Below are 56,002 nucleotides of genomic sequence, written 5' to 3'. Positions count from 1 at the left end.
CGAGGGTGGCGGCCGCGGCGGGTTCGTGGTCCCCGCTGCCGTCGCGCAGGATTCCGATCAGCCGCCGCATCTCCGTCAGCCCCTCGACGCTGTTCTCGCGGATGACGGTCAGCGCCTGCCGGGACGTGTCCGGATCGTCGATCGACAGCGCCGCCGTCGAGTGGATGGCGATCGCGGACAGGTGGTTGGCGACCATGTCGTGCAACTCCCTCGCCATCCGCGCCCGTTCGGCGGTGACGGCCTGGGTCCGGTCCATCTCGGCGAGCAGCGCGGTCTGTTCGGCCCGCAGCTGCGCCGCCTCGGCGGCGTCCCGGTGGTTGCGGACGATCCACCCGGTGGCGGCGGGCCCGTACGCGACGACGCCGACGACCACGCCGATCAGCAGGGCCTCGGGCACCCGCCAGAGCGCGAACGGCACCAGCGTCCCGGCCACCGTGAGCAGCCCGGTGATCCACTGGATGCGACGGGCGGAGGCGGGCGGGCTGTACAGGACGGCCGCGTACACGAGGTCCGTGAACATCAGGATCGTGGACAGATTGCCCTGGGTCACCAGGTCCGCGGTGATCGCGGCCGTGCCGGTGAGCAGGGCCGCGCGGGGAGCCGCCCGGCGCGCCACCTCGCTGGCGGCCATCACGGCGAGCGGCGCCAGCACCGGCCAGGGGCCGTCGAACAGCGTGATCGGGTCGTCGGACGGACGGGTGCCCAGACCGATCACCACCAGGAACAGCCCGCCCAGCAGCCCGCCGGCCGCGACGCAGACGTCGAAACGGTGCGGGCGGGGCAGTCGTCGTACGGCCATGCCCTCCATCCAACACGCCTCGCCCGGCGTGCGCCTGCTCCCCGGGGACGGTCCGGAACTGCATCTTTCGATGTACCGCGACCTCGTCACCGGCGACGACGCGTCCGGCAGCCCGGGACGGGAGCCTTGGACGGTGACCGAGAGGAGCCAACCGTGGTCGTCACACTGATCATCGTCTGCGAGGCGGCCTTCTGGGTGCTGCTGGCCGCCGGGCTGGCCTTGCGGTACGTGTTCCGGATGCCACGGCTGGGCCTCGCCCTGCTGCTGTGCGAGCCGCTGCTGGAGATCGTGCTGTTCGCCGTGACCGCGGCCGACCTCAGGAACGGCGCCGAGCCGGACTGGCGGCACGGCCTCGCCGCCGTCTACATCGGCTTCACCGTGGGCCTCGGCCACTCCACGATCAAGTGGGCCGACGCCCGGGTCGCCCACCGCTTCGCCGACGGCCCGCCCCCGGAGCGGCCCCCGAAGTACGGCACGGCCCGCGCCGTCCACGAGTGGAGGGTCGCGGGCCGGTGGACCCTCGCGGCACTGGTCGCCGTCGCCCTGCTCCAGGCGGCCGTCCGGTACGTCGGCGGCGACGGCGACACCGGATCGCTGCGGGCGTGGCAGCAGCGGATGCTGTCGGTCGTGGGCGTCAACGTCGTCATCGCCGCGAGCTACACCCTCTTCCCGAAGCGGGAACCGAAGGGCGGCCCGGAGCGGGAACCGGCCAAGATGGGCTAGCGCTCCCCGCCCGGCACCCACAGCACGTCCCCGACCGCCTTGTTGGCGGTGCGGGCGAGGATGAACAGCAGGTCCGACAGCCGGTTGAGGTAGGTCGCGGTGAGCGGGTTCATCCGCTCGCCGTGCGCCTCCAGGGCGGCCCATGTGGAGCGTTCGGCGCGGCGGACCACCGTGCACGCCTGGTGCAGCAGCGCCGCGCCCGGGGTGCCGCCGGGCAGGATGAACGACCGCAGCTTCTCCAACTGCCCGTTGAAGCGGTCGCAGTCCGCCTCCAGCCGGTCGATGTAGAACTGCTCGACCCTCAGGGGCGGGAACTCCGGGTTCTCCGCCACCGGCGTCGACAGGTCGGCGCCCACGTCGAACAGGTCGTTCTGGACGCGGATGAGCACCTCGGCCGTCTCCTCGTCGAGTCCGCCCAGTGCGAGGGCCGTGCCGATGACCGCGTTCGCCTCGTTGGCGTCGGCGTAGGCGGCGATCCGCAGGTCCGTCTTGGCGACCCGGCTCATGTCGCCGAGATTGGTGGTGCCCTGGTCGCCGGTCCTCGTGTAGATGCGCGTCAGATTGACCATGCCGCCAATCTAGACCGTCCCCGGGCATCCGCTCCGTTCTCTTCGTCACGGTCCGCGGACGGCCGGACCGGCGGCCCCCGGCAGGGGACCGGCGCCTGCTCAGGACGGTGCCAATCGGCCTGAATCGGACAGGATTTGACGACGTGACCGGCGTCTCACGCCGTGAGACGTGAGACGCGTTACTAACCGGTCACGCAGTGCCTCACGAGCGCTAATCTCCGGCCGAGAGGCAGATGGACAGGCAACCGGGGCGGCTGCGCCGGATGGTTGACGCCGGTGACATCGGGCGCGTGAGCGGGCAGGGCTCTACAGGCACCGGAACCGCACAGGTCCCAGGAGCCTCACCCTTGCGGGTGAATTGGGTATCGGTTCGCTCACAGACGGCAACCTCTGACCGCTTCTCGCAGTCAGAGCATGCAACACCGGACACCACACCGCGGAGCACGAGACGCACGCTTAGGGGAGCGCTATGCACATCAAGGGCGACCACGTCGAGCTGGTCGTCGGGGGCCGCCTCGACGTCCGCAGCGCGGCGGACGCCCGTACGGCCCTGCACACGGCGGTCGACGACGGAGTCGGCGACCTGGTGCTCGACCTGTCCGGACTCGACTCGTGGGACGCCACCGGACTCGGCGTCATCATGGGCGTCCACCGACGGGCCGGCCGCTGCGGCCGGCGCCTGGTGCTGCGCGGCGTGCCGCCGCAGATGCAACGCCTGCTGGTGGCCACCCGGCTGCACCGGATCCTCGCGATCGAGGGCGGCATCGGAGTGGAGTCCCTGCCCCGCGTCTGACGCACAAGGGGGGTGTGGCCTGCGGCGGGAAGCGTGGGACGGGCGCGACGGGTGCGAGGGGCCGGGTGCAATCCTCACGAGACCGTGACGCTTCGGGCGGCCCGGCACCCCGGGCTGTCGTAGATACTGTGCGAAGGTTTACGGTTCGTCTGCCCGCCGCCCGCAGCCCTCGAGCGGGCACCGGACCATAAGCGACAGCCCAGTGTGCGGCAAGGCCGGGAGGGGCTACCGCCACACGACGCTTTTGGGGGGCTTGACCCATGGACCCGAACACCCGGGGACCCGAGGAGCACGGCCACGACGAGGGAGACGCCTCCCGGTCGAGCGCCTTCGACTCCGGGCCCGGCCAGACCTCGCGCCCGCGCCCGTCCAGGGACCCCCTCACGCCCGACTTCGGCCAGCCCGCCCCGGCCCTGGCCCGCACGGTACGGCTGGTCGCCGGCGACCATCTGCTCACCGTCAACCCCGTCGACGGCAGCGAGATCGAGCTGTGCCCGCCCACCGAGCGGGCCGAGCGGCCCGCGAGGCGCACGCCCGAGCGGCGCGCCGAGGCCGAGCGCGCCGCCCGGCCGGCCGCGCCCGCCGGCAACGCCCCGCCCGCACGGCCGCTCCTGGGCCGCCAGGACGAACGCGAACAGCTGGTCCGGCTCCTCGCCCGCGGTCGCTCCGTCCGTCTCACCGGCGCCCCCGGCTCCGGCCGCACCAGCCTCCTCGACCTGGTCGCCGAGGACTGTGAGGACCTCGCCCCCGACGGAGTCGTCCGCCTCAGCGGCCGTCTGCGCACTGCCGGCGACCTGCTGCACGATCTCTTCCACGCCGTCTTCGACGCCCCGCAGCACCGCCCCGACGAGGACGAGCTGCGCGACCTGGTCCGCGATGTCGGAGCGGTCGTGGTGGTCGACGACCTCGACCTCGGCGGCGCCGCCCTCGACGACCTGCTGGACGCGACGCCCGAGTGCGCCTTCCTGCTCGGCGCGACGCCGGACACCCCACTGCCGACCGCTGACTCGGCCGTCGAGGAGGTCGTCCTCACCGGTCTCGACCGTGCGGGCGGCGTCGAGGTCATCGAGCGCGCCGTCGGCCGGGTCCTCACCGAGGAGGAGGCCAACTGGGCCGGCGACCTCTGGTTCGAGTCCGAGGGCCTGCCGCTGCGGTTCGTGCAGGCCGGCGCCCTGCTCGCGCAGCGCGACCGGCTGCGGGCCAGCGCCGACGCGGTCGACGCGTTCGGCGTCTTCGAGGACGCCCGGACGCTCCCCACCCCCGCCGAAGCCGTCGCCGGCGCCGGGGAGGCCGAGGAGATATCCCTGCCCTCCCTCGGCGAGGCCGCCGCCCCCGCCCCGCTGCTCGCCGCCCGCCTCAGCGCCTCCGCCCGCGCAGCCCTGCGGTTCGCCGTCGCCCTCGGCGGCGAGGTCCCGCACCAGGCCCATCTGCCCGCCCTGGTGGGCGACACCCACGCCGACGCGGCCCTCGGCGAGCTGATGGGCTGCGGGCTCGTCTCCCCGGTCGGCAACCGCTACCGTCTCGCCGCCGGAGTCCAGGCCCAGCTCGAGGCCGCCGGATACGCCGACGACGTCGAGACCCGCGCCCACGCCGCCGCCCAGCACTACGCCTGGTGGACCGGGCACCCCTCGGTCACCCCGGACCGGGTCTGCGCGGAGGCCGACGCCGTCCTCGCCGCCCTCGCGGCCGTCGTCCCCGACACGACCCGGCCCGAGGAGGGCGAGGAGGCCACCGCCGTCCGGCTCGCCCGCACGGCGGCCCCCGCGTTCGCCGCGGGGCTGCAGTGGAGCGTCTGGTCGAGCGCTCTGCACGAAGGCGCGGAGGCCGCGCGGCTCGCGGCGCAGTCCGCGGACCGCGCCTACTTCCACCACGAGCTCGGCGTCCTGGCGCTGTGCACCGGCGACCTGGACCGGGCCCGTTCCGAGCTCGAGGCCTCGCTCGCCCTGCGCGGCACGATCGCCGACAAGCGCGGCACCGTCGCCGGCCGCCGTGCCCTCGCGCTGGTCGCCGACCGCTCCGGCGACGTGCCCGGCCTGCCCGCCGCGACGTTCGCCGACGACGCGCCCGACACCGTCCGCCACGAGGAGCAGGCGTCTCCGCCCCGCGGCGTCCAGGCGGCGCTCCCGACCTTCCCGCCGGAGGCCGAGACCCTCGTCGCCCGCCGCGAACCGCCCGCCAAGCCGATCCGCCACACCCGCGGCGGCCTGCGGAGCCTGGCCAGGCGCAACCTGGTCGGGGTCGGCGCCGGCGCGCTGCTCGTCGCCGTCCTGGGCACGGTGGTCACGCTCGGCGCGACCTCCCACAAGGACGCCGACGACCCCTCCGACCGGGTCGGCGTCAACCCGTCCGCCTCCGTCGGCGTCGACGACGGCGAGGTCGGCGCGGACACCCCGGGCGGCGACGGCTCCACCGACAGGGGCGAGGCGACCGGCAGCCCGACGGACCCGGGCCCGGACGGGACCATGGGCACCTCGGACGACCCGACTCCCACGGGGACGGCGGGACCGTCGGCGTCGGCGAGCAGCTCGCAGGATCCCGGGGACGGGAAGCCTTCCGGTACGCCGAAGCCGAGCGGCCGGCCGTCGTCCAGTCCGACCCGGTCCGGGTCGCCTTCGCCGTCGGCGTCCGCGTCCTCCAGCGGCGGGACCGGCTCGGCGTCGCCGTCGCCGACTCTTTCGGACACGACCGGTCCGACGCCCTCCGGCGGCACGTCGACCTCCGGCGGCAACTCCGTGTCCTCCGCGCCCGTCGGCAGCACGATGACCTCCTCCGGGCTCTCCGCTCCCTCCGGCTCGGCGGAGACCTCGCCGGACGAGGTGATCTGAGCCGAAGGGGCACGGCCCCGGGCATACGACAGGGCCGGGTTCCTCTTCGGGAACCCGGCCCTCGTCGTCGTACGGATGCGGTAGGGACGCCGCACGGACGTCGTGGCGGACGTCAGAACAGCCGCAGCTTGTCGTCCTCGATGCCGCGCATGGCGTTGTAGTCGAGGACCGTGCAGCCGATGCCGCGGTCCGTGGCGAGGACGCGGGCCTGGGGCTTGATCTCCTGGGCGGCGAAGACGCCGCGGACCGGGGCGAGATGCGGGTCGCGGTTCAACAGCTCGAGGTAGCGGGTGAGTTGCTCGACCCCGTCGATCTCGCCGCGCCGTTTGATCTCCACCGCGACGGTCTGCCCGTCCGCGTCCCGGCACAGGATGTCGACCGGGCCGATGGCCGTCATGTACTCGCGGCGGATGAGGGTGTAGCCCTCGCCGAGGGTCTCGATGCGGTCCGCGAGCAGCTCCTGCAGGTGCGCTTCCACGCCGTCCTTGATCAGGCCGGGATCGACGCCCAGTTCGTGCGACGAGTCGTGGAGGATCTCCTCCATCGTGATGATGAGCTTCTCACCGCCCTTGTTGACGACGGTCCAGACGCCCGCCACGCCTTCGGAGTCCCCCGCATCCTCCTTCAGCGTGCAGGGCGGCGACATCCAGTTGAGGGGCTTGTAGGCCCGGTCGTCCGCGTGGATGGAGACGCTGCCGTCCGCCTTCACCAGGATCAGACGGGGGGCGGAGGGGAGGTGGGCGGTGAGCCGGCCGGCGTAGTCGACGGAGCACCGGGCGATGACGAGACGCATGGTCGGCAACGCTATCCGACGCCCCGCGGTGCTCGCGATCCGCCCGCCCGGTATCCCGGCCCCGCACGCAACGCGCGACCCTTGGGCCCCGCCCCTTTTGATCAGGAAAACCTCTGTTCGACCGTGGCCGATTGTGTGCCCAACAGGGGTTCCCTATGTGCTCATTCTCCTGGTGCGGTCACCGTCCGTTGCCTACCGTAGTGAACGGGAGGTCGCGATGCGTGTACTCAGCGTGTGCGGTATTTCGGCATGGCGGACTCCCTTTCCCTGTCCGTCAACCCTCGTCGTTCTCGGGGGTGCGAGAGGAGTACCCATGTCGCTCGACGTCTCACCGGCCCTACTCGATCAGGCCGAGCGAGGCGAGGTCGACGAAGCAGAATTCGTCGACTGCGTCCGGACCTCCCTGCCCTACGCATGGGAGATGGTCAGCTCCCTGGTGGCCCAGCTGAAGGTGGACGGCGGAGACTTCGCCGACAACCAGACGCCCCCGCCGGACGAGCAGGCACGCGGGCAGCTGCTGCGCGCGCTCGCGAGTGACGCCATACGCGGCGCGCTGCAGCGGCACTTCGGTGTGCGGCTCGCCTTCCAGAACTGCCACCGGGTGGCGGTGTTCCCGTTGGACTCGGCTGTCGACGAGAAGCTGAACCGCTTCACCTCGGTCCGCAGCCAGGTGCTCAACCAGTCCCCGGAATTCCGGGACTGCTGACGGCATGACGATGTCGCTTGCCGCTCCTGACGCGGGAGGTTCCCGTCACCACGGGAGCATCACGGGAGCGGCAGGCTCAGCGGCCGGCTGGGCCGCTCACCGGAGGTGGGGGAGCACCTCCGAGCCCAGCCGCCGTACGTTCTCCTCGGTGGCCGCCAGGTCGCCCGAGCCCTCGACGAGCAGGGCGAAGCGCGAGATGCCCGTTCGCTCGCTGGTGGCCGCGAGGCGGTCGGCGCAGAGCCTCGGGGTGCCCACCGGGTGCAGTCCGCAGAGCAGTTCGGTGTACGCCACCGGGTCTCGCATGGAGCGGGGCCGGCCGTCCACGGTGACATGGGCGTCGAGTCCCTGCTTCAGCCAGCCCGGCATGGCCTTCACCAGGGTCTCCACCGCGTCCGTGCGCCGGTCCGCGATCTGGCAGACGCCCGCGGAGACATGCGCCGCGCCGCGGATCTCGCCCTCGGTCCGCCCCGCCGCGCGGGCGAACCGCCGCCACTGGGCGACCATCTCGGCCTTCTCCTCGTCCCCGACGTGCATGCCGAGCAGCATCGGCAGACCGCGTTCGGCTGCCAGCCGCACGCTCGCCGGAGAGGTGCAGGCGACGACGACCTCCGGCCCCGTCGCCTCCGTCAGGGCCTCCGACGGCCTGGGCACGACGGGGACTTCACGGAAGCGGAAGCGCTCGCCGTCGGCCCCGACCGAGGGTTCACGCAGCCAGCGCACCAGCAGATCGAGTGATTCCGGGAAGCCCTTCTCGTACGCCTCCAGCCCGGAGCCGAACACCTCGAGGTCGACCCACGGCCCGCCGCGGCCCACGCCCAGCGAGAAGCGGCCGCCGCTGGTCAGATGCAGCAGCGCGGCCTGTTCGCCGAGCGCCACGGGATGGACGGTGGGCAGCACGCTGACCGCGGTGCCCACTCTGATGCGGCGGGTGCGGCCCAGCAGCAGAGCGGCGAGCGTGACCGCCGACGGGCAGGTGCCGTACGGCACGAAGTGGTGCTCGGCCAGCCAGACCGAGTCGAGACCCGCCTCCTCGGCGACCTCGGCCGAGCGGACCGCGCGGTGCAGCGCCTCGCCCTGACCCTGGCCGGGGAACTGGGCCCCCAGTACAAAACTTCCAACGCGCATGGACTTTCCTGCTTCCTTGGCTCCGACACGGAGCTCCCCCACCCGGCATAACCGTCCGACACGTGCCGAGGACACGGCCTGGCGGAGAGATTTGCGGATTGTCTGCCGAATGCGACGTCGGGGAAGGGGGCCTGCGGGTCCGTCGCCCCACGGGTGCCCTGGCTCGCGCCGCGTACGCTGGAGAACGGCCCTGCCCCCTGTATAGCCCCGTGAGGTGTCCTGTGTCGCCGCGTCGCAACCGACCCAAGGATGAGGGCTCGTCGGGCCGGAGCGCCGAGGACGACCGCACGAGCCGCTACGGCGGCTGGGAGTCGGCGCAGGACTGGCACGGCGAGCAGTGGAGCGTACGGCACGTGGCCGGGGCGAGCGCCCAGGGCAAGACGTACCGGTGCCCCGGCTGCGACCAGTTGATCCCCGGCGGCGTCCCGCACGTGGTGGCCTGGCCGGAGCACGCGGGCGTCGACGACCGACGTCACTGGCACAAGGCGTGCTGGAACGCACGGGACCGCCGCACCCCGGGGATGCAGCGGTCCCGTAACGCACCCAGGTTCTGAACCCGGGCCCCTTCGGCTCTCGGCGTGGAGGTGCGGGGCGGGCTACACGTCCCGCTGCTCCAGCAGCGCGAAGGCGGCGCCGAGCACGACGGTGGTCATGCCCAGCGCGATCCACAGCGGGTCCCAGCCGGTCGGGCCGCTCTCGCTGAGCGAGGTCGCGTAGAAGACGCCGAGCTGGCTGGGGATCGAGTACTCGAAGAGGGCCTGGCGCAGGCTCTCCAGCGAGGCCGAGAACATGAAGATCGCGATGACCAGCGGGGCCAGCAGCAGACCGATCATGATGGTGATGGCGCCCGCCGAGTGCCGGATGATCGAGCCGACGGCCAGCGAGACGAGCCCGAGCAGGGCCATGTAGAGGGACACGCCCACGGTGGCCTTGAGCCACTCCTCGCCGCTCGGCGAGCGGGCGCCGGAGAGCATCGCCACGTGCGCCATCGCCACGAGGCCCGTGGACACGAGCGTCACCGTGAAGGCGACGACGAAGAACACGATCGCCTTCGCCGCGAGGACCCGGCCGCGCGAGGGGCAGGCCACCATGGTCGTGCGGATCATGCCGGTGCCGTACTCGGAGGCGGTGGTCAGCACGCCGAGCGTGATGACGCACATGCTGCCGAGGAGCAGTCCGAAGAAGCCGAACGACAGCGCCGTGCTGCCCGAGAGGTCCTGCTCGGTGGCGTTCGCGGCGACGATCGCACCGGCCAGCAGCCCGATGCCCACGACGAGCAGCACATACACGCCGAGCGTCCACATCGTGGAACGCACCGACCGGATCTTGGTCCATTCCGAGGCGATGGCGTTACCGAGGTGCGTGCGCACGACCGGGATCGGCGAGGTGTAGACGGGGCCGGCCGCGGTGTACGAGGCGCCGGGCGCCGTCTGCCAGGCGGGTGCGGCCTGCGGAGACGGGGGCTGCGGGGTGCTCATCGGGCGTCCTCGGACTCGGTCGGGGCGTCGGGGGCGGAGGCGGGCGCGGGAGCCGGCGCGGCTTCGGGCGCCGGTGCTGCGGCGGGCGCCTTGTCCAGCGAGGGAGCCGGCGCGGACGGCGCCGCGGGCCCGGGCGCCGGCGGAGCGGCCGGCGCCTGTGCGGGCGGCTGTGCATACGGGTTGGCGATGTTCGGGCCGGGAGCCGCGCCGGGCGCTCCCGGGACGCCGTACGCCCCGTAGGACGCCGCCGGAGGCGCCTGGGCCGGCTGGGCGGGCGCGTAGCCCTGCTGCGGGGCCGGCGGGGCGTACCAGCCCGGCTGGCCCTGGCCCGGTACCGGCATCGGCGGCTGCGCGCCGGGCGGCAGCTGCTGCTGGAGGCCGGCCTTCTGGTCGCTGGTCGACCGGTAGTCCACGGCGCCCTGCGTCATCCGCATGTACGCCTCCTCCAGGGAGGCCTGGTGCGGCGACAGCTCCCACAGACGCACGTCGCTGTCGTGGGCGATGTCGCTGATCCGGGGCAAGGGCAGTCCCGTCACCCGCAGCGCGCCGTCCTGCTCGGGCAGGACGTGGCCGCCCGCCTCGGTGAGCGCCGAGGCCAGCTTCTCGCGCAGCTGCGGGTCGGTGTGCGGGGTCCGCACGCGCGCGAAGTCGGCGGAGTTGGCCGAGATGAAGTCCTTCACGCTCATGTCGGAGAGCAGCTGGCCGCGCCCGATGACGATCAGGTGGTCGGCCGTCAGCGCCATCTCGCTCATCAGATGGGACGAGACGAACACCGTGCGGCCCTCGGCGGCCAGGGCCCTCATCAGGTTGCGCACCCAGAGGATGCCCTCGGGGTCGAGGCCGTTGACCGGCTCGTCGAAGAGCAGCACCTGGGGGTCGCCGAGCAGGGCGGCCGCGATGCCGAGCCGCTGGCCCATGCCCAGGGAGAAGCCCTTGGAGCGCTTGCGGGCCACGTCCTGGAGGCCGACCACGCCGAGCACCTCGTCGACCCGCCGGGCCGGGATGCCGGACAGCTGGGCCAGGCTCAGCAGGTGGTTGCGGGCGTGCCGGCCGCCGTGCACCGCCTTGGCGTCCAGCAGGGCGCCCACCTGGCGGGCGGCGTTGGGCAGCCGGCGGTACGGGTAGCCGCCGATCGTCACGGACCCGGCGGTCGGGTTGTCCAGGCCCAGGATCATCCGCATGGTCGTGGACTTGCCCGAGCCGTTGGGCCCGAGGAAGCCCGTGACGGCGCCGGGGCGTACCTGGAAGGAAAGGTTGTACACAGCGGTCTTGTCGCCGTAGCGCTTGGTCAGGCCGACTGCTTCGATCATGCTCCGCACCCATCGAAAGGTTCAGGGACAGCAGGGCACACGCCCCCGTAAGGGTTAGGAGACTATCGGGGCGCTGACGGTTCCGCTCAAATGAAAGCAAAGCCCAAAGCGTTACGCGTCGCGTTTCTTCAGCAGGAGGTAGCCGCCGGCGAGGGCCGCCGCCGTCCACAGCGCCATGATCGCGAACCCGCCCCAGGGGCCGTACGGGGTGTCGTCGTCGATCCGCGTGACCACCTGCATGACCCTGCTGCCCGCCTGGTCGGGCAGATACCGGCCGATCTTCTTCGTGGCGGAGACGTTGCCGAGGATGTTGGAGATCAGGAAGAAGAACGGCATCAGGATGCCGAGCGACAGCATCGGCGAGCGCAGCATCGTGGCCACGCCCATCGAGAAGACGGCGATGAGCGTCATGTACAGACCGCCGCCGACCACCGCCCGCAGGACGCCGCTGTCCTCGATCGACGCCCGGTGCGAGCCGAGCATGGCCTGCCCGAGGAAGAAGGTGACGAAGCTGGTCACGAGCCCCACGGCCAGCGAGAGCCCGGTGGCCACCGCGATCTTGCTGAACAGGAAGGCGCCGCGCTGCGGCACGGCGGCCAGCGAGGTGCGGATCATGCCGGTGCTGTACTCGTTCGACACCACCAGCACCCCGAACACGATCATCGCGAGCTGACCGAGGGTCATCCCGGCGAAGCTGACGAAGGTGGGGTCGAAGGAGAGCCGGTCGTTGCGGCTCATGTTGTCGAACTCGTGGCTCGACAGCGCCGAGATCAGCACGCCGAGGGCGACGGTGACCACCACGGCGAGGGAGAGCGTCCACACCGTGGACGCCACCGACCGGATCTTGGTCCATTCGGACCGGATGACCTGGGTCGCCGCCATCGTCAGCTCCTCGTCCAGTCGTCGCCCCACTGCTGCCTGGGCTGTACGTCGGGCATGCCCGCTGGCACGTCCGGGGGCATGTCCATCGGCACGTCCGTGTGCGCGTGGTACTGGACCGACTCCGCGGTCAGCTGCATGAACGCCTCCTCCAGTGAAGCCCGCTGGGGGCTCAGCTCGTGAAGCACGATCTGGTGCCGCGCGGCCAGCTCGCCGATGTGCTCGGGCTTGCCGTCGTCGACCTCCAGCGCCCCGCCGCCGGTCTCGACGACCACCGTCCCGGCGTCGTGCAGCACATCGAGCAGCCGCTCCCGCTGCGGGGTGCGGATACGGACGTAGCTGCGCGAGTTCTGCGCGATGAAGTCGGCCATGGAGGTGTCGGCGAGCAGCCGGCCCTTCCCGATGACGACGAGATGATCCGCGGTGAGCGCCATCTCGCTCATCAGATGGGAGGAGACGAACACCGTCCGCCCCTGCGAGGCCAGCGATTTCATCAGGGTGCGGATCCAGTGGATGCCCTCGGGGTCGAGGCCGTTGACCGGCTCGTCGAACATCAGGATCCGGGGGTCCCCGAGGAGCGCGCCGGCGATGCCCAGCCGCTGCCCCATGCCCAGCGAGAACCCCTTGGCCTTCTTCCGCGCCACGGAGGTGAGCCCGACGGTGTCCAGCACCTCGTGCACCCGGCTCCGCGGGATGCCGTTGCTCTGCGCGAGACACAGCAGATGGTTGAAGGCGCTGCGTCCGCCGTGCATGGCCTTGGCGTCCAGCAGGGCGCCGATGTAGGTGAGGGGATCCTTGAGCCGGTCGTAGTGCTGCCCGTCGATCAGGACGTCCCCCGCGGTCGGCCGGTCGAGACCGAGCATCATCCGCATGGTGGTGGACTTCCCGGCGCCGTTCGGACCGAGGAAGCCCGTGACGATGCCCGGTCTGACGGTGAAGCTGAGGTTGTTCACCGCCACCGTGTCGCCGTACCGCTTGGTCAGTCCCGACAGCTCGATCATGCGGCCACGCTAAAGCGCGGCAAAGCCCCCTGCCACCGGAGTGGCAGAGGGCTCGACAGCTGTCCGTTCCCCGTGTCCCCGCTCGTTACCGCGACTGCTGCGCCGGCACCCCGCGCGAGATCGGCTCGTCGTCCGTGGACGGCGCGCCGGCCGCGGCCACCGCGGCGCCGGTCAGCGTGGCGAGCATCTCGCGGACGTTCGTCAGCTGGGCGTTGATGCTGTCGCGGCGGTTGGTGAGCGCCGCCAGCTCGCGCTCGGACTCGGAGCGGATCCGGTCCGCCTTGGCGTTCGCGTCGGCCACGATGTCCTCGGCCTGGCGCTGCGCCGTCTCGACGGTCTGACGGGCACGACGCTCGGCGTCGGTGCGCAGCTTCTCCGCCTCCAGACGCAGCTGCTCCGCGCGGTGCTCGATCTCCGCGAGACGCTTCTCCGCCTTCTGCTGACGGGACGCCAGGTCGCGCTCCGACTGCTCGCGGCGCTTGGCGAGGTTGGTCTCGAAGTCGGCGGCGGCCTGTGCGGCCTTCGCGCGGGTCTCCTCGAAGAGGGCGTCCGCCTCCTCACGCTTCGACTGAGCGTCCTTCTGCGCCTCGGAACGCAGCTGCGACGCGTCGCTCTTGGCCTTCTCGACGATCCGGACGCCCTCGTCCTCCGCCTTGGACTTGCGCTCCGCAGCGAACGATTCTGCGTCGTTGCGCACCTGCTGGGCGGCCGACTCGGCGAGCTCCCGGTGCTGCTCGGCCGCGCGACGGGCCTCCTCGCGCAGGTCCTTGGCCTCTTCCTCGGCGAGGCGGAGGATCTTCTCGACACGCGCGCCGAGACCGGCGTACGACGGCTCCGCGTCGCTTACCTGGGCCTGGGCGTTCTGCGTCTCGAGGTGGAGCTCCTCGATGCGCTTTTCCAGAGCAGTGATACGGGCCAGAGCGCTGTCACGGTCGGAGACGAGCTTCGAGATGCGTTCGTCCACCTGAGCGCGGTCGTACCCACGCCGCACAAGCTCGAAGCCGTAGGGGGAAGTGTCGCTCATGGGGTTCCTGTCGAATGAGACCGGTGAGGTGATAGGTGGAATCCTAGGGGCCTGAGCGGTGTGTCATCGAGCGTATGCGTGTTTGATCTGGAGAATGACACCCCTTTTGGGTGGCTGAGCGGCACAGCCCTTGCCAAAGGTCCGGTCAAAGGCCCCAGACTTTAACCCAATCCACACATTCCGCTAGCCGTCCGAGGGCTTCCCACCCGATCGGGGAGCTCCGATGGCAGCGCCCGCCTTGACGCCCCCGTCCTTGCTCCCGGCCGGCGCCTCGAAGGACTCCAGCGCCTCCAGCACGTCCTGGACGCGGGAGATCTCGGCGTTGATGTCCTCGCGCCGGCGCACCAGGACCTCCAGCTCCCGCTTGCCCTCCTCGACCGTGCGCCGCGCCTCGCGGATCGCCTCGGCCTTGAGCTCCTCGGCCTCCCGCACCAGCGCCGCCTTCTTCTGCTCGGCCTCCTTGAGCAGCCCCTCCGCCTTCTTCACGGCGGCGATGCGGACCTTTCCGGCCTCGGAGTTGGCATCCGACACCAGCTCCCGCGCCTTGGCCTGCGCCTTCGCGAGCTGTTCCTCGGACGCCTTGATGAGCGCGTCGCAGCGGTCGCCGGTCGACTTCATCGTCTCGGCGGCCTCACGGCGGGCCCGCTCGTGCAGCGACTCGATCTCGCTCGTGATGCGGTCGCGCAGCTCCTCGGCCCGCTCCCTTATGGCCGTGGCGTCACGCCGGGCGCCGATGAGCAGCTCGTCCGCGTCCGTACGGGCCTTCTCCACCCGGGAGTTGCCCTCCACCGTCGCCTCGGAGACCAGCCGGTCGGCCTCACTGCGGGCCGCGCCGACCATCGAGTCGGCCTGCGCCTCCGCGTCCGCGGTGGTCTTCTGCGCCTGGGTCTGCGCCTCGGAGAGCAGCTTGTCCGCCTCGGCCGCGGTCTCCGTGATGAGGGTGTCGACCTGCTCGGCCGCCTCGGAACGCCTCTTGTTGGCCTCCTTGCGGGCCTCGTCCAGCGTCGAGTCGGCCTCCTCGCGGGCCACGCTCATCAGACGGTCGGCCTCCGCGGCCGCCTCCGTCCGGACGCGCTCCGCCTCGGCACGGACCCGCTCGGCGTGCTGCTGCGCGGACCCCACGGTCTCGGCGGCCTCGGCGCGCAGCCGCTCGGCGTCCCCCGACGCGTCCGAGATCAGCTTCTCCGCCTTGGCGATCGACTCGGCACGCAGCCGCTCGGCCTCCGCGATCGTCTCGGACTGCAGCCGCTCGGCCTCGGCGATGGTCTCCGTCTGGAGCCGCTCCGCCTCGTTGCGGGCCTCGGTGATGAGGGTGTCGGCCTGCGTCGCCGCGTCCGAGCGGATGCGGTTCGCGTCGTCGCGGGCGTCGGCGCGGGTGCGCGACGCGTCCTGCTCGGCCTGGGCGATGGTGTCCGACGACTCGGTGCGCACCCGCTGGGCGTGCGCGGACGCCTCCGAGCGCAGCCGCTCCGCCTCGGTGATCGCCTCGCCGACGGTCTGCTCGGCCAGCGCCTGTGCCGCCTGCGCCGCCTCGCTCGCCTCCCGCCGGATCCGGCCCGCGTCCTCGGCGGCCCGCTCCCGCTCGGCGTAGGCGTCGCCGCGGACCCGGTCCGCCTCCTCCTCGGCCTCGCGCCGGACGCGGTCGGCCGCGTGCTCGGCGGCCGAGCGCAGCCCGCTGATCTCGTCCTGCGCCTGCTCGTGCAGTCCGGCCACGGAATCCCGCACCTGCTGCGCGTGCTGCTCGGCCGCCGACACCATCTCGGTGGCCCGCCGGTCCGCCTCCTCGACCAGCCGGACGGCCTCGGTCTGCGCCTCCTCCACGCGCTTGCGCGCCGAGGCCAGCAGTTCCTCGCTCTGCTCGCGGGCCCGCTCGCGTTCCTGGCCGGCCTCCTGGCGGGCGGAACCGAGCAGCTCCTCGGCCTCGCGCCGACGCCGGACGGCCTCCTCCTGGGCGGCGGCCAGCGTCTCGGACGCCTCGTCGGCCAGCCGCTCGGCCGCGGCCTGCGCCTCCGCGCGCACCCGGTCGGCGGTGTCCTGCGCCTCGGTCTTGAGGCGCTCCGCCTCGGCGGCGGCGTCGGAACGCAGCCGGACGGCGACGGCCTCGCCCTCGGCGCGCGAGGCGGACGCGTCGGCGGCGGCCTCGTTGCGCAGCCGCTCCGCCTCCGCGTCGGCCTGCTGCTGGAGGCTGCGGATCCGCTCGGCGGCCTCGGAGCGCAGCCGCTCGGTCTCCTCGACGGCCTCGCGGCGGATCCGCGCGGCCTCCTCGCGGGCGTCGGTGAGCGCCTGCTCGGCGGAGGCCAGCCGGCTCTCCGTCTCCGTCTGCAGCCGGGTCAGCTCCTCGGCTGCCTCCGCCTGCCGGACCTCTATGCCGCGCTCGGTCTCCTCGCGCAGCTCGCGCGCGGCCTGCTCGGCGTTCGAGGTGATGGTCTCGGCGAGCTCCACCGCCTCCTCGCGGGAGCGCTCGGCCTCCGCGCGGGTGCGCTCCAGGGTCTCGGCGGCCTGCCGGCGCAGCGCGGTGGCGCGCTCGATGGCCTCGGTGCGCACCTTCTCGCTGTCCGCGGTGGCCTTCTGCCGCAGCTCGTCCGCGTCGGCCTTCGCCTTGGACAGCAGCTCCTCGGCGGTCCTGGCCGCCTCCTCGATCTGCTGGACGGCCTCCTTGCGGGCCTCCGCGCGGATCTTCTCGCCCTCGGCGACCGCGTCGGCGCGCAGCTGCTCGGCCTCGCCGCGCAGCCGGCGGGCCTCCTCCTGCAGCTCGACCGTCTTGGCGCGGTACTCCTTGGTGTCGTCCTTCGCCGAGCCCTTGAGCTGCTCGGCGATGTCGTGCGCCTCGGCGCGCAGCCGGTCCGCCTCGGTCTCCGCCTCGCGGCGGATCCGCTCGGCCTCCTCGGCGGCGGCCCTGGTGGTGCGCTGGGCGTCCTCCTGGGCCTTGATGAGGACGTCCTCGGCGGTCTTCGCCGCCTTCGACAGCTGGGTGGCGCTTTCCTCGGCGGTGAGCGTGCGGGCCTTCTCGGAGGCCTCCGCGACGATCTTCTCGGCCTCGGTGCGGGCGTCGGCGACGAGCTGCTCGGCGTCCGCCTTGGTGGTCTCGGCCTCCTTGGTGGCCTCGCTGACCAGCCGGGCGACCTGTTCCTTCGCGGTGCGGGTGCGCTGCTCGTTGGCCGACTCGGCGCCCGCGAGCGCCTTCGACGCGGTCTCCTTGGCCTCGGCGAGCAGCTTGTCGGCCTCGGCCTGCGCCTTGCGCAGCGCCTCCTCGGCCTCGGACATGCGCTGCTCGGCGGCGCGGCTGAGCTCGCCGGCCTGCCGGCGGGCGGCGTCGGACTCGGTGACGGTGGAGGTGCGCAGCTGCTCCGCGTGGTCGCTGGCCTCCTGGGCCTGCGTGGACGCGGCGTTCAGCAGCCGCTCGGCGTCGGTGCGGGCCCGCAGCAGCAGTTGCTCGGCCTCGGCGCGGGCCGACTCGGCGTCGGCCTGGAGCCGTTGCCGGGCCTCCGTCGCCACTCGCTCGGCCTCGGCGCGGGCGGCGGTCAGGGCCTGCTCGGCCTCGGCCCGCGACTCGTCGAGCAGCCGGCGGGCCTGCGCCTCGGTGCGGGCGCGCAGCTGCTCGGCCCACGCCACGTTCTCGTTGACGTGCGACTCGACGTTCTGCCGGCGCTCGGCCAGCTCCTGGTCGAGCTGCTGCCGACGGCTGACGGCCTCCTGGTGCAGCTCCGCCTGGAGGCGGGCCGCCTGCTCGGCGTGCTCCTGCAGGATCCGCTGCGTCTGCGCCCGGGCCTGGCTCAGCTCCCGTTCGGCGTCCTGCCGCAGCTGGTCGGCCTGCATCTGCGCGTTGCGCAGCAACTGCTCGGCCTGGTACCCGAGGTCGCCGCCGTCGAAGGCGGGCCGGGACATGATGGTGCGGCGCGCCTCGTGCAACTTGGCGCGCAGCACCTCGACCTGGTAGCCGAGGTCCTCGGCATGCTGGATCGCCTTTTCCCGCTCGGTCTTCAGCCGCTTCATCTCGGCTTCGAACCGAGTCAGGTGGTCGACGTCAGCCGCCGGCTCCCGCTCCTGGCTCTCATAGCCCCGCACTGCGCGGTCCCATCCGTCCCTGGTCGCAAGCTTCCCGAACGAGCTCCGTCCATCCGCCGGACGGAGCCCCCGGGGAATGGTGTCAGATCAACGACGGAGCATGGGCTGCTGCCCCGACGCTCGTCCCCCGAAACCCGGACCCCGGCTGCGTCCCGCCGCTGACGGCAGGACCGGGTCGCCCCGGTGTGAGCGGCGACCGAGCCCAACCCTACCGGCCCATATGTACGGGGGTCAGTGCTCAGGTGACTCAACAGGGGCCGATGTGACCAGTTCTGTCAGCACTCCGTGGCAATCCTTCGGGTGCAGGAAGGTGATTCGTGACCCCATGGAGCCGCGTCGGGGCTCTTCGTACAGAACGCGTACGCCCTTGGAGCGGATGTCGGCGGCCTCGCCGTCCACATCCGACGTACCGAAAGCGATGTGGTGGACGCCCTCGCCGTTCTTGTCCAGCCACTTGGCGACGGTCGAGTCGGGGCGGGTCGGCTCCAGAAGCTGCAGGTAGGAGGCGCCGCCGTCGGAGGTGTCGTTGATCTTGAGCATGGCCTCGCGCACGCCCTGCTCCTCGTTGACCTCGGAGTGGAACACCTCGAAGCCGTATGTGGAACGGTAGAACTCGACGGTCGCGTCGAGGTCGTGGCAGGCGATCCCGATGTGGTCGATTCGCGTCAGCATGGTGCTAGTGCAGCGCGGCTGAGGTGGTTACGCAACGTGCGCGCGATCACACTGACGGCCCGATGACGGCACGGAGTGCCACTCAGTACATTCGAAGTAAACCCTCGTTCACTCCTCGGCCTGTGCAGGCCGGTAAGGGGAATCGCAGCTCATGACTGACTCGACTGGTTCCAACGGCACGACCTCGGTGATCGTCGCGGGCGCGCGTACGCCCATGGGACGGCTGCTGGGCTCCCTCAAGTCCTTCTCCGGAGCCGATCTCGGCGGCTTCGCGATCAAGGCCGCCCTCGACCGCGCGGGGATCGGCGGCGACCAGGTGCAGTACGTGATCATGGGCCAGGTGCTGCAGGCCGGTGCGGGGCAGATCCCGGCCCGCCAGGCCGCGGTCAAGGCCGGCATCCCGATGAACGTGCCGGCGCTCACGATCAACAAGGTGTGTCTCTCGGGCCTCGACGCGATCGCGCTCGCGGACCAGCTGATCCGCGCGGGCGAGTTCGACGTCGTGGTGGCCGGCGGCCAGGAGTCCATGACCAACGCCCCGCACCTGCTGCCGAAGTCCCGCGAGGGCTTCAAGTACGGTGCGATCGAGATGCTCGACGCCATGGCGCACGACGGCCTGACCGACGCCTTCGAGAACGTCGCCATGGGCGAGTCCACCGAGAAGCACAACACCCGCCTCGGCATCGCCCGTCCTGAGCAGGACGAGATCGCCGCCCTGTCCCACCAGCGGGCGGCCGCCGCCCAGAAGAACGGCGTCTTCGAGGCCGAGATCACCCCGGTGGAGATCCCGCAGCGCAAGGGCGAGCCGGTCGTCTTCAGCAAGGACGAGGGCATCCGCGCCGACACGACCGTGGAGTCCCTCGGCAAGCTCCGCCCGGCGTTCGCCAAGGACGGCACGATCACCGCGGGCTCGTCCTCGCAGATCTCCGACGGCGCGGCGGCCGTGGTCGTGATGAGCAAGGCCAAGGCGCAGGAGCTCGGCCTGGAGTGGATCGCGGAGATCGGCGCCCACGGCAACGTGGCCGGCCCGGACAACTCGCTGCAGTCCCAGCCCTCCAACGCCATCGCGCACGCCCTGAAGAAGGAGGGCCTGCAGGTCTCCGACCTCGACCTCGTCGAGATCAACGAGGCCTTCGCCGCCGTCGCGGTCCAGTCAATGAAGGACCTCGGCGTGTCCACGGAAAAGGTGAACGTCAACGGTGGCGCCATCGCCCTGGGCCACCCGATCGGCATGTCCGGCGCCCGGCTGGTGCTGCACCTGGCCCTGGAGCTCAAGCGGCGCGGCGGCGGCGTCGGCGCGGCGGCGCTGTGCGGCGGCGGCGGGCAGGGAGACGCGCTGATCGTGCGGGTGCCCAAGGCCTGAGTCGCGTCGTGCGACGCCACTCGCTGAACGCAACTGAACGGATCTGAACGGAGCTGTGATGCAGGACGTCTCCTCGCTGGTCGCCCAGGCCAGGGAAGGCCGCCCCCGGGCGGTGGCCCGGCTGATCTCCCTCGTGGAGGGGGCGTCCCCGCAGCTCAGGGAGGTCATGGCGGCGCTGGCGCCGCTCACCGGCAACGCGTACGTGGTCGGGCTGACGGGGTCGCCGGGCGTGGGCAAGTCCACCTCGACGTCCGCGCTGGTCACCGCCTACCGCAGGCAGGGCAGGCGGGTCGGCGTGCTGGCCGTCGACCCGTCGTCCCCGTTCTCCGGGGGCGCGCTGCTCGGCGACCGGGTCCGGATGTCCGACCACGCCTCCGACCCCGGCGTCTACATCCGCTCCATGGCCACTCGCGGCCACCTCGGCGGCCTCGCCTGGTCGGCGCCGCAGGCGATCCGTGTGCTGGACGCGGCCGGCTGCGACGTGATCCTGGTCGAGACGGTCGGCGTGGGCCAGTCGGAGGTCGAGATCGCCTCCCAGGCGGACACCAGCGTGGTCCTGCTGGCCCCGGGAATGGGCGACGGCATCCAGGCGGCCAAGGCGGGCATCCTGGAGATCGGCGACGTCTACGTCGTCAACAAGGCCGACCGGGACGGCGCCGACGCCACCGCCCGCGAACTGAACCACATGCTCGGTCTCGGCGAGGCCCGCGGCGCCGGGGACTGGCGGCCGCCGATCGTGAAGACCGTGGCCGCGCGCTCCGAAGGCATCGACGAGGTCGTCGAGGCGCTGGAGAAGCACCGGGCGTGGATGGAGGAGCACGGCGTCCTCGCCGAGCGCCGCCGCGCCCGCGCCGCCCGCGAGGTCGAGACGATCGCCGTCACGGCCCTGCGCGAACGCATCGGCGACCTCCACGGCGACCGCCGCCTGAGCAGCCTGGCGGACCGCATCGTCACCGGCGAGCTCGACCCCTACCGGGCGGCCGACGAACTGGTGGCGGGGCTCACGGAGGGCTGAGCCGGGCCGGCGGCACGGCGCAGAAAACGGCGTGCGGGACACGCGCGGGCGCTGGTACGTTCGTCGTGTGTTTCTCCTCTTGGCATAGGGACCGCCCAGGTCCGTGATCGGTGAGCGGCAGAAGGCCGGACCGGTCGCGGCGATCAGGCGTCCCCTTTCCCGCCCTGCCTGGAGTCGAGGAACCCCCTCATGTCCGCTTCGCCCTCCCTGCGGCCTTCGTATGCCGCCGTCCTGCGGGTCCCGCACGCCTGCCGCACCTTCGCCGCCGCTCTGGCCGGCCGGTTGTCCTATGCGATCGTCCCGCTGTCCGTGATGCTCGCCGTGACCCGGTCCTCGGGCTCGTACGCGGTCGCCGGCGCCGTGATGGCGCTGTTCGGGGCCACCGCTGTCTTCCTGTCGCCCGCGCGGGCGGCCCTCGTCGACCGCCACGGGCCGCGCCGGGCGCTCGCGCCGATGGCGGCCGGGCACACCGCGCTGCTCGTTCTGCTGGCCGCCGCCGTCTCCCGGCCGGACGCCGCCCCCGCACCGGCGCTCGGCGCCCTCGCCGCGGCCGCCGGGGTTTGTGTGCCGCCGCTGGGGCCGACCATGCGGGCCGTCTGGACCCGGCTCGCCCCCGACCGGGCCCTGCTCCAGCGCGCCTACAGCCTCGACGGCGTCGCCGAGGAACTGCTGTTCGTGACCGGGCCGCTGCTGGTCGGCGTCCTCGTCGGCTTCGCACCGCCGGCCGCCGGGATCGTGGTCGGCGCGGCCCTGATGGCCGGGGGCACGGCCGGGTTCCTGTCGTCCCCCGCGCTGCGGACGGCGCCCGCGCCCGCGGGCGCCGGGGCCGTGCGGCGGGGCGGCGGCGGGCTGCGCGGGCTCGGGCGGCCCGTGGCCGCGATCGCCGGCGTCGGGCTGGCGCTGGGCGTGGTCGACCTGCTGGTCGTGGCGTTCGCGCAACGGCACGGACACGGCGCCGGCGGGGCGGGCGTGGCCTGGGTGCTGGCGGCGCTGTCGGCCGGCAGCGCCCTCGGCGGCCTGCTCAACGGCGCCGTCTCCTGGCGGACGCCGCCCGCCGCCCGGCTGCCGATGCTCACGGCGGGCCTCGGGCTGACACTGTGCGGCGCGGCCCTGGCGCCGGGCCTCGGCACCCTGGCCGCGGCCGTCGCGGTCGCCGGGTTCTTCGTGTCGCCGGCGCTCACCACGGCCTACCTGGTCGCCGACGAGGTCGCCGCGCCGCAGGCCCGGGTGCGGGCGGGGGCGTGGATCAACACGGCCGTCAACGCGGGCTGCACCGCGGGCACCGCGGTCGCCGGGGGGCTGGCCGGGCGGCTGCCGGTGGGGGCGTGCTTCGCGCTGACCGGGGCGGCGGTGCTCGCGACGTCGGCCCTGGTGGCGTGCGCGTCGCGGCCGGGGCGGGGCACGCCGAGGAAGGGCCTGGAGGGGACGGGCACGCCCGGGAAGGGCACGCCGACGAGGGACACGGGCGAACTCGTGCCCCTCGCCTGAGACGCCGGCGCCCTCGTCGTCGTCCAGGTCGGCATGCTCACGGCCGGTGGGACGTCGGCAGGCGGAGCCCTGTCGGGCTGCGCCTGCCGGCCGTCACCGGGTAAGGGGCGCTACGGCCTTCCCCGCCGCCCGCGGAGGTTCTCCGCGACGGGCTTCAGGGCCTTGGAGAGTTCCGCCAGGGCCTCGGGGGACAGGAGATCGATGAAGTGTCGCCGCACGGAGTCCACGTGGTGCGGTGCGACCTTCTGCATGGTCTCCAGGCCGTGATCGGTCAGGACCGCGTACAGACCGCGGCGGTCGGACTCGCAGTTCTCCCGGCGCACCAGATCGGCGTTCTCCATGCGGGTGATCTGGTGCGAGAGCCGGCTCTTGGACTGGAGGGTGGCGGAGGCGAGGTCGCTCATGCGCATCCGGACGCCCTCCGACTCGGAGAGGTTCACCAGGATCTCGTAGTCGTTCATGGTCAGTCCGAACGGCTGAAGATCCTTCTCGAGCTGGTACGTCAACAGCCTGTTGACCTCCAGATGGGTGCGCCAGGCGCACTGCTCCGCTTGGGTCAGCCAGCGCGTGGCCGTTTCGGTCTCCATAAATGAAGTCTACCTAAAATGTTGAAAGGCGAACTAGTACGGGCGGTGTGACGGTGCGCACGCGTTCGATGTCACACTCCGCAGACTACCGCTCACAGCCCGAAGCGACGCTGGAGGTCGCCCAGCTGTCCGGGAAGGCGCGGTGCGCCGGACGGCGTGCCGTGGCCCCCGTGCCCACCTGGGACGCCGCCCGCGCCGGGCACTCCGGGCTCGTGCGGAACCGCCCCCGTGGCCTGCTCGGCCATCAGGGTCTCGGTCGACTGCAGCAGCACCGTCCCGGCGCCGACGAACTCGAACTGGTGCTCCTCCCCGGAGGCGCCGCCGAGGCCCGTCAGCGCACGTAGACCGCCCATCACGCCGGTCATGTACCCGTGGTCGTAGTGATGGCACGGGGAGGGGCAGTCGGCCCAGCCGACGAGTGCCTGAGGGTCCACCCGGAGCGGGGGCTCCATGAACACCACCGGCCCGTTGGATGCGGCCACGAACTTTCCGGTTCCGATGAGGGTGAGGAATCCCGGCACGATCGACTGCTTGAGGGACAGACTTGGCTGAAAAGCGAGCAGATTGCCCGAGCGAATGGTCAGGTTGCCGTCTTCGAGGTCGTAGGAATTCACATCGAAGGCCCGGTCGGCGAGGAGCATCTTGCCCGAGCCGTCCGCCACGACCCAGTCGCTCGCGTGCAGAGGCGAATGGAAGGAAGTGCGCACCAGCCGGTCCAGCCGGCCGTGTCCGACGCCGTTGAAGTCGATCGACCCGTAGTAGGCGATCATCTTCCCCTTCTGCAGGAACCACTGGCTCCCCTTGAGCTCCACGCAGAAGGTGTAGCTGTTCACGTTGTCGTCGACCGGCAGGGTCGTGGGGTCGTGCACCGTCGGGCCGCCGCCCGGAGCCCCGTACATGCTCACAGCTTCTCCTCCGACGCCTGGACGAACACCGCACCGCTGCCGCTCAGCTCGAGCTGGAAGCCCTCGCCGGAACCGCGGCCCACCATGTCCCGCCAGCCGAGCGCCGTCGACAGCTTGTTGCGGACGTCGCCGTGGTGGGCGACGTAGGCCTGGGGGTCGACGTGGACCGGCCGCTGCGGGGTGATCGGGACCTCGAACACCCCGCCGTGGGCCATCACGGCGACGGCCCCGTGGCCCTTGAGGGTGGTGGTGAACAGCCCCTGCCCGCTGATCTGGCCGCGGACCATGCCCATGACGCCGCCCTGCGAGCCCAGGAACATGGTGCCCTGCTGGAGGGTGCCCTCGAAGGCGAGCAGACGGTCCGCCTCGACGCACAGCGTGTCGCCGCCGAGCCGGATGACCTGGACGTGGTGCCCGCCGTGCCCGAACAGGACCGTGCCGTTGCCCTCGACGGTCATCAGCGGCGTGTCCTCGTTCGCGAGCCGCCGGCCGATCATGGACATCACCCCGCCCTGTCCGCCCTGGACGTTCGGGGTGAAGGACACCTCGCCGCGGTAGGCCAGCATGGCCCCGCGCTGGCTGAAGAGCCGGGCGCCGGGGACGACGGTCGCCTCGATCATCTTGGAGTTGATCTCACGGAAGGTCATCTCACACGTCCCCCGCGATCGTGTTGCGCTCGCTCGGCTGGACGTACACCAGGCCGTCCCCCTCGAAGCGGATCTGGAAGGCCTCGCCGCCGCCCTCGCCCAGGAACGTGCGGAACGTCACCCCCGACTGGAAGGACTGCCGGACGTTGCCCTGGTGCGCGACATAGGCGCCCGGGTCGACGGTGAGCGGGTACTGCGGGCTGACGCGCAGCACCACGGCCGGCCCGTCCGACGTGATCGCCGCCTGGCCGGTGCCCTCGACGGTCGTCGTGAACAGCCCGTTGCCCTGGGTCGCGCCGCGCACCCCGGTGAAGCTGGTGCCGGTGCGCAGGCCGGCGTCGGTCGCGAGCAGGTTGCTCGACTCGACGAACAGCTTGTCGCCCCGGAGCTGCACGAGGTTGATCTCGGAGGCACGGTCGGCGAACCAGCAGGTGCCCTGCCCCCTCACCTCCATCACGGTCATCTGCTCGCCGGTGAGCCGCCGGGTCACCATGCCCCGGATGCCCTCACCGCCGCCGCTGAGCTTCTTGAAGGCCATCTGCCCGTCGTACGCGACCATCGAGCCGTTCTTCGCCTTCACGGCGTCGCCGGTCATGTCGACGGCGAGCACCTTGCTGCCTTGGAGTCGAAACATCGCCACGGGGCGAAGGTATCGGCCGGACGGGTGCGCCGAACAGCACCCGGAGGTGGAGCAAGACCCTGAACGCACCCTTAGGGGGACCGTTTGCCACAATGGACGAACGCTTGTGCGTCCATTCACAAACCGCCCTGCTCATCGCCGTACCCACCCGAAGGTGACCCCGTGGACCTGAAGACCGCCTCCGCCCTCCGCCGCCTGCGCCTGGTCTCCGCCCCGGAGGCCGTGTCGTTCCTCCTGCTGCTGGTCTGCTCGGTGCTGAAGCGGACCACGGACTTCGACGCCGTGCGAGTGATGGGCTGGGTCCACGCCGGTTTCTTCATCGTGTACCTGCTCTTCTGGGCCGACGCCTGGAACCGCACGAAGTGGTCCCTGAAGACCGCGGCCCTCTACTTCGTCCTCGCGGTCCTGCCGACCGGCGGATTCTTCGCCGAGCGCCGACTGCGCCGTGAGTCGGTGGACGCGGTCATCGCCTCCCGCGCCCGCAAGGAAGGCGTCGTGAACGCATGATCGTCGCCTTCTCCATCACCCCGTTGGGTGTCGGCGAGGACGTCGGCGAGTACGTCGCCGACGCCGTTCGGGTGGTCCGCGATTCCGGCCTGCCGAACCGCACCGACGCCATGTTCACCTCCGTCGAGGGCGAGTGGGACGAGGTGATGGACGTCGTCCGGCGGGCCGTCGCCGCCGTCGAGGCGCGCGCCCCGCGCGTCTCCCTCGTCCTGAAGGCGGACATCCGCCCCGGCGTGACGGACGGACTCACCTCGAAGGTGGCGACCGTGGAGCGGCATCTCGCGCCGTGACCGTCCCGGACGCCCGTCCGGTCGGTCCCCCGAACGGGTGCGGATCGGCGGCGGTCCGGCCTGCGCCGCTTGACTAATGTCTCCCCGGTCGATCATGTTCCGCGCGTCGGCGCGGCGTCGAAGGGGAGTGTGCGGTGGCAGGGCGGCGCGGGCCGGACCAACCGGGCAGGGCGATCACGGCGTTCCTCCTGGCGGTGACACTGGCCGCGGCCTGCGTGGGCCAGGCGCCCCGGACGCCCTCCTGCCCGCCCGCCCGGGGCGAGCTCACCGTCGACGACCTGCCCGCCGGCTCGTCGGTGCTCGACTGCCCCGCGGTCGGACGCGTGATCACCCACGACGGCGCGGGCCTTGCGGTGCCGGAACCCGGCACGACGGTCAGCGTCGACGCCCTCACCGCGGACGGGTCGGCGCACGGCTTCACCCTGACGGTCGCCGCCGACGGCACCGTCTCCTACGCCTACGAGGCGGCCCGCACCGAGGCCGTCCGGGGCGGCCGCGCCGACGCCCCCGCCCCCTGCGCCGACGCCGCCTACGCCACCGCGGGCCGCAAGGAGTACGGCACGTACGAATGGTTCCTCGGCGACGGTCGCCTGCCCGGCGGGATCTCCCGAGCCGAGGCCCGGCGGGCCTTCGAGGACGCCGTCGCCACCATCACCGCCAGCCGCAACGACTGCGGTCTCGACGACCGGGTCGCCGCGAAGGCCCGCTATCTGGCGACCACCTCCAGCAAGGCCGACATCGACCGGGAGACCCGCTGCATGCGCCCCGACGGCCTGAGCGTCTGGGACACGGGCGACCTCGGCGGCGACGCCGTCGCCACCACCTGTTCCTGGAGCCGCCCGGCGCCCGGCGGGGGGCCGGAGGAGCTGCTCGAGGCCGACGTCCGCTTCAACACCCACGACTACGCGTTCACCGACGACCCGTCCGGCGCCTGCACGCGCGCGTACGACCTCCGCAGCGTCGCCACGCACGAGGCCGGGCACGTGTTCGGCCTGGGCCACTCCGGCCCCGGACACGAGAACCTCACCATGTTCGCGAGCTCGTTCGCCTGCTCCACCAGCGCCCGCACCCTCGGCAAGGGCGACGTCCTCGGCCTGCGCAGCCTCTACTGAGCGTCGCCCGACACCAGCGCGATGCCCAGCGGCGTCCGCTCGTACAGCACCTGGTGGCCGTAGCGGCGGGACACCAGCAGCCCGGCCTCGCGCAGCACGCCCAGATGCGCGGAGACCGACGACGGGGCGAGCCCGAGGCGGTGCGCCAGGGCCGACGTGCTCGCCGGGTCGTCGAGCGCGCCGAGCACGGCGGCCCGCCCCCGCCCGAGCAGCCGCACGAGCGCGTCGGGCAGGCGTTGCGCGCGGTCGGCGGGGTCGCTCCACAGGCCCGCGATGCCCCGCGCCGGGTAGACCAGCGTGGGCTGCCAGGGCGGGTCGAAGCCGCTCACCACGTCCGGCCACGAGAACACGCTCGGCATCAGCACCAGCCCCTGGCCGCCGAGATGCCGCTCGTGCTCGCCGTTCGAGGCGACGGTCAGCGTGCCGGCCCGCCAGCCGCACCGGCGGTTGATCTCCGGCAGCAGCCCACCGAGGCCCACCTCGGCCAGCCGACGGGAGTGGAAGACGACGTCCGCCTCCAGCAGGGCGCGCAGCCGGGGCCAGTCCGGCGCGAGCAGGGTGCGCCAGATCTCCTCCAGCACGTCGGCGAGCTCCCGGATCATCCGTTCCGGATCCGCCAGCCAGGCCCGCCCCTGCGGCGACTCCAGTGCGCCCGGGGTGTCCGCCAGCGAACGGGCGGTGTCCTCGCGGGCCGCACGCGGGTCCGCGGCCCGCACGGCGGCTATCTCCTCCTCGAACCCGGCCGCGGGTCCCAGCGGCGGCGGACACAGCCAGTCGGGGGAGTGGCCCCGGCGCGGCATGACGAGCCAGAGACCGGTCAGGTCGAGCGCCCCGGCCGCCGTGCGGATCCGGCGCAGCCAGGGCGTGTGGTAGCCGTGCCGGTCGGGCCGCTTGAGCGTGCGCGCGGCCTCCTGCGTCTCCCACAGCGGGGACACCGCGAAGCGGCAGCGCAGGAAGTCCTCCTCCCCGAAGTGCAGACGCGAGGACACGCACCCCTCCCCTCACTCGCCCGGCGGACATTCGGCCCTGGCCGAAACTCTAGGATGTCCGCCCGCACCCCAGCACGCTGCCCTGCATGTCAGACGTCACGACGGCCGCCGCCGAGGCCCCGCCCACCGGATACCTCCGGGTCTTCGCCGTCCGCGAGTTCCGGGCCGTCTTCGCCGCCCACCTGCTGTCCATGCTCGGCGTCATCGTCGCCGAGATCGCGCTCTCCGTCCTCGTCTACGACCTGACGGGCTCACCCCTGCTCAGCGCCCTGGCCTGGGCCCTCGGCTTCCTGCCCTACGTCGTCGGCGGCACCCTGCTGGCCGGCGTCGCCGACCGTTTCCCGGCCCGGCGCGTCCTGGTCGGCTGCGACCTGGTGTGCGCGGCGTGCGTGCTCCCCATGGCGGCCCCGGGCGCGCACCTCGCCGTTCTGCTCGCCCTGCGCTGCTGCCTCGCCGTGGTCTCGCCGATCTTCGCCGGCACCCGCATGGCGACCCTCGCGGACATCCTGGGCGACGGCGACCTGTTCGTCCTCGGCCGCTCCCTGCTGCGCATCACCGCGCAGAGCGCCCTGCTCGTCGGCTTCGGGCTCGGCGGCGTGCTGCTCACGGTCGCCTCCCCGCGCCAGGCCCTCCTCCTCACCGTCGCCACCTTCCTCGCCTCCGCCGCGCTGCTGCGCCTCGGCACCCGCAGCCGCCCGGCCCGTGCGCGGACCGGCGGGGCGCTGGTCGCCGACTCCCTCAAAGGCGCGCGGCAGGTCCTCGCCGACCGGCGCACCCGGGCGCTGCTGCTGCTCTTCTGGGTGCCGCCGGCGTTCGCCGTGGCCCCCGAGGCGCTGTCCGCGCCGTACGCCGACGACCTCGGCGTCGGCTCCGTCGGCCTGGGCCTGCTGATGTGCGCGCTGCCGGTCGGCACGGTCGCCGGCGAGCTGTACGCCGGAGCCCGGCTGCGCCCCGCCGCCCGCGAACGGATCGCCCTCCCGCTGGCCTGCGTCACCCTGCTGCCCTACCTCGGCTACGTCTTCCGCCCCGGCCTCGCCGTCTCGCTGCTCCTGCTGGTCGTGGCCGGGGCCGGGTCGGCGTACACCCTCGGCCTCGACCAGTGGATCGTCCGGGACGTCCCGAAGGAGCTCCGCGGGCGGGCCATGACGCTGCTCACCGCCGGACTGATGACCTTCCAGGGCGTCGGCATGGCGCTCGCGGGGGCCGCCGCCGAGCTGGCGGGGGTGGCGTGGACCGTCACGGGGGCGGGCGTGCTGGGGGTGCTGTGCTGCGTCCTCACGGCCCGGGAGGTCCGGAGGACCGAAACGCGAGACGGGGCTGACCACGATGTGACCGGCCGGTAAGGTCTGGAGGCGTGCCGAAACCGCTCAGCCTCGCCTTCGATCCCATCGCCCGCGCCGACGAGCTCTGGAAGCAGCGCTGGGGGAACGTGCCGTCCATGGCCGCGATCACCTCGATCATGCGCGCGCACCAGATCCTGCTCGCCGAGGTGGACGCGGTGGTCAAGCCCTACGGCCTGACGTTCGCGCGGTACGAGGCGCTGGTGCTGCTCACCTTCTCCAAGGAGGGCGAGCTGACCATGTCGAAGATCGGCGAGCGGCTCCAGGTGCACCCCACCTCGGTGACGAACACCGTGGACCGGCTGGTGCGGTCGGGTCTGGTGGACAAGCGCCCCAACCCCAACGACGGCCGCGGCACGCTCGCCGTGATCACCGGCAAGGGCCGCGAGGTCGTCGAGGCGGCCACCCGCGACCTGATGGCCATGGACTTCGGGCTCGGGGTGTACGACGCGGAGGAGTGCGGGGAGATCTTCGCGATGCTGCGGCCCCTGCGGGTCGCCGCGCACGACTTCGACGAGGGCTGAACCGCCGCCCCGGCCGCGCCTTCGACCGGCCGTGGGCCGGACGCGCCGGGAGCGCCGACCCGGGGCAAGATCTCCCGGAACGGGTCGTTACGCTCGTCGGCATGAAGAAGAGCGTGCTGACCCGCTACCGCGTCCTGGCCTATGTCACCGGTGTGCTGCTGGTCCTGCTGTGCCTGGGCGTCATCGCCAAGTACATCCTGGACGTCGACGGGGCCGCGGACTTCACCCGCGTCGTCGGATTCGCGCACGGCTGGCTCTACGTCCTCTACCTCGTCTTCGCCTTCGACCTGGGCTCCAAGGCGAAGTGGCCGGTCGGCAAGCTGCTGTGGGTGCTGCTGGCCGGGACCGTCCCGACGGCCGCCTTCTTCGTGGAGCGCAGGATCAGCCGCGAGCTGGCCCCGGCGGCCGCGTTCGGGGACGCGGCGGTCATCAAGGCGTAGCCCCCGCGCACGGCTCCGCGGCCGCACGGCTCTCTCCGTGCGCAGACGCGGCCAGGCGTGCGTCCGGGGCCGCCCGGGAACACCCGCACCGGACGTCTCTGCCTGCAGCTGTCGACATTTACTTGGACGTCCTAGTAAATTCGAAGCATGGACGCTGACGTCATCGAGGAGGGCCGCCGTCGCTGGCAGGCCCGGTACGACGCTTCGCGCAAGCGTGAGGCCGACTTCACCACGCTCTCGGGAGACCCGGTGGAGCCGGTGTACGGGCCGCGGGCCGGTGACACCTACGAGGGCTTCGAGCGGATCGGCTGGCCGGGGGAGTACCCCTTCACGCGCGGCCTGTATCCCACCGGCTACCGCGGGCGCACGTGGACCATCCGGCAGTTCGCCGGGTTCGGCAACGCCGAGCAGACCAACGAGCGCTACAAGATGATCCTGGCCAACGGCGGGGGCGGCCTCTCCGTCGCCTTCGACATGCCGACCCTCATGGGCCGCGACTCCGACGACCGCCGCTCGCTGGGCGAGGTCGGCCACTGCGGCGTCGCCATCGACTCCGCCGCCGACATGGAGGTCCTGTTCAAGGACATCCCGCTGGGCGAGGTCACCACGTCGATGACGATCAGCGGGCCCGCCGTGCCCGTCTTCTGCATGTACCTGGTCGCCGCCGAACGCCAGGGCGTCGACCCCGGCGTCCTCAACGGCACGCTGCAGACGGACATCTTCAAGGAGTACATCGCCCAGAAGGAGTGGCTCTTCCCGCCCGAGCCGCACCTGCGACTCATCGGCGACCTGATGGAGTACTGCGCGGCCGGCATCCCCGCCTACAAGCCGCTGTCCGTCTCCGGCTACCACATCCGCGAGGCCGGCGCGACGGCCGCGCAGGAGCTCGCCTACACGCTGGCGGACGGCTTCGGGTACGTGGAACTGGGGCTCAGCCGTGGGCTGGACGTCGACGTGTTCGCGCCCGGGCTGTCCTTCTTCTTCGACGCGCACCTCGACTTCTTCGAGGAGATCGCCAAGTTCCGCGCGGCGCGCAGGATCTGGGCGCGCTGGATGCGGGACGTCTACGGGGCGAGGTCCGAGAAGGCGCAGTGGCTGCGCTTCCACACCCAGACCGCCGGCGTCTCGCTGACCGCCCAGCAGCCGTACAACAACGTGGTGCGCACGGCCGTCGAGGCGCTCGCGGCGGTGCTCGGCGGCACCAACTCGCTGCACACCAACGCCCTCGACGAGACCCTCGCGCTGCCGAGCGAGCAGGCGGCCGAGATCGCGCTGCGCACCCAGCAGGTGCTCATGGAGGAGACCGGCGTCGCCAACGTGGCGGACCCGCTGGGCGGTTCGTGGTTCGTCGAGCAGTTGACGGACCGGATCGAGGCCGACGCCGAGAAGATCTTCGAGCAGATCAGGGAGCGCGGGCTGCGGGCGCATCCCGACGGACGGCACCCGATCGGTCCGATCACCTCCGGCATCCTGCGGGGCATCGAGGACGGCTGGTTCACCGGGGAGATCGCGGAGTCGGCCTTCCAGTACCAGCAGGCCCTGGAGAAGGGGGACAAGCGGGTCGTCGGCGTCAACGCGCACACCGGCTCGGTGACCGGGGACCTGGAGATCCTGCGGGTCAGCCACGAGGTGGAGCGGGAGCAGGTGCGGGCCCTGGGGGCCCGCAGGGCCGCCCGGGACGAGCAGGCCGTGCGGAGCGCCCTCGCGGCGATGCTGACGGCCGCCCGCGACGGGGCCAACATGATCGGTCCCATGCTGGACGCGGTGCGCGCCGAGGCCACCCTGGGCGAGATCTGCGACGTGCTGCGGGACGAGTGGGGCGTGTACACGGAGCCGCCCGGCTTCTGAGCGGCATGGGCGGCACCGGCGCCACCGGGGCGGTGCCGGACCGGCCGACGGTCCGGCGCCGCCCCGTCCTCATGCCCCCGGGCGGCAGACGTCGGCCGTCCCCGGCGCGGGGGCTGCCGTCAGGTCCCGGCCTGCCGGGAGGCCGACGTCAGGCCCAGCAGCAGGACTCGGGTGAAGTCGTGCACCCATTCCTCGTCCGCAGGTTCCGCGCTGACCAGAGTGCGGTGCACCACCGCGCCCGCCACCACGTCGAAGATGAGGTCGACGGTGCGCGCGGCTTCGGCCGGGTCGGACTCCGGGGGGAGTTCACCGCGCGCCTGCGCCCGGGAGCGGCCCTCCAGGACCAGTTCTTTCTGCGGGTCGACGATGGAGGCGCGGATGCGCTCGCGCAGAGCGTCGTCGCGGGTGGACTCGGCGACGACCGCCATCAGGCCGCTCTTGGCCTCAGGCCGCGCCAGGATCGCCGCGAACTGCAGGACCACGCCCTCGATGTCGGCGGCGAGGCTGCCGCGGTCGGGGAGTTCGAGCTCGTCGAACAGTTCCGCGACCGCGTCGACGACCAGTTCGTTCTTGCCGGCCCAGCGGCGGTAGAGCGTCGTCTTGGCGACGCCGGCGCGTGTCGCCACGTCGCCCAGGGTCAGTTTCGACCAGCCCAGTTCGACCAGGGCCGCACGCGTCGCGGCCAGGATCGCGGCGTCCGCGGCGGCGCTGCGCGGGCGGCCCGCGCGGACGGCGGGCGTGCGGCTCTGCATTCTCCGACCATAACCGCAGGTTTTTCCGCTGCGTCCGTGAGGCAGATCACTGGAGGGCACTTGGTGCGAGGGCACTCGGTGCCATTACGCTACGACTCGTAGCGAAAGCTCGCGACGGACGTACGCGAGCCGGACCCGGCACGGCGCGGGGTGGGGACCCGAGCGCCCGTGTCCGGGATGTTCGGGAGTATTCGGATCGCTTTTCACGCAGGCGCGCGGACGGGGGAGGATAGACGCATGCAGCCACGGAACATGTCCATGAGCGGAGTCGTCGACCTCGCCGCGGTGAAGGCGGCCCAGGAGGCCAAGGCCAAGGCGGAGCAGACGCGCGCCGAAGCGGCACGGCAGGGCGGCGCGGGAGCCGTCTCCCCGGCCGACCTCGTGATCGACGTCGACGAGGCGGGGTTCGAGCAGGAGGTCCTGCAGCGGTCCGCCGAGGTGCCCGTCGTCATCGACTTCTGGGCCGAGTGGTGTCAGCCGTGCAAACAGCTGAGCCCCGTCCTGGAGCGACTCGCCGTCGAGTACGCCGGCCGCTTCCTGCTCGCCAAGATCGACGTCGACGCCAACCAGATGCTGATGCAGCAGTTCGGGGTACAGGGCATTCCGGCCGTGTTCGCCGTCGTCGCCGGGCAGGCGCTGCCGCTCTTCCAGGGCGCGGCCGGCGAGGCGCAGATCCGTCAGACCCTCGACCAGCTGGTGCAGGTCGCCGAGCAGCGGTTCGGGCTGACCGGCCTGACCGTCGACCCCGACGCCGAGCCGGGCGACGCCCAGGCGGCCCCGGCCGAGCCCGTCGGGCCGTACGACGCCCTCCTCGAAGCCGCCGTGCAGGCGCTGGACGCGGGCGACTTCGGCGGCGCCGTGCAGGCCTACAAGAACGTGCTGGCCGACGACCCCGGTAACCCCGAGGCCCAACTCGGCCTCGCCCAGGCCGAGTTGCTCCAGCGGGTCGGCGGCATGGATCCGCAGCAGGTGCGCAAGGACGCGGCCGAACGTCCTGGGGACGTGACGGCCCAGATCGCCGCGGCCGACCTGGACCTGGTGGGCGGTCATGTCGAGGACGCCTTCGGCAGGCTCATCGACACGGTGCGTCGCACGGCCGGCGACGACCGGGACGCCGCGCGGGTGCGGTTGCTCGAACTGTTCGACGTGGTCGGCCCCGACGACCCGCGGGTGGCGGCGGCGCGGCGGGCGCTGGCGCGCGCGCTGTTCTGACCCGACCGGCCCCGGTTCTGACCAGTCGCTAAACGTCAGGGCCGATGGTGCCGGAGTGAAAATTTCGTCGAAGTGGTTCCCCAGCGGCCGCGCTTTACCAAATCTTGGTAATCGCGGCCGCTGTTACTAGGAGTAAGGCCAGGCCGCCGGTCTGTCTGTTTCTGTCCACCGGTCAATAGTTTTGTCCTGGGCATGAAGGACACCCTGCGTTGCCGGTCGAGACCTACGGGTCGTTGTTCGGTTATCCGGCCGTTACTAGCCAGTAACGAACCCCCTTGTGCGGGCGGCGAGAATGCAACAGGATCGGCCACGCTCGGTCCAATCCCGTACCCCGACAGCCGGTTGGGCGAACGGGTTCTCCTGGGTCCCCACCGAGCAGGTCCGGCGACAGTGACGTCGGCCCTCGGACAGGGGGGTCTTCGCCGAGGCGGAGCCTGTCCGGCAAGGTTGTGCGTGATGCGTGTCAGGCGCGACCAGTGGTTGTCGCTCGGGGGTGATCGCCGGTGATCGGTGCGCGGTTCGCGCCTCCGGAACAGGCGCTCCCCTTCCCGAGGACGTAGCACTTCTCCCATCCCTGGCCGGCTGACTCGCCCTCATCGGAGGCGAGCCGGAGCCAGGAGATGTACGTCCGAGAAGGAGGAAATATGGAGTCCCAGGTGCGTGGCGGGACCAGATGGAAGCGCTTCGCTGTGGTCATGGTGCCCAGCGTCGCCGCCACGGCGTGTATAGGTGTCGCCCTCGCGCAGGGTGCACTGGCCGCGTCGTTCAGTGTTTCGGGGCAGTCGTTCAAGGTCACCGCCGACAAGCTCGTCGGTACCGGCTTCGCGCAGTACGGAGCCATCGACTCGGGGTACAACCTCGACGGCAGCAAGACTGCTCACGCGGTCGCGGTCTCGTCCTTCACCAAGGCCGAGATCACGAACATGTGCCAGTCCGTGGTCACGCCCAACATCCCGCTGCTCGGCTCGGTGAGCCTGACGCTGAAGGCGGGCGGCGGCAGCAAGCCGGTCGAGGCCGACAACCTCTACATCGACGTCGAGGACCTCAGCGCCGACGCGACGTTCGAGAACATCCGGATCGGCGTCGCCGGCAAGGACCTCAAGGGTCCCGGCATCAAGAGCGGTGACGCCGCCAACCCGTTCGGCTTCGGTCAGGACGCCGACAAGGCCACCCTGACCGACGTGAAGCAGACGGCGTGGGCCACCACCGCCGGAACCTTCAAGCTCAGCGGCCTGAAGATGTCGCTGTCGTCGGGCGTCAAGGAGTGCTACTAAGCACTCTCTGACGGGCGGGGGGGCCGGTGGCGCCCCCGCCCGTCCAGTCTGAAGCCCGGGGCTTCACCAGTCGTACGACTCACCACCACAGCAAAGCCGCACCAGGGAGCTGTTTTCCATGAGCGCCGAGACCCCTGACGCCCCCGGCCAGTTCACCCGCCGGAGGGAGCAGTTCCGCGCCTGGCGGGGGACCAGGCCGTTCTGGGCGGGCCTGTTCGTCCTTCTCGCCGGCTTCCCCATCGCCTACTTCCCCTACGCCCACCTCCAGGTGGGCCACCTGACTCTGGCGATGGCGACCACGGCGGGCGCGGGGTCGCTGATCATCGGCGTCCTGCTGGGCGTGCTGGGCATCAGTCTGTGGTTCCAGAAGCACGTACAGGTCTTCGCGGGCGTCGCGGCGATCCTGCTCGGCCTGGTGTCCATCCCGGTGTCCAACCTCGGCGGCTTCCTCATCGGCTTCTTCTTCGCGCTGATCGGCGGAGCGATGGCCGTGTCGTGGGCGCCCGGCACGCCGCCCGCGCCCGCTGCGGGCCCGGAGTCCGCGGACGCCGGCGGAGCTCCCGAAGGCGCGTTCCCCGAGGGCCCCGCGAAGACGGGCGACCTCACCGCCAACCCGTACAGCACGGGCCCGGACCGGACCGGCGGGCCGTCCTTCACGAAGGACGCCGACGGACCGGGCGAGCCGCACGACCTGCACGACCTGCACGATCTGTCAGGAACGAGCCCGGCGAACGGGGCGAACGGGAGGCACAGTGCCGGCTGACGAGGTTTCCACCGGGAGCGATGTGGACGCTGCCCGCGTGAGAAGCACCGGGCCGCGGCACGCGGCACCCAAGAAGCCGCTGATCACCAGGTTCCACATGCCGGCCGGCAAGGCGATAGCCCTGGCGGCCATGCCGACGGCGGTTCTGATGGGGATGGGCTTCACGCCCACCCTCGCCAACGCCGAGGGCCAGCCGGCGTCCAAGAGCCTCACGATCGACGAGTACAAGGACTGCGTGGCGGCCCTGGAGGAGACGGACGCCTCCGCGTCGGCCTCGCCCTCGCCGTCCGCCTCCGCGAGCGAGTCCGCCGACGACTCCGAGGGCGACGCGAAGGACGACTCCAAGGACGATTCCAAGGACGACTCCTCGGGCGGCTCCAAGGACGACTCGAAGGACACGGCGGGCGACTCCGGCAAGGGCGGCTCCGCTTCGTCGGATTCAGGTTCCGACGACGCGGCGACCCCCTCCCCGTCGGCGTCCTCCGCCCCCGAGAAGTCCGCGACGTCCGCCGACACCACGACGACGACCCCGACGGACACCGAGACGGGCAAGAACGTCCTGGAGACCATCGGCGACGCCATCACGGGCCTGTTCGACGGCAAGGACTCCGACGCGACGACCGAGGCGGACCCCTCGCCGTCGGCCTCCCCCGCGGCCGGCGACTCGGCGTCGGGCTCCGGCTCCAAGGACACCTCCGGCTCGGGCTCGTCCGGCACGGACTCGTCGTCCGGCAAGGCCTCCTCCGGCAAGACTTCCTCGGGAACGTCCAAGGACACCGCCGACGCCGTCACCGACAAGGCGAAGGACGCCGCCGAGGACGCCGCCGACAAGGCGGGGAAGACGGCGAAGGACGCCAAGGACACCGCCGCCGACGCCACGGCCTCGCCGAGCGCCTCCAAGGACGCCACCGCGAAGGCCGACGACTGTCCCGTCGCCACCGACGACGAGGGCGGGGTCGACAACGGGAAGGTCGCGCTGCCCGACGACCCCTGGTTCCTGAACGCGAGTTCGCTGCTGCTCAAGGGCGCCGACTACCAGGGCGTCGTGAAGGTGAAGACGGCCAACGGCACGGTCAAGGAAGTGCTGAAGTACGTCATCTCCGGCGGCACCGACATCGGCGACCTGCACCAGACGGTGAAGGACAAGCAGTCCGGCAAGACGTACCACGTGCAGGCCGGCAAGGGCACGACGTCCACCATCCGCGACGGCGACACGATCATGTACACGGAGAGCATCTCCGGGAACCTGTTCGGCCTGATACCGGTGACGTTCAGCCCGAAGAGCCCGCCGCCGCTGAACATCCCGCTGATCTATTTCACCAACGCGAAGGTCCAGCAGGCCGGCCAGTTCGGCGGCACGCTGCACGTCCCCGGACTGCACCAGTTCACGACCGCCGGCTGAGCCGAGCGCAGCGCGAGCCCACCAGCCCGTCCGGGAGCCGCACAAACGCCTGAGGGCGCCCCCTGTGTCACAGGAGGCGCCCTCAGGCGCGTACAGGGCCCTTCAGGGGCCGCTGGCCGCTCAGTCGCGGGAGCCGCCGCCGAGGTGGTGGACCCGGAGCATGTTGGTGGTGCCGGGGACACCGGGGGGCGAGCCGGCGGTGATGATGACGACGTCGCCCGGGTTGAAGCGGTTGATCTTGGCGATCTGCTGGTCGACCATGTCCACCATCTCGTCCGTGGTGTTCACGAACGGCACGACGTGCGACTCGACGCCCCAGCTGAGCGTCAGCTGGTTGCGGGTGTCCTCGTCGGTGGTGAAGGCGATGATCGGCTGGGTCGCGCGGTAGCGCGAGAGCCGGCGGGCGGTGTCGCCGGACTGGGTGAACGCCACCAGGCCCCGGCCGCCGAGGAAGTCGGAGATCTCGCACGCGGCGCGCGCGATCGAACCGCCCTGCGTGCGCGGCTTCTTGCCCGGCACGAGCGGCTGCAGACCCTTGCTCAGCAGCTCCTGCTCGGCCGCGGTGACGATCTTCGACATCGTCTTCACGGTCTCGATCGGATACGCGCCCACGCTCGACTCGGCCGACAGCATGACCGCGTCCGCGCCGTCCAGGATGGCGTTGGCCACGTCGGAGGCCTCGGCGCGGGTCGGGCGGGAGTTGGTGATCATCGACTCCATCATCTGGGTCGCCACGATCACCGGCTTGGCGTTGCGCCGGCACAGCTCGATCAGGCGCTTCTGCACCATGGGGACCCGCTCCAGCGGGTACTCGACGGCGAGGTCGCCACGGGCGACCATCACACCGTCGAACGCCATCACGACGTCCTCCATGTTCTCCACCGCCTGCGGCTTCTCCACCTTGGCGATGACGGGGACCCGGCGGCCCTCCTCGTCCATGACGCGGTGGACGTCGGCGACGTCCTTGGCGTCCCGGACGAAGGACAGCGCGACCAGGTCCGCGCCCATGCGCAGCGCGAACCGCAGGTCCTCGATGTCCTTCTCGCTCAGCGCGGGCACGTTGACGGCCGTGCCGGGCAGGTTGATGCCCTTGTGGTCGGAGATGACCCCGCCCTCGATGACGATCGTCCGCACCCGCGGGCCCTCGACGTCGAGGACCTTGAGTTCGACGTTGCCGTCGTTGATGAGGACCTGGTCGCCGCGCGAGACGTCGCCGGGCAGGCCCTTGTAGGTCGTGCCGCAGATCGTCTTGTCGCCGGGGACGTCGTCGGTGGTGATGGTGAACTCGTCACCCCGCACCAGCTCGACGGGGCCCTCGGCGAAGGTCTCGAGGCGGATCTTGGGGCCCTGGAGGTCGGCGAGGACGCCGATGGCCCGGCCGGTCTCCTTGGCGGCGGCACGGACACGGTCGTACCGGCCCTGGTGCTCGGCGTGGGAGCCGTGGCTGAAGTTGAAACGGGCCACGTTCATGCCGGCCTCGATCAGCGACACGAGCATTTCGTGGGAGTCGACCGCGGGGCCGAGAGTACAGACGATTTTCGAACGGCGCATGAGGCGATCCTATCGGTTTGTTTCGCAACGGAATATTCCGTCTGGCGGAAGATACAAATGAGAAGGAGCGTGCTCAGTTGCTTTACTGCTCAGTTGCACACGGCAGAGCCACAAATGATTACCGCTTCACCAGTGCGTAGGTCTGTGTCGCGATCTCCAGTTCCTCGTCCGTCGGCACCACGGCGACCGCCACCCGCGCGCCGGCGGGCGAGATCAGCCGCGGCTCGTCGCCGCGCACCGCGTTCAGCTCGTCGTCCACCGCCAGGCCCAGGGAACCCAGGCCCGCGAGCGCCGCCTCCCGCACCGGCGCCGCGTTCTCCCCGACCCCGGCGGTGAACGCCACCGCGTCCACGTGCCCGAGCACGGCGTAATAGGCGCCGATGTACTTCTTCAGCCGGTGAATGTAGATGTCGAACGCGAGCTTCGCCCGCTCGTCGCCCTCGTCGACCCGCCGGCGGATCTCCCGCATGTCGTTGTCCCCGCACAGCCCGACGAGACCGCTCTTCTTGTTGAGAAGAGCATCGATTTCGTCGATGGACATTCCACCGACGCGAGCCAAATGGAAGATGACGGCCGGGTCGACGTCTCCTGAGCGAGTGCCCATGACGAGACCTTCCAAGGGGGTCAGCCCCATCGAGGTGTCCACGCAGCGGCCCCTCTCGACGGCCGACGCCGACGCCCCGTTGCCGAGGTGCAGCACGATGACGTTCACCTCCTCGGGGGACCTGCCCAGCAGCTTCGCCGTCGCCCGGGAGACGTACGCGTGCGACGTCCCGTGGAAGCCGTAGCGCCGCACCCGGTGCGCGTCGGCGGTCTCGACGTCGATCGCGTAGCGGGCCGCCGACTCCGGCATCGTCGTGTGGAAGGCGGTGTCGAACACGGCGACCTGCGGCAGGTCGGGCCGCAGGGCCGTCGCCGTGCGGATGCCGGTCAGGTTCGCCGGGTTGTGCAGCGGTGCGACCGGGATCAGCCGCTCGATCTCGGCGAGCACGGCGTCGTCGACCACGGTCGGCCGGGTGAAGTGCCTCCCGCCGTGCACGACCCGGTGCCCGATCGCGGCGAGCTCGGGGGAGTCCAGCCCGAGGCCGTCCCTGGCCAGCTCCTCCGCGACGGCCTTCAGCGCCGCGTCGTGGTCGGCGAACGGCCCGCTCTGCTCACGGGTCCCGCCGCCGGCGGCGAGCGGCGAGTGCTTCAGCCGGGAGGTCCGCTCGCCGATGCGCTCGACGAGCCCGCTCGCCAAGCGGCTGCTGTCCCGCATGTCGAGCAGCTGGTACTTCACCGACGAGGAGCCGGAGTTGAGGACGAGGACACGGGTTGCGCTCACAGGTCGGTCGCCTTGTCGCTGGAGGTCGGGGCGGATGCCCTGCCGGTCTGGGACGGGATCTGGGCCTGGATGGCCGTGATGGCGACGGTGTTGACGATGTCCTGGACGAGAGCGCCCCGGGACAGGTCGTTCACCGGCTTGCGCAGCCCCTGCAGCACCGGCCCCACCGCGATCGCGCCGGCCGAACGCTGCACGGCCTTGTAGGTGTTGTTGCCGGTGTTGAGGTCCGGGAAGATCAGCACGCTCGCCTGGCCGGCGACTTCGGAACCCGGCAGCTTCGTGGCGGCGACGGTCGGCTCGACCGCGGCGTCGTACTGGATGGGCCCCTCGATCTTCAGGTCGGGACGCCGCTCGCGCACCAGCTCCGTGGCCTCCCGCACCTTGTCGACGTCCGCGCCCGAGCCGGAGGTGCCGGTGGAGTACGACAGCATCGCGATCCGCGGCTCCACCCCGAACTGAGCGGCGGTGGCGGCCGCCTGGACGGCGATGTCGGCGAGCTGCTCGGCGTCCGGATCGGGGTTCACCGCGCAGTCGCCGTAGACCAGGACCTTGTCGGCGAGGCACATGAAGAACACCGACGACACGATGTCGGCGTCCGGCTTGGTCTTGATGATCTCGAACGCCGGCCGGATGGTGGCCGCCGTCGAGTGCACGGACCCGGAGACCATGCCGTCGGCGAGGCCCTCCTGCACCATGAGCGTGCCGAAGTAGTTCACGTCGGAGACGACGTCGTAGGCCAGCTCGACGGTGACGCCCCGATGGGCGCGCAGCGCGGCGTACTTCTCGGCGAACGCGTCCCGCAGCTCGCTGGTCGCCGGGTCGACGAGCCGGCAGTCGCCGAGGTCGATGCCCAGGTCGGCGGCCTTCTTGCGGATCTGGTCCACCGGCCCGAGCAGGGTGAGGTCGCACACGCCGCGGCGCAGCAGCACCTCGGCCGCGTGCAGCACCCGCTCCTCGGTCCCCTCCGGCAGCACGACCCGGCGCTTGTCGGAGCGGGCCTGTTCGAGGAGCTTGTGCTCGAACATCATCGGCGTGACGCGGTCGGTGCTGGGCGCGGAGACGCGCCGGAGCAGATCGCCCGTGTCCACGTGCCGTTCGAACAGCCCCAGCGCGGTCTCCGCCTTACGCGGCGTGGCCGCGTTCAGCTTGCCCTCGAGGGAGAACAGCTGCTCGGCGGTGAGGAAGCTGTTGCCCGGCACCGAGACGACCGGAGTGCCGGGGGCGAGGCGGGCGGCGAGCGTCAGGATCTGTCCCGTCGGCACCTCGCCCAGGGTGAGCAGCAGACCGGCGATCGGCGGGGTGCCGGCGCTGTGCGCGGCAAGCGAGCCGATCACCAGGTCCGCACGGTCCCCCGGGGTGACGACCAGACAGCCCGGGGTCAGCGCCTCGAGGAAGTTCGGCAGCATCGCCCCGCCGAAGACGAAGTCGAGGGCGTCGCGGGCCAGCCCGGAGTCGTCGCCGAGGAGCACCGTCGCGCCGAGGGCGTGACTGATCTGCGAGACGGTCGGCGCGGAGAGCGCGGGCTCGTCGGGCAGCACGTAGCACGGCACGGGCACCCGGGTGGCGAGCCGGGAGGCGATCTCGTCCCGGTCCTCCCGGTCGACCCGGTTGGTCACCATGGCGAGGACGTCGCAGCCGAGGCCCTGGTACGCCCGGTAGGCGTTGCGGGTCTCGGCGAGCACGGACTCCACCGTCTGTTTGCGGCCGCCGACGACCGGGATCACGGACGCGCCGAACTCGTTGGCCAGGCGCGCGTTGAGGGCGAGTTCGTCCGGGAACTGGGTGTCGGCGTAGTCGGTGCCCAGCACGAGGACGACGTCGTAGGCGCGGGCGACGCGGTGGAAGCGCTCCACGAGGGTGGAGACCAGTTCGTCCGCGCCCTGCTCCGCCTGGAGGGCGGACGCCTCGTGGTAGTCCATGCCGTAGACCGTGGCCGGATCCTGCGCCAGGCGGTAGCGCGCACGCAGCAGTTCGAAGAGCCGGTCGGGCCCGTCGTGGACGAGGGGACGGAACACGCCCACCCGGTCGACCTGCCGGGTCAGGAGCTCCATGACCCCCAGTTCGACGACCTGGCGGCCGTCGCCGCGGTCGATACCGGTCACGTACACGCTGCGGGTCACGCCAGCTCTCCGTTTCGTTCCGGGACACAAAAATCGCCCACCTAGGTGAGCAGATCCCTCTTGACAATACCCCCGGCCGTGGTTAAGGCGCCCGTCAAGAGACAGCGCGCTCGGCGGCGTGAAACAATCGGATCCGGCTCACCGGCAACGACAGCGAGCAGGAGACACAGCACGATGCGCATCGGAGTCCTCACGGCAGGCGGCGACTGCCCCGGCCTGAACGCAGTGATCCGGTCGGTCGTGCACCGTGCCGTGGACCATTACGGCGACGAGGTCATCGGCTTCGAGGACGGCTACGCCGGGCTCCTGGACGGCCGTTACCGGGGGCTGGACCTCAACGCGGTGAGCGGCATCCTGGCCCGCGGCGGCACCATCCTCGGCTCCTCCCGTCTGGAGCGCGACCGGCTGCGCGAGGCCTGCGAGAGCGCCTCCGACATGATCCACGACTTCGGCATCGACGCGCTCATCCCGATCGGCGGCGAGGGCACGCTGACGGCGGCGCGGATGCTGTCCGACGCCGGACTGCCGGTGGTGGGCGTGCCCAAGACGATCGACAACGACATCTCCTCCACCGACCGCACCTTCGGCTTCGACACGGCCGTCGGCGTCGCCACCGAGGCGATGGACCGTCTGAAGACGACCGCCGAGTCCCACCAGCGGGTCATGGTCGTCGAGGTCATGGGCCGCCACGCGGGCTGGATCGCGCTGGAGAGCGGCATGGCGGCGGGCGCGCACGGCATCTGCCTGCCCGAGCGCCCCTTCGACCCCGCAGACCTGGTCAAGATGGTCGAGGAGCGGTTCGCCCGCGGCAAGAAGTTCGCGGTGATCTGCGTCGCCGAGGGCGCGCACCCGGCCGAGGGCACCATGGACTACAGCAAGGGCGCGATCGACCAGTTCGGCCACGAGCGCTTCCAGGGCATCGGCACCGCCCTGGCCTACGAGCTGGAGCGACGGCTCGGCAAGGAGGCCCGCCCGGTCATCCTCGGCCACGTCCAGCGCGGCGGCGTGCCGACGGCGTACGACCGCGTCCTCGCGACCCGCTTCGGCTGGCACGCGGTGGAGGCGGCGCACCGCGGCCAGTTCGGGCGGATGACGGCGCTGCGCGGCACCGACGTGGTGATGGTGCCGCTCGCCGAGGCGGTCACCGAGCTGAAGACGGTCCCGAAGGACCGGATCACCGAGGCCGAGTCGGTCTTCTAGGACGGGCCCGCCGGGTCTGACGGCCCGACGGGCGACCGGCCCGCGGACGACCCGCGGGCCTCGCCGGTCAGCGGCCCTTCGCGGTCCCCCTGACCCACCGGTAGACCAGCTCGGGGCGTCCCACCTGCCCGTACAGCGGTTTGCGCTCGGCCCGGCCCGACTCCACCAGATGCTCCAGATAACGCCGGGCCGTGATCCGGGAGATGCCCACCGCCTCGGCCACGCCGGCCGCCGTCAGCCCCTCCTGCGTCTCCCGCACCGTCACCGTGACGCGCTCCAGGGTCGGGGCGCTCAGGCCCTTGGGGAGGGCGGCCGGGCCGGGGGCGCGCAGGGCGGCCAGCGCCCGGTCGACCTCGTCCTGACCGCTCGCCTCGCCGGCCGCGCCGCGGAACTCGGCGTACCGGACGAGACGGTCCCTCAGGGTCGCGAACGTGAACGGCTTCAGCACGTACTGGACGACGCCCAGCGAGACGCCCTCCCGGACCACGGTGAGGTCCCGCGCCGACGTCACCGCGATCACGTCCGCGTGGTACCCCGCCGCCCGCAGTGAGCGGGCCAGCTGCAGCCCGTGCGCGTCGGGGAGGTGCAGGTCCAGCAGAAGCAGGTCCACCGGCGTGCGGTCCAGCAGCCGCCGGGCCTCCGCCCCGGTGTGCGCCTTGCCCACGGCGACGAACCCCGGCACCCGTCCGACGTACATGACGTGGGCGTCCGCGGCGACCGGGTCGTCCTCCACGACCAGCACTCTGATCGGTTCCTCGTTCATCCTCCGCCTCCCGGTCCCGACACGGATCCGGAGGTACCGGACGCGGCCTTCGTACGCAACGGCAGGCGCACCGCGAACTCGGCCCCGCCGCCCGCCGCCTCCGCCACCGACAGCGTCCCCTCGTGCCGCTGCACGGCCTGCCGGGCCAGCGCCAGCCCGAGGCCCCGCCCGCCCGGCCCGGCCGGTTTCGTGGAGAAGCCGCGCTCGAAGACCTGGGAGGCGTGCGCCGGATCCACGCCCGCACCCGTGTCGGCGACCCGGAGCAGCAGCTCGGGGCCCTCCGTGGACGCCGTCACCGTCACCTTGGCGCGGACGCTGCCCTGGGCCGCGTCCACCGCGTTGTCGATGAGATTGCCCAGGATCGTCACCAGATCCCGGGCGGGCAGGGTCTCCGGCAGCAGACCGTCGTCCAGGGTGCTCTCCTGCGAGACCACCAGCTCCACGCCGCGCTCGTTCGCCTGCGCCGTCTTGCCCAGCAGCAGGGCCGCCAGGACCGGCTCGCTGACGGCCGCGACCACCTGGTCCGTCAGGGCCTGCGCCAGTTCCAGTTCCGCCGTCGCGAAGTCCACGGCCTCCTCGGCGCGCCCCAGCTCGATCAGCGAGACGACCGTGTGCAGACGGTTGGCCGCCTCGTGGGCCTGTGAGCGCAGAGCCTGGGTGAAGCCGCGCTCGGAGTCCAACTCGCCCATCAGGGACTGGAGTTCCGTGACGTCCCGCAGGGTCGCCACCGTCCCGCGCCGTTCGCCGCCGGACACCGGGGAGGTGTTCACCACCAGCACCCGGTCCGCCGTCAGATGCACCTCGTCCACCCGGGGCTCCGAGGCGAGCAGCGCGCCCGTCAGCGGGGCCGGCAGGCCGAGCTCCGCCACCGACGTGCCGACCACGTCTCCGGAGACGCCCAGCAGCTCGCGGCCCCCGTCGTTGATCAGGGCCACCTTGTACTGTCCGTCCAGCATCAGCAGCCCCTCACGGACCGCGTGCAGCGCGGCCTGGTGGTAGTCGTGCATCCGGCTCAGCTCGGTCGCGTTCATCCCGTGGGTGTGGCGGCGCAGGGACGCGTTGATGACGTACGTGCCGATCGCGCCGAGCGTGAGCGCGCCGACCGCCCACGCGAACAGGGCCGTCACCTGGTCCTGCACCCGCTCGCTGATCGCCTCGACCCGGATGCCGGCGCTGACCATGCCGATGATCCGCTTGTCGTCGTCCCTGATCGGGGTGACCGCGCGGACCGACGCGCCCAGGGTGCCGGTGTAGGTCTCGGTGAACGTGTGGCCCGCCAGCGCCTTCGCGGTGTTGCCGCGGAAGCGCTGGCCGATCTGGTCCTCGTCCGGGTGGGTCCAGCGGATGCCCGCGGTGTTCATGATCGTCACGAAGTCGACGTCCGTGTCGAGCATGACGCGGTGGGCGTACGGCTGGAGCTCGGCCGTGGGGTTCGCGGTGTGGATCGCCGCCCGGACCGAGGGGGAGTCGGCCACCGAGCGGGCCACCGCCGTGGCCTGGCGGCCCGCGGCCTCCTCGGCCTGCCGGCCGTCGCTGACGTACGTGAACAGCGCATATCCCGCGACCACGACCGCTATCAGCACCGCCTGCATGGCGAACAGCTGGCCGGCCAGGCTGCGGGGACGGGGGAGGACGGGGATGCGCATGCCGTCAGTGTGCCCCCGAGGTCGATCGTGAACTAAATGAACGGAAGGGTGACCGCCCTCACAGCAGCACGGGATAGTCACGGCATCCCCCACAACTCCCCGGACGTGAGCCGCACGCCGGTGATGCCGACGAAGACGTCAAGGAGGGCAGCCGTGGCCGCCAGCAGCACCCCCGATACGGCACCTGCCGCACCCGCCGTGAAGCGGGACCGCACCCACTACCTGTACATCGCGGTGATCGTCGCGGTCGCCATCGGCATCGCCGTGGGTCTCGCCGCCCCCGACTTCGCCGTCGAGCTGAAGCCCATCGGCACCGGCTTCGTGAACCTGATCAAGATGATGATCTCGCCGATCATCTTCTGCACGATCGTTCTCGGCATCGGATCCGTACGGCAGGCCGCCAAGGTCGGCAAGGTCGGCGGCATCGCGCTCGGCTACTTCGTGGTCATGTCGCTCGTGGCGCTCACCATCGGCCTGGTCGTCGGCAACATCCTGGAGCCCGGCAGCGGCCTGCACATCACCGACGCCGTGAAGGAGACCGGCCAGGCGCAGGTCTCGGCCGAGGCCAAGGACACCACCGAGTTCCTGCTCGGCATCATCCCCACCACGATCCTCTCCGCGTTCACCCAGCCGGACGTCCTGCAGACCCTGCTCGTCGCGCTGCTCTGCGGTTTCGCCCTGCAGGGCATGGGCAAGGCCGGCCGGCCGATCCTGCGCGGCGTCGAGCACATCCAGCGGCTCGTCTTCCGCATCCTCGCGATGGTCATGTGGGCCGCCCCGATCGGCGCGTTCGGCGCGATGGCCGCGGTCGTCGGCTCGGCGGGCGTGGACGCGCTCAAGAGCCTCGCCGTCCTGATGCTCGGCTTCTACACCACGTGCTTCCTGTTCGTCTTCATCGTGCTCGGGGCGCTGCTGAGGATCTTCACGGGCCTGAACATCCTGACGTTCTTCAAGTACCTCGCCCGTGAGTTCCTGCTGATCCTGTCCACCTCCTCCTCCGAGTCCGCGCTGCCGCGCCTCATCGCGAAGATGGAGCACCTGGGCGTCAGCAAGCCCGTCGTCGGCATCACCGTCCCGACCGGCTACTCCTTCAACCTCGACGGCACCATGATCTACATGACCATGGCGTCCCTGTTCATCGCCGACGCCATGGGCACGCCGATGTCGATCGGCGAGCAGATCCCGCTGCTGCTCTTCCTGTTCGTCGCCTCCAAGGGCGCGGCCGGCGTCACCGGCGCCGGCATGGCGACCCTGGCCGGCGGTCTGCAGTCGCACAAGCCCGCCCTGGTGGACGGCATGGGCCTCATCGTCGGCATCGACCGCTTCATGAGCGAGGCCCGCGCCCTCACCAACTTCGCCGGCAACGCCGTCGCCACGGTCCTCATCGGCACCTGGACCAAGGAGATCGACAAGGAGCGCGTCCAGCTGGTGCTGGCCGGCGGGCTGCCGTTCGACGAGAAGACCCTGCTCGACCACGACGACCAGGACGACCAGGACGACGTCGCCGCGGCGGACCTGCCCGAGCAGCGCGAAGAGGGCGAGAAGGAACTCGCCAAGGCCTGACGGCCCCACGGACTCCGGGTGTCCGGCCCCGCCTGAACCGGGGCCGGACATCCGGCCGACCCCCTCCCGCCGTTACCGGGCCCCCCGTCTCCGGGGCGGCCCCACCGTCTCCGGGCGGCCGAGCACTCCCCCGTGGCTCGGTTGCCCGGTCCTTTTTGCTTTCCCCGCCCCGCCCCGCCCCGCCCCGCCCCGCCCCGCCCCGCCCCGCCCCGCCCCGCCGCGCCCCGCCGCGCCGCGCCCCGCCCGGCCCCGTGCCCAGCGCTCGTGGACCTGATCCGGGCGGGACCGCCCCGCCCGGTCTGCCGAGGCCGTCCTTCGTCGCGACCAGCCACGCCGCGCCAGTCGCCGCCGTAGGACGCGAGGGCGCGGCAGCCACTCTTGCCCTGACGTCGGCGTCAAGGCTTACGGTCGTGGACATGCGCATCGGAGAGCTGGCCGCGCGGGCCGGGACGACCACCCGGACGCTGCGGTACTACGAGTCGCGCGGGCTGTTGCCCGCGCGGCGCGGCGACAACGGGTACCGGACGTACGACGAGGGCGATCTGCGGCTGCTGCGGCAGATCAGGACGCTCCAGGACTTCGGGTTCGACCTGGAGGAGACCCGGCCCTTCGTGGAGTGTCTGCGGGCCGGGCACCCCCAGGGCGACTCGTGTCCGGCGTCGCTCGTGGTCTACCGCCGCAAGCTCGACGAGCTGGACTCGCTCATCGGCGAGCTGCGGGCGGTCCGCGAGACGGTCGCCGGACAGCTCGTACGGGCCGAACGGGCGCGGGACGAGCTGGCGGCCGAGGCGCTGGTTCCGGGAGGTCCGGAGCCGGGGTGCGAACTGGGAGGGCGGGAGCTGTGATCAAGGCGGACGGCGTGACCGAGGTGACGGACGACGATTTCGAGGCGGAGGTGCTGGCGGCGGAACTGCCGGTGCTCGTGCAGTTCACGGCCGAGTGGTGCGGTCCCTGCCGCCAGCTGGGTCCGGTGCTGGGCAGCATCGCCGAGGAGGAGGGCGAGCGGCTGAAGGTCGTCCAGCTGGACGTGGACCGCAATCCGCGGACCGCGATCGCGTACCACGTGCTGTCGACGCCCACCCTCATGGTGTTCCGGGGCGGTGAGCCGGTGCGGTCGATGGTGGGGGCCCGGCCCAGGCGCCGGCTGCTGGAGGAAATCGCCGACGTGCTCTGATCCGACCGGACAAGCACGGCATACGAAGAAATCCCCCGGGCAATTGTGCCCGGGGGATTTCTCGGCGTATATTGAGTGATTCGCGACTTCATTTGCGTGAAGTCATAATGCGGTTCACTGAAGGCATCATATCCGGGCGGGAGCTGAATTGTCAAACGCCGATTTTGAATTGCAGCGTGAGCAGGAATTCATCGACGATCTGTACGCGCGCGTGGACGCCCTGCGCGGCGACGCCGAGGAGTCCGTCACGGACGCGCTCGCCCAGGGCGACACCCCCATGCAGGCCCGCCTCGAACGGGACATCCTCGTCGCCGAGCGCTCGGGACTGCTCGCCGCGCTGAACGCCGTCGACGGCTCCCTGTGCTTCGGCCGCGTCGACCTCGCCTCCGGAGTCCACCACCACATCGGCCGCATCGGCCTGCGCGCCGGCGACGCCGAACGCACCCCGGTCCTGATCGACTGGCGGGCCGACGTCGCCCGCCCGTTCTACCTCGCCACCGGCCACACCCCGATGGGGCTGCGCAGGAGACGGCACCTCACCAGCGAGGGCCGCCGGGTCACCGCCCTGCACGACGAGATCCTCGACATCGGCGACACCACCCGCACCGGCCACGAGGACCCGACCGGCGACGCCGTCCTGCTCGCGGCGCTCGACTCGGCACGCACCGGCCGTATGCACGACATCGTGCAGACCATCCAGGCCGAGCAGGACGAGATCATCCGCGCACCCCACCGAGGGGTGCTGGTGGTCGAGGGCGGTCCCGGCACCGGCAAGACGGCCGTCGCCCTGCACCGCGCCGCCTACCTCCTCTACGAGCACCGGCAGCTGCTCGCCAAACGGGCGGTCCTGATCGTCGGCCCCAACCCCGCCTTCCTCGGCTACATCGGCGAGGTGCTGCCCGCACTCGGCGAGACGGGCGTGCTCCTCGCGACGGTCGGCGAGCTGTTCCCCGGTGTGCGGGCGACGGCCGCCGACACCCGTGAGGCGGCCGCGGTCAAGGGCCGCGCCGACATGGCGGACGTCCTCGCCGACGTCGTACGCGACTGGCAGGCGCTGCCCGACCCGGTGATCGCGATCGAGCACGACCGCGAGATCCTCATGCTCGACGACGGTCTCGTACAGGTGGCCCGCGAACGCACCCGGGCCGCCGGGCTGCCGCACAACGCGGCCCGCGAGCACTTCGAGGGGCACATCCTCAACACGCTCACCGACATGGTCGCCGAGCGCCTCGGCACCGACCCCTTCGACGGCAGCAACCTCCTCGACCCGAGCGACGTCAGCCAGATCCGCGACGAACTCGCCGAGAACCCCGAGGTGTGGGCCGCCGTCGACCAGCTGTGGCCGCGGCTCACCCCGCAGCGCCTGGTCGCGGACTTCCTCGCCGACCCGGTGGGCTACGTCTCCGACGACGACGCGGCCGTCATCCGCCGCCCGGTGACCCGCGCCTGGACGGTGGCCGACGTGCCGCTCCTCGACGAGGCCGCCGAACTCCTCGGAGAGGACGACCGGCTGACGCGGGCCCGGGCGGAACGGGAACGCGAGACGCAGATCGCCTACGCGCAGGGCGTCCTGGACGTCTCGTACGCCTCCCGCACCTACGAGTTCGACGACAAGGAGGAGGAGGACTCCGAGGTCCTGTCCGCGCACGACATCATCGACGCCGAGCGGTTCGCCGAGCGGCACGAGGAGGACGACCACCGCAGCGCCGCCGAACGCGCGGCGGCGGACCGGACCTGGGCGTTCGGCCACATCATCGTCGACGAGGCGCAGGAGCTGTCGCCGATGGCGTGGCGGCTGCTCATGCGGCGCTGCCCGACCCGTTCCATGACGCTGGTCGGCGACCCTGCGCAGACCGCCGAGGCGGCCGGCGTCGGATCGTGGGCGGACATCCTCGAGCCCTATGTGCAGGACCGCTGGGAGCACACCCGCCTCGGCGTCAACTACCGCACCCCGGCCGAGATCATGGAGGTGGCGGCGGCGGTCGTGCGCGCCGAGCGCCCGGACTTCGCACCGCCGAGCTCGGTCCGGTCCACCGGCGTGCGGCCATGGGCGCGCGCGACCGACGACCTGCCGGGCGCGGTCGCCGAGGCGGTCGAGGAGCTGACGCCCGCCGAGGGCCGGCTCGCGGTCATCGCCCCGCGCGGCCTGCACCGGCGGCTCGCGGCCTGGCTGGACGACGTGACGGCGGGCGCGGAGCCCGACCTCACGCGGACCGTCGTCCTGCTGGACCCCCGCCAGTCCAAGGGGCTCGAGTTCGACTCCGTCCTCGTGGTGGAGCCGTCCCGTTACGGCACCAGCGACCTGTACGTGGCGCTGACCCGCGCGACGCAACGGCTCGGCGTGCTGCACAGCCGCCCCCTGCCGAAGGCGCTGGCCGAGGCGTTCGCAGCGCCCGGGACCGGCACGGTGTGACGTCCGGGCCCGTGACGCTCCCGGCCCACCGCAACGGCCCGCCCCCGGGCCGGTGCGGTGGGCGTGCGGCGGGAGGGCCGTCCGTACGCCCACCGCGCCGGCCCGCGGGGCGGCGCGGGCGCGGGCCGGGTCAGGCGGGCCGCAGCCACACGGTCGCCAGCGGGGGCAGCGTCAGCCGGATGCTCGCGGGGCGGCCGTGCGAGCCCTGCGGCTCCGGCTTGACCGGGTCGGGGTGGCCGACGCCGCTCCCGCCGTACCGTTCGGCGTCGGTGTTGAGGGCCTCGTGCCAGGCCGGGACGTCGTCCGGGACGCCCAGCCGGTAGTCCTGGCGGACGACGGGGGACAGGTTGGAGACGGACAGCAGCAGAGAGCCCTCGGCGTCGCGCCGCAGGAAGGCGAAGACGTTGTCCTCGGCCGCGTCCCCGGCCACCCACTCGAAGCCCGCCGGATCGGTGTCCCGCTGCCAGAGGGCGGGGACCGCCCGGTACACGGCGTTGAGGTCGCGGACCAGGTCCCGCACGCCCCGGTGGTCGGCCTCCGCCCCGTACGCCGGATCCAGCAGCCACCAGTCCGGCCCGTGCGCCTCGGACCACTCCGCGCCCTGCGCGAACTCCTGCCCCATGAACAGGAGCTGCTTGCCGGGATGGGCCCACATGTACGCCAGATACGCCCGCAGGTCGGCGCGCTGCCGCCACCAGTCGCCCGGCATCTTCGACACCAGCGACCGCTTGCCGTGCACGACCTCGTCGTGCGAGATCGGCAGCACGTAGTTCTCGCTGTACGCGTACACCATCGAGAACGTCATCTCGTGGTGGTGGTACCTGCGGTGCACCGGCTCATGGCTCATGTACGCGAGCGAGTCGTGCATCCAGCCCATGTTCCACTTCAGCCCGAAACCGAGCCCGCCGAAGCCGCTGGGGCCCGAGTGGTGCGTGGCACGGGTCACGCCGTCCCACGCGGTCGACTCCTCGGCGATCGTCACGACGCCCGGGTTGCGGCGGTACACCGTCGCGTTCATCTCCTGCAGGAACGCCACCGCGTCCAGGTTCTCCCTGCCGCCGTGCTCGTTCGGCGTCCACTGGCCGGCCTCGCGCGAGTAGTCCAGGTAGAGCATGGAGGCGACGGCGTCCACCCGCAGGCCGTCGATGTGGAACTCCTCGCACCAGTACGTGGCGTTCGCCACCAGGAAGTTGCGCACCTCGCGCCGGCCGAAGTCGAACTCCAGCGTCCCCCAGTCGGGGTGGGCGGCGCGCAACGGGTCCGCGTGCTCGTACAGCGGCCGCCCGTCGAACTCGGCGAGGGCCCACTCGTCGCGCGGGAAGTGCGCCGGCACCCAGTCCATCAGGACGCCGATGCCGGCCCGGTGCAGCGCGTCCACCAGGTACCTGAAGTCGTCCGGGGTGCCGAGGCGGGCGGTGGGCGCGTAGAAGCCGGTGACCTGGTAGCCCCAGGACCCGCCGAAGGGGTGCTCGGCGACCGGCATCAGCTCGACGTGCGTGAAGCCGAGGTCCTGCACATAGGCGGGCAGCTGCTCGGCGAGTTGACGGTACGTCAGCCCCGGCCGCCAGGAGGCAAGATGAAGCTCGTACACGGAGAACGGAGCCTCGTGCACGGGTATCTCGGCCCGCCGGGCCAGCCACTCGGCGTCGCCCCACTCGTACCGCGAGGCGTCCACGACCGACGAGGTGGCCGGCGGGACCTCCGTACGCCGCGCCATCGGGTCGGCGCGCAGGGTGTGCGAGCCGTCGGGGCGGGTGATGTCGAACTTGTACAGCGCGCCCTCGCCGACCCCCGGCACGAACAGCTCCCACACCCCGGACGAGCCGAGGGACCGCATCGGACACCCGGTGCCGTCCCAGTAGTTGAACGTGCCCGCCAGCCGGACGCCGCGCGCGTTCGGGGCCCACACGGCGAAGCCCGTGCCGCGCACCCCCTGGTGGGTCCTCGGGTGCGCGCCGAGCACCGTCCACAGCTGCTCGTGCCGGCCCTCGCCGATCAGATGCAGGTCCAGCTCGCCCAGGGTGGGCCCGAAGCTGTAGGAGTCCTCGGTCTCCACGGTCGTGTCCTCGTACGTCACGAGGAGCCGGTAGTCCGGGGGCCGGTTGAGCGGCAGCAGACCGGAGAAGAAGCCGTCGCCGTCGTCGTGGAGCACGGCGCGCAGCTCGCCGGCGACCACCTCCACCGACCGCGCGTACGGACGCAGCACCCGGAACACCACCCCGCCCGGCGCGGGGTGCGCGCCCAGCACGGAGTGCGGGTCGTGATGTGTGCCCTCCAGCAGACGCGCACGGTCGGCGGCGTCCGGAGCACTCCGGAACTCCGCGACCGCCTCCGGCGAGGGGGCGTCGTCCGAGGTGCTCCGGGACTCCGTGACCGCCCCGGACGAGGGGTCTGCCTCCGGCGGGGGTGCTGCCTGTGGTGAGGGGGCTGCCTCCGGCGGGGGTGCTGCCTGTGGTGAGGGGGCTGCCTCCGGCGGGGGGACTGCCTGTGGTGGGGTGCCCGTCTCCGGTGCGCCGTCCGCCGTCGGGGAGCGGCGCGCCTCCGGTGCGGAGGGGGCCGTCGGTGGTGCGACGGGGGACCTGCTGTTCTGCGTGGCGGCCTTCTCGACCTTCTTCGGGGTCACGTGCGGAGTCTCCTCAAGGCAGGTCGGGGGGTGCGGCGAGGCGTCGTATCGCGGACAGGGGCACGGGAAGCCAGTCCGGCCGGTGCCGGGCCTCGTAGACGACCTCGTAGATCGCCTTGTCCGTCTCGTAGGCCCGCAGCAGCACGGGGTCGGTCCGCGGGTCGACGCCCGCCGCCTCGGCGTACCCCGAGCAGTAGGCCGCCCGGCAGGCGTGCGCCCAGCCCGGGGCCGGCGGGTCGGCGGAGTGGGCCGCGTAGTCGAAGGAGCGCAGCATGCCCGCCACGTCCCGCACGGCCGGCTGCGGCATCCGGCGCTCGCCCAGAGGTCTGGCCGGCTCGCCCTCGAAGTCGATCAGCGACCACTCGCCCGAGGCGGCGCGCAGACACTGCCCGAGGTGCAGGTCGCCGTGGACGCGCTGCGCGGTCCAGGTGCGGCCCTCCGCCGCGAGGTCCGCCAGCGCGGTGAAGGCGGTGCGCAGCGCGGGCGCGTACGGACGCAGCGCGGGCACCGCCTGCGCGGCGGCGTCGAGCCGCTCGGTCATGCCGTGCACGGTAGGCCCCATCTGCGCCTGCCCCAGCGTCGCCGTGGGCAGCGCCCGGGCCAGCGCCCCGTGGACCTCGGCGGTGGCCCGGCCCAGCGCCCGCGCCTCGGCGGCGAAGTCCTCGCCCTTGGCCAGTTCCCGCAGCGCCAGCTCCCAGCCGTCCGCCGCGCCCTGCACATACGGCTGGAGCACGGCCAGGACGTACGACTCGTCCTCGCTGCCGTCGCCGCCGAGGTCGGCGTGCATCCACGCGGTCGGCGCGGGCACCCGGGGACAGCCCTCGCGGGCCAGCGCCAGCGGCAGCTCGAGGTCCGGGTTGACGCCGGGCACGACGCGGCGCAACAGCTTCAGGATGAACGTATCTCCATAGATCACGGACGAGTTCGACTGCTCGCCCGTCAGCCGGCGCGGGACCAGTCCCGACCGGATCTCCTGCTCCGGGTCGCGCTCGCAGCGCAGCGCTCCGATCCGCGTCCCGGTGCGCAGCGCCTCCAGCAGCAGGTCGGCCGGCCGGGTGTCGTACAGCGCGTCGAAGACGGTCCGGCCGGTCAGCGGCCCCTCGGTCACGTGCCCGATCAGCGCGGGGGCCAGCCGGGGCGGCAGGGCCGCGCGGACGCCGATCAGCAGCTGGTAGCAGTCGCCGGGCGCCGCGCCCTGCCGGGCGCGCACCAGCAGGTGGTACAGGCCGAGCCTGGCTCCGGCCGGCAGCAGTTCGGTGGCCGCCACCAGCGAGAACCCGGTGACCGGACGCCCCTTGCCGGCGAACCAGCGCTGCCGGGGCAGCCACTCGCGCAGCAGGGGGTCCAGGGACGCGAGGAGGCCGGCGCTCGTCTTGCCGGAGTGTGTGACAGTTTCCGCCACTGCGTCACATTCCTTTCCCCGGGGGGTCGGGGTGTTACTGATGCGTGCCCCGGGCGGGGCAGAGGAAACCGCCCCGCTGCGGGGTTCTAGACCGCGTCCGTGCGGAGCCGGAACCAGTAGAAGCCGTGGCCGGCGAGGGTGAGCAGGTAGGGGAGTTCGCCGACGGGCGGGAAGCGGACGCCGCCGAAGAGTTCGACGGGGTAGCGGCCGTGGAAGCGGCTGAGGTCGAGTTCGGTGGGCTGGGCGAAGCGGGAGAAGTTGTGCACGCACAGGACGAGGTCGTCCTCGTGTTCGCGCAGGAAGGCGAGGACGGCGGGGTTGGAGGAGGGGAGTTCGGTGTAGGTGCCGAGGCCGAAGGCGGGG

At 72.1% G+C, this 56,002-nt stretch carries 49 protein-coding genes (1 of these 49 cut by a window edge); 24 read left to right on the top strand and 25 right to left on the bottom strand.

Going from position 1 to position 56,002, the window contains the following annotated elements; translation table 11 throughout:
- Positions 1-799, bottom strand: the 5' portion of a protein-coding gene (locus ACN6LD_RS18320; RefSeq protein ID WP_445043749.1) for a sensor histidine kinase. The gene continues 389 nt to the left of window position 1, outside the view; only the first 799 of its 1,188 coding nucleotides appear in the window; it begins with the start codon at positions 797-799; its stop codon lies beyond the left edge, outside the window.
- Positions 800-952: 153 nt separating this feature from the next.
- Between ACN6LD_RS18320 and ACN6LD_RS18315 the strand changes: the two genes are divergently transcribed.
- A complete protein-coding gene (locus ACN6LD_RS18315) occupies positions 953-1,522 on the top strand; it encodes a hypothetical protein (protein ID WP_445043748.1) in 570 nt (189 codons plus the stop codon).
- Here ACN6LD_RS18315 and ACN6LD_RS18310 read toward each other — a convergent pair.
- Positions 1,519-2,091, bottom strand: a complete 573-nt coding sequence (locus ACN6LD_RS18310; protein WP_319197565.1) for a cob(I)yrinic acid a,c-diamide adenosyltransferase — start codon at positions 2,089-2,091, stop codon at positions 1,519-1,521. The two genes, ACN6LD_RS18315 and ACN6LD_RS18310, sit on opposite strands and share 4 nt — an antisense overlap.
- Positions 2,092-2,560: 469 nt before the next feature.
- Between ACN6LD_RS18310 and ACN6LD_RS18305 the strand changes: the two genes are divergently transcribed.
- Together ACN6LD_RS18305 and ACN6LD_RS18300 are read left to right on the top strand one after the other, a co-directional pair.
- A complete protein-coding gene (locus ACN6LD_RS18305) occupies positions 2,561-2,884 on the top strand; it encodes an STAS domain-containing protein (RefSeq protein WP_057584016.1) in 324 nt (107 codons plus the stop codon).
- Between the two features lie 260 nt (positions 2,885-3,144).
- The gene (locus ACN6LD_RS18300) at positions 3,145-5,709 is read left to right on the top strand and encodes an ATP-binding protein (RefSeq protein ID WP_445043747.1); all 2,565 of its coding nucleotides are present in this window, start codon (positions 3,145-3,147) and stop codon (positions 5,707-5,709) included.
- A 112-nt stretch (positions 5,710-5,821) separates the two neighbouring features.
- On the opposite strand, the gene nucS is transcribed toward ACN6LD_RS18300, so the two are convergent.
- Positions 5,822-6,502 carry an endonuclease NucS gene (nucS, locus tag ACN6LD_RS18295; RefSeq protein WP_173985563.1) on the bottom strand — a complete coding sequence of 227 codons (681 nt, stop codon included), beginning with the start codon at positions 6,500-6,502 and terminating at the stop codon, positions 5,822-5,824.
- A gap of 313 nt (positions 6,503-6,815) precedes the next feature.
- Between nucS and ACN6LD_RS18290 the strand changes: the two genes are divergently transcribed.
- Positions 6,816-7,208, top strand: a complete 393-nt coding sequence (locus ACN6LD_RS18290) for an SCO5389 family protein (protein WP_057584013.1) — start codon at positions 6,816-6,818, stop codon at positions 7,206-7,208.
- Positions 7,209-7,304: 96 nt separating this feature from the next.
- Here the strand turns inward: ACN6LD_RS18290 and ACN6LD_RS18285 are convergent, their stop codons facing one another.
- Entirely contained in the window at positions 7,305-8,333 is a 1,029-nt protein-coding gene (locus ACN6LD_RS18285) for an LLM class flavin-dependent oxidoreductase (RefSeq protein WP_319192541.1), read from the bottom strand.
- 221 nt (positions 8,334-8,554) lie between these two features.
- On the opposite strand from ACN6LD_RS18285, the gene ACN6LD_RS18280 reads away from it, so the two are divergent.
- The gene (locus ACN6LD_RS18280) at positions 8,555-8,887 is read left to right on the top strand and encodes a hypothetical protein (protein WP_057584009.1); all 333 of its coding nucleotides are present in this window, start codon (positions 8,555-8,557) and stop codon (positions 8,885-8,887) included.
- 42 nt (positions 8,888-8,929) lie between these two features.
- Here the strand turns inward: ACN6LD_RS18280 and ACN6LD_RS18275 are convergent, their stop codons facing one another.
- The 7 genes from ACN6LD_RS18275 to mce form a co-directional block, all read right to left on the bottom strand.
- Positions 8,930-9,811 (bottom strand): ABC transporter permease subunit, encoded by an 882-nt coding sequence (locus tag ACN6LD_RS18275; protein WP_319192542.1) that lies wholly within the window; start codon positions 9,809-9,811, stop codon positions 8,930-8,932.
- The gene (locus ACN6LD_RS18270; RefSeq protein ID WP_319192544.1) at positions 9,808-11,121 is read right to left on the bottom strand and encodes an ABC transporter ATP-binding protein; all 1,314 of its coding nucleotides are present in this window, start codon (positions 11,119-11,121) and stop codon (positions 9,808-9,810) included. Before ACN6LD_RS18270 ends, ACN6LD_RS18275 begins: the two co-directional genes overlap by 4 nt.
- A gap of 111 nt (positions 11,122-11,232) precedes the next feature.
- Positions 11,233-12,003: an ABC transporter permease gene (locus tag ACN6LD_RS18265; RefSeq protein ID WP_319192546.1), complete on the bottom strand. Its 771-nt coding sequence runs from the start codon at positions 12,001-12,003 to the stop codon at positions 11,233-11,235.
- 2 nt (positions 12,004-12,005) lie between these two features.
- Entirely contained in the window at positions 12,006-13,001 is a 996-nt protein-coding gene (locus ACN6LD_RS18260) for an ABC transporter ATP-binding protein (RefSeq protein WP_319192548.1), read from the bottom strand.
- An 85-nt stretch (positions 13,002-13,086) separates the two neighbouring features.
- Positions 13,087-14,025 carry a coiled-coil domain-containing protein gene (locus tag ACN6LD_RS18255; RefSeq protein ID WP_319171280.1) on the bottom strand — a complete coding sequence of 313 codons (939 nt, stop codon included), beginning with the start codon at positions 14,023-14,025 and terminating at the stop codon, positions 13,087-13,089.
- A 183-nt stretch (positions 14,026-14,208) separates the two neighbouring features.
- Positions 14,209-18,090 carry a polarized growth protein Scy gene (scy, locus tag ACN6LD_RS18250; RefSeq protein WP_445043746.1) on the bottom strand — a complete coding sequence of 1,294 codons (3,882 nt, stop codon included), beginning with the start codon at positions 18,088-18,090 and terminating at the stop codon, positions 14,209-14,211.
- A gap of 231 nt (positions 18,091-18,321) precedes the next feature.
- Positions 18,322-18,762, bottom strand: coding sequence for a methylmalonyl-CoA epimerase (gene mce / locus ACN6LD_RS18245; protein ID WP_057583989.1), 441 nt, complete (start codon positions 18,760-18,762; stop codon positions 18,322-18,324).
- 151 nt (positions 18,763-18,913) lie between these two features.
- Between mce and ACN6LD_RS18240 the strand changes: the two genes are divergently transcribed.
- From ACN6LD_RS18240 to ACN6LD_RS18230, 3 genes are all read left to right on the top strand, one after another.
- The gene (locus ACN6LD_RS18240; protein ID WP_319192552.1) at positions 18,914-20,125 is read left to right on the top strand and encodes an acetyl-CoA C-acetyltransferase; all 1,212 of its coding nucleotides are present in this window, start codon (positions 18,914-18,916) and stop codon (positions 20,123-20,125) included.
- A 58-nt stretch (positions 20,126-20,183) separates the two neighbouring features.
- The gene (gene meaB / locus ACN6LD_RS18235; protein WP_319192554.1) at positions 20,184-21,140 is read left to right on the top strand and encodes a methylmalonyl Co-A mutase-associated GTPase MeaB; all 957 of its coding nucleotides are present in this window, start codon (positions 20,184-20,186) and stop codon (positions 21,138-21,140) included.
- Between the two features lie 189 nt (positions 21,141-21,329).
- The gene (locus ACN6LD_RS18230) at positions 21,330-22,628 is read left to right on the top strand and encodes an MFS transporter (RefSeq protein ID WP_445043745.1); all 1,299 of its coding nucleotides are present in this window, start codon (positions 21,330-21,332) and stop codon (positions 22,626-22,628) included.
- A gap of 110 nt (positions 22,629-22,738) precedes the next feature.
- Here the strand turns inward: ACN6LD_RS18230 and ACN6LD_RS18225 are convergent, their stop codons facing one another.
- The 4 genes from ACN6LD_RS18225 to ACN6LD_RS18210 form a co-directional block, all read right to left on the bottom strand.
- Positions 22,739-23,215: a MarR family winged helix-turn-helix transcriptional regulator gene (locus ACN6LD_RS18225; protein ID WP_057583983.1), complete on the bottom strand. Its 477-nt coding sequence runs from the start codon at positions 23,213-23,215 to the stop codon at positions 22,739-22,741.
- A 92-nt stretch (positions 23,216-23,307) separates the two neighbouring features.
- Positions 23,308-24,114 (bottom strand): AIM24 family protein, encoded by an 807-nt coding sequence (locus ACN6LD_RS18220; protein WP_319192565.1) that lies wholly within the window; start codon positions 24,112-24,114, stop codon positions 23,308-23,310.
- Between the two features lie 2 nt (positions 24,115-24,116).
- Positions 24,117-24,767 (bottom strand): AIM24 family protein, encoded by a 651-nt coding sequence (locus ACN6LD_RS18215; protein ID WP_057583981.1) that lies wholly within the window; start codon positions 24,765-24,767, stop codon positions 24,117-24,119.
- 1 nt (position 24,768) lies between these two features.
- Positions 24,769-25,401: an AIM24 family protein gene (locus ACN6LD_RS18210; protein ID WP_057584720.1), complete on the bottom strand. Its 633-nt coding sequence runs from the start codon at positions 25,399-25,401 to the stop codon at positions 24,769-24,771.
- A 168-nt stretch (positions 25,402-25,569) separates the two neighbouring features.
- On the opposite strand from ACN6LD_RS18210, the gene ACN6LD_RS18205 reads away from it, so the two are divergent.
- From ACN6LD_RS18205 to ACN6LD_RS18195, 3 genes are all read left to right on the top strand, one after another.
- Positions 25,570-25,914, top strand: a complete 345-nt coding sequence (locus ACN6LD_RS18205; RefSeq protein ID WP_445043744.1) for a DUF3817 domain-containing protein — start codon at positions 25,570-25,572, stop codon at positions 25,912-25,914.
- Positions 25,911-26,204, top strand: coding sequence for an MTH1187 family thiamine-binding protein (locus ACN6LD_RS18200; protein ID WP_319192560.1), 294 nt, complete (start codon positions 25,911-25,913; stop codon positions 26,202-26,204). Before ACN6LD_RS18205 ends, ACN6LD_RS18200 begins: the two co-directional genes overlap by 4 nt.
- A gap of 134 nt (positions 26,205-26,338) precedes the next feature.
- Positions 26,339-27,316 (top strand): matrixin family metalloprotease, encoded by a 978-nt coding sequence (locus tag ACN6LD_RS18195; protein ID WP_445043743.1) that lies wholly within the window; start codon positions 26,339-26,341, stop codon positions 27,314-27,316.
- On the opposite strand, the gene ACN6LD_RS18190 is transcribed toward ACN6LD_RS18195, so the two are convergent.
- Entirely contained in the window at positions 27,310-28,305 is a 996-nt protein-coding gene (locus tag ACN6LD_RS18190; RefSeq protein WP_319192563.1) for an ArsR/SmtB family transcription factor, read from the bottom strand. The genes ACN6LD_RS18195 and ACN6LD_RS18190 overlap by 7 nt on opposite strands.
- A gap of 86 nt (positions 28,306-28,391) precedes the next feature.
- On the opposite strand from ACN6LD_RS18190, the gene ACN6LD_RS18185 reads away from it, so the two are divergent.
- The 4 genes from ACN6LD_RS18185 to ACN6LD_RS18170 all read left to right on the top strand — a co-directional run bounded on the left by ACN6LD_RS18185 (position 28,392) and on the right by ACN6LD_RS18170 (position 32,457).
- Positions 28,392-29,648, top strand: coding sequence for an MFS transporter (locus ACN6LD_RS18185; protein WP_445043742.1), 1,257 nt, complete (start codon positions 28,392-28,394; stop codon positions 29,646-29,648).
- Positions 29,649-29,659: 11 nt separating this feature from the next.
- Complete coding sequence (locus tag ACN6LD_RS18180) at positions 29,660-30,169, top strand: MarR family winged helix-turn-helix transcriptional regulator (protein WP_319194991.1); 510 nt, start codon at positions 29,660-29,662, stop codon at positions 30,167-30,169.
- 101 nt (positions 30,170-30,270) lie between these two features.
- Complete coding sequence (locus ACN6LD_RS18175; RefSeq protein ID WP_319194993.1) at positions 30,271-30,609, top strand: DUF3817 domain-containing protein; 339 nt, start codon at positions 30,271-30,273, stop codon at positions 30,607-30,609.
- Between the two features lie 147 nt (positions 30,610-30,756).
- Positions 30,757-32,457 (top strand): acyl-CoA mutase large subunit family protein, encoded by a 1,701-nt coding sequence (locus ACN6LD_RS18170; protein WP_319194995.1) that lies wholly within the window; start codon positions 30,757-30,759, stop codon positions 32,455-32,457.
- A gap of 119 nt (positions 32,458-32,576) precedes the next feature.
- Here ACN6LD_RS18170 and ACN6LD_RS18165 read toward each other — a convergent pair whose 3' ends face one another.
- On the bottom strand, positions 32,577-33,209 hold the full coding sequence (locus ACN6LD_RS18165) for a TetR/AcrR family transcriptional regulator (RefSeq protein WP_319194996.1): 633 nt from the start codon (positions 33,207-33,209) through the stop codon (positions 32,577-32,579).
- A 237-nt stretch (positions 33,210-33,446) separates the two neighbouring features.
- Between ACN6LD_RS18165 and ACN6LD_RS18160 the strand changes: the two genes are divergently transcribed.
- The 4 genes from ACN6LD_RS18160 (at position 33,447) to ACN6LD_RS18145 (ending at position 37,860) form a co-directional block, all read left to right on the top strand.
- On the top strand, positions 33,447-34,421 hold the full coding sequence (locus tag ACN6LD_RS18160; protein WP_319194998.1) for a tetratricopeptide repeat protein: 975 nt from the start codon (positions 33,447-33,449) through the stop codon (positions 34,419-34,421).
- A gap of 644 nt (positions 34,422-35,065) precedes the next feature.
- Positions 35,066-35,695 carry a DUF6230 family protein gene (locus tag ACN6LD_RS18155; RefSeq protein WP_319195000.1) on the top strand — a complete coding sequence of 210 codons (630 nt, stop codon included), beginning with the start codon at positions 35,066-35,068 and terminating at the stop codon, positions 35,693-35,695.
- Between the two features lie 118 nt (positions 35,696-35,813).
- On the top strand, positions 35,814-36,458 hold the full coding sequence (locus ACN6LD_RS18150; RefSeq protein WP_319195001.1) for a DUF6114 domain-containing protein: 645 nt from the start codon (positions 35,814-35,816) through the stop codon (positions 36,456-36,458).
- Positions 36,448-37,860, top strand: a complete 1,413-nt coding sequence (locus ACN6LD_RS18145) for a hypothetical protein (protein ID WP_445043741.1) — start codon at positions 36,448-36,450, stop codon at positions 37,858-37,860. Before ACN6LD_RS18150 ends, ACN6LD_RS18145 begins: the two co-directional genes overlap by 11 nt.
- 120 nt (positions 37,861-37,980) lie before the next feature.
- Here the strand turns inward: ACN6LD_RS18145 and pyk are convergent, their stop codons facing one another.
- From pyk to pta, 3 genes are all read right to left on the bottom strand, one after another.
- Positions 37,981-39,411 carry a pyruvate kinase gene (gene pyk / locus ACN6LD_RS18140; protein ID WP_319195005.1) on the bottom strand — a complete coding sequence of 477 codons (1,431 nt, stop codon included), beginning with the start codon at positions 39,409-39,411 and terminating at the stop codon, positions 37,981-37,983.
- A 118-nt stretch (positions 39,412-39,529) separates the two neighbouring features.
- Entirely contained in the window at positions 39,530-40,735 is a 1,206-nt protein-coding gene (locus tag ACN6LD_RS18135; protein WP_319195007.1) for an acetate kinase, read from the bottom strand.
- Positions 40,732-42,855: a phosphate acetyltransferase gene (gene pta / locus ACN6LD_RS18130; protein ID WP_319195008.1), complete on the bottom strand. Its 2,124-nt coding sequence runs from the start codon at positions 42,853-42,855 to the stop codon at positions 40,732-40,734. Before pta ends, ACN6LD_RS18135 begins: the two co-directional genes overlap by 4 nt.
- A 174-nt stretch (positions 42,856-43,029) precedes the next feature.
- Between pta and ACN6LD_RS18125 the strand changes: the two genes are divergently transcribed.
- Positions 43,030-44,055 (top strand): ATP-dependent 6-phosphofructokinase, encoded by a 1,026-nt coding sequence (locus ACN6LD_RS18125; RefSeq protein WP_319195010.1) that lies wholly within the window; start codon positions 43,030-43,032, stop codon positions 44,053-44,055.
- 67 nt (positions 44,056-44,122) lie between these two features.
- Here the strand turns inward: ACN6LD_RS18125 and ACN6LD_RS18120 are convergent, their stop codons facing one another.
- Both ACN6LD_RS18120 and ACN6LD_RS18115 read right to left on the bottom strand, forming a co-directional pair.
- Positions 44,123-44,818, bottom strand: coding sequence for a response regulator (locus tag ACN6LD_RS18120; RefSeq protein ID WP_319195012.1), 696 nt, complete (start codon positions 44,816-44,818; stop codon positions 44,123-44,125).
- Complete coding sequence (locus tag ACN6LD_RS18115; RefSeq protein ID WP_445043740.1) at positions 44,815-46,464, bottom strand: ATP-binding protein; 1,650 nt, start codon at positions 46,462-46,464, stop codon at positions 44,815-44,817. The genes ACN6LD_RS18120 and ACN6LD_RS18115 overlap by 4 nt, the downstream gene beginning before the upstream one ends.
- A 123-nt stretch (positions 46,465-46,587) precedes the next feature.
- Between ACN6LD_RS18115 and ACN6LD_RS18110 the strand changes: the two genes are divergently transcribed.
- The 4 genes from ACN6LD_RS18110 to ACN6LD_RS18095 all read left to right on the top strand — a co-directional run bounded on the left by ACN6LD_RS18110 (position 46,588) and on the right by ACN6LD_RS18095 (position 51,614).
- Positions 46,588-48,027: a cation:dicarboxylate symporter family transporter gene (locus tag ACN6LD_RS18110; protein WP_445043757.1), complete on the top strand. Its 1,440-nt coding sequence runs from the start codon at positions 46,588-46,590 to the stop codon at positions 48,025-48,027.
- Between the two features lie 416 nt (positions 48,028-48,443).
- Positions 48,444-48,872 (top strand): MerR family transcriptional regulator, encoded by a 429-nt coding sequence (locus ACN6LD_RS18105; RefSeq protein WP_319197159.1) that lies wholly within the window; start codon positions 48,444-48,446, stop codon positions 48,870-48,872.
- Positions 48,869-49,201: a thioredoxin family protein gene (locus ACN6LD_RS18100; RefSeq protein ID WP_319197161.1), complete on the top strand. Its 333-nt coding sequence runs from the start codon at positions 48,869-48,871 to the stop codon at positions 49,199-49,201. Before ACN6LD_RS18105 ends, ACN6LD_RS18100 begins: the two co-directional genes overlap by 4 nt.
- A 169-nt stretch (positions 49,202-49,370) precedes the next feature.
- Positions 49,371-51,614, top strand: coding sequence for a HelD family protein (locus ACN6LD_RS18095; RefSeq protein ID WP_445043739.1), 2,244 nt, complete (start codon positions 49,371-49,373; stop codon positions 51,612-51,614).
- 130 nt (positions 51,615-51,744) lie between these two features.
- Here ACN6LD_RS18095 and glgB read toward each other — a convergent pair whose 3' ends face one another.
- The 3 genes from glgB to ACN6LD_RS18080 form a co-directional block, all read right to left on the bottom strand.
- On the bottom strand, positions 51,745-54,237 hold the full coding sequence (gene glgB / locus ACN6LD_RS18090) for a 1,4-alpha-glucan branching enzyme (RefSeq protein ID WP_445043738.1): 2,493 nt from the start codon (positions 54,235-54,237) through the stop codon (positions 51,745-51,747).
- A gap of 13 nt (positions 54,238-54,250) precedes the next feature.
- Positions 54,251-55,639, bottom strand: coding sequence for a maltokinase N-terminal cap-like domain-containing protein (locus ACN6LD_RS18085; protein WP_445043737.1), 1,389 nt, complete (start codon positions 55,637-55,639; stop codon positions 54,251-54,253).
- An 86-nt stretch (positions 55,640-55,725) separates the two neighbouring features.
- A partial coding sequence (locus ACN6LD_RS18080; protein ID WP_445043736.1) for an alpha-glucosidase C-terminal domain-containing protein occupies positions 55,726-56,002 on the bottom strand: 277 nt, incomplete at its 5' end.

It is taken from the genome of Streptomyces sp. SAS_272 (genome assembly GCF_052543235.1).
The sequence above is the reverse complement of the archived record's forward strand: the minus strand, read 5'-3'. Positions and strand labels throughout refer to the sequence as shown.

What these genes read in the sequence shown, in the direction of transcription:
- ACN6LD_RS18310 (WP_319197565.1), bottom strand. Translation starts at nt 2,091, where the DNA reads ATGGTCAATCTGACGCGCATCTACACGAGGACCGGCGACCAGGGCACC.
- ACN6LD_RS18305 (WP_057584016.1), top strand. Translation starts at nt 2,561, where the DNA reads ATGCACATCAAGGGCGACCACGTCGAGCTGGTCGTCGGGGGCCGCCTC.
- ACN6LD_RS18300 (WP_445043747.1), top strand. Translation starts at nt 3,145, where the DNA reads ATGGACCCGAACACCCGGGGACCCGAGGAGCACGGCCACGACGAGGGA.
- nucS (WP_173985563.1), bottom strand. Translation starts at nt 6,502, where the DNA reads ATGCGTCTCGTCATCGCCCGGTGCTCCGTCGACTACGCCGGCCGGCTC.
- ACN6LD_RS18290 (WP_057584013.1), top strand. Translation starts at nt 6,816, where the DNA reads ATGTCGCTCGACGTCTCACCGGCCCTACTCGATCAGGCCGAGCGAGGC.
- ACN6LD_RS18285 (WP_319192541.1), bottom strand. Translation starts at nt 8,333, where the DNA reads ATGCGCGTTGGAAGTTTTGTACTGGGGGCCCAGTTCCCCGGCCAGGGT.
- ACN6LD_RS18275 (WP_319192542.1), bottom strand. Translation starts at nt 9,811, where the DNA reads ATGAGCACCCCGCAGCCCCCGTCTCCGCAGGCCGCACCCGCCTGGCAG.
- ACN6LD_RS18270 (WP_319192544.1), bottom strand. Translation starts at nt 11,121, where the DNA reads ATGATCGAAGCAGTCGGCCTGACCAAGCGCTACGGCGACAAGACCGCT.
- ACN6LD_RS18265 (WP_319192546.1), bottom strand. Translation starts at nt 12,003, where the DNA reads ATGGCGGCGACCCAGGTCATCCGGTCCGAATGGACCAAGATCCGGTCG.
- ACN6LD_RS18260 (WP_319192548.1), bottom strand. Translation starts at nt 13,001, where the DNA reads ATGATCGAGCTGTCGGGACTGACCAAGCGGTACGGCGACACGGTGGCG.
- ACN6LD_RS18255 (WP_319171280.1), bottom strand. Translation starts at nt 14,025, where the DNA reads ATGAGCGACACTTCCCCCTACGGCTTCGAGCTTGTGCGGCGTGGGTAC.
- mce (WP_057583989.1), bottom strand. Translation starts at nt 18,762, where the DNA reads ATGCTGACGCGAATCGACCACATCGGGATCGCCTGCCACGACCTCGAC.
- ACN6LD_RS18240 (WP_319192552.1), top strand. Translation starts at nt 18,914, where the DNA reads ATGACTGACTCGACTGGTTCCAACGGCACGACCTCGGTGATCGTCGCG.
- meaB (WP_319192554.1), top strand. Translation starts at nt 20,184, where the DNA reads ATGCAGGACGTCTCCTCGCTGGTCGCCCAGGCCAGGGAAGGCCGCCCC.
- ACN6LD_RS18230 (WP_445043745.1), top strand. Translation starts at nt 21,330, where the DNA reads ATGTCCGCTTCGCCCTCCCTGCGGCCTTCGTATGCCGCCGTCCTGCGG.
- ACN6LD_RS18225 (WP_057583983.1), bottom strand. Translation starts at nt 23,215, where the DNA reads ATGGAGACCGAAACGGCCACGCGCTGGCTGACCCAAGCGGAGCAGTGC.
- ACN6LD_RS18220 (WP_319192565.1), bottom strand. Translation starts at nt 24,114, where the DNA reads ATGTACGGGGCTCCGGGCGGCGGCCCGACGGTGCACGACCCCACGACC.
- ACN6LD_RS18215 (WP_057583981.1), bottom strand. Translation starts at nt 24,767, where the DNA reads ATGACCTTCCGTGAGATCAACTCCAAGATGATCGAGGCGACCGTCGTC.
- ACN6LD_RS18210 (WP_057584720.1), bottom strand. Translation starts at nt 25,401, where the DNA reads ATGTTTCGACTCCAAGGCAGCAAGGTGCTCGCCGTCGACATGACCGGC.
- ACN6LD_RS18200 (WP_319192560.1), top strand. Translation starts at nt 25,911, where the DNA reads ATGATCGTCGCCTTCTCCATCACCCCGTTGGGTGTCGGCGAGGACGTC.
- ACN6LD_RS18185 (WP_445043742.1), top strand. Translation starts at nt 28,392, where the DNA reads ATGTCAGACGTCACGACGGCCGCCGCCGAGGCCCCGCCCACCGGATAC.
- ACN6LD_RS18175 (WP_319194993.1), top strand. Translation starts at nt 30,271, where the DNA reads ATGAAGAAGAGCGTGCTGACCCGCTACCGCGTCCTGGCCTATGTCACC.
- ACN6LD_RS18170 (WP_319194995.1), top strand. Translation starts at nt 30,757, where the DNA reads ATGGACGCTGACGTCATCGAGGAGGGCCGCCGTCGCTGGCAGGCCCGG.
- ACN6LD_RS18165 (WP_319194996.1), bottom strand. Translation starts at nt 33,209, where the DNA reads ATGCAGAGCCGCACGCCCGCCGTCCGCGCGGGCCGCCCGCGCAGCGCC.
- ACN6LD_RS18160 (WP_319194998.1), top strand. Translation starts at nt 33,447, where the DNA reads ATGCAGCCACGGAACATGTCCATGAGCGGAGTCGTCGACCTCGCCGCG.
- ACN6LD_RS18155 (WP_319195000.1), top strand. Translation starts at nt 35,066, where the DNA reads ATGGAGTCCCAGGTGCGTGGCGGGACCAGATGGAAGCGCTTCGCTGTG.
- ACN6LD_RS18150 (WP_319195001.1), top strand. Translation starts at nt 35,814, where the DNA reads ATGAGCGCCGAGACCCCTGACGCCCCCGGCCAGTTCACCCGCCGGAGG.
- pyk (WP_319195005.1), bottom strand. Translation starts at nt 39,411, where the DNA reads ATGCGCCGTTCGAAAATCGTCTGTACTCTCGGCCCCGCGGTCGACTCC.
- ACN6LD_RS18125 (WP_319195010.1), top strand. Translation starts at nt 43,030, where the DNA reads ATGCGCATCGGAGTCCTCACGGCAGGCGGCGACTGCCCCGGCCTGAAC.
- ACN6LD_RS18120 (WP_319195012.1), bottom strand. Translation starts at nt 44,818, where the DNA reads ATGAACGAGGAACCGATCAGAGTGCTGGTCGTGGAGGACGACCCGGTC.
- ACN6LD_RS18115 (WP_445043740.1), bottom strand. Translation starts at nt 46,464, where the DNA reads ATGCGCATCCCCGTCCTCCCCCGTCCCCGCAGCCTGGCCGGCCAGCTG.
- ACN6LD_RS18110 (WP_445043757.1), top strand. Translation starts at nt 46,588, where the DNA reads ATGCCGACGAAGACGTCAAGGAGGGCAGCCGTGGCCGCCAGCAGCACC.
- ACN6LD_RS18105 (WP_319197159.1), top strand. Translation starts at nt 48,444, where the DNA reads ATGCGCATCGGAGAGCTGGCCGCGCGGGCCGGGACGACCACCCGGACG.